The organism is Pantoea sp. (assembly GCF_039594315.1).
Lineage (GTDB): Bacteria > Pseudomonadota > Gammaproteobacteria > Enterobacterales > Enterobacteriaceae > Pantoea.
This window is the reverse complement of the sequence record NZ_JBCNNP010000035.1, coordinates 1-43,102: the sequence shown is the minus strand read 5'-3', so window position 1 is coordinate 43,102 and position 43,102 is coordinate 1. Positions and strand designations below refer to the sequence as shown.

Here is a 43,102-nt window from a genome sequence, read left to right as displayed (position 1 = left end):
CACCTACAACGTTAACCCATTCAATCTGTTCCAGTGACTTACGGATACCGAACAGAACGATCGGATGGTCATCGGCAATAATTACGTTCAAGTTATTCATCTTATTGGTTACCTTGCTGCAGCAGTTTACTGACGTAAGCGTCAATTTCACTGGTGGTATTTTTAATGGTTAAATCGTCACATACTTTAATGTGTTGTTCTAACGCTTCACAAAGCAGTTTACCTGACCCCAGATTGAGCATGGCAAACACGCCTTTCAGGCGATGTGCTGTCTGAGCAAGCGAAGGGTAATCCTTTTCCGCCGCCTCAGTATACAGTCTCTTCACATCTGGCGGTACTGTCTCGGTAAACAGCTGGAAATAGCCTCCGCTCATTAGCGGCGTGGCTTCTTCATCTTCGTTGCTCTCTTCTAACAAATCATGGGAAAGTTGCTTTTCAATCAGGGCCAGCAGTGCATCAAGCAGCGCATTGCTGAGATTGAAATTGACCCGGAATTGCTGATCGTTCAACGCGTGGTGACCCATTTCGTCACCGGCCAGCAACAGCGCCCAGCCCGTAAGGCGAGCCGGATCATCTGTTACCAACACATCATGATCCTGACCGGTCAAACGTTCGTCTGAGGTCAGGCATTTCGCACCCCAATTTTCGAGGTGGCGACAAACAATTTTGTGCACATCTTCCACCGCGATATCCACTAATGCGGTGACGCCTTCCAGCAACTTCTCTTCCTGCTCGCCTTGCTGTTCTAACGCCAGCGGCAGTTGAATGTTGTAGCGCGTGCCAATATCGGGCTTGGCAATGATCTCTAACTGGCCGCCCATCTGCTTACACAACTGCTTGCACAGGAAGAACGCCATGCCGGAAGCCTGCCCGAAGCGATCCTGAGTGGTTTCGCCGAGATAAGGGAAATCGACATTCGCCAGCTCATCCACGCTTAAGCCTGAACCGGTATCGACCAGTTGCAGCAGCACTTGATTCGGCTTCTCTTCGCTGGTTTTGATCTCCAGCGTGATCTTGCCCCAGCGCGTGGTGGTGAGGGAATAGTGCATCAAGGTGGTCAGCACTTTGCGCAGTGCACGACGATCGCCAAAGCGCATTTCGTCGTTAGCTAAGTGATTGTTCACCACCAACGCCAAGCCTTTACGACGCATCAGCGGCAGGCTTTCCAATGCGATTTCATCCAGCATATCTTGCAAATTAAATACGCTGGCATCCGGCGACCAATCATGTGCTTCAAGGCGATTAAGTAGCACGATGTCATCCACCAAACGCGCCAAGCCCTGGCTCTCGTCCAGCAGGTCGAGCACGCTTTCGTCATCATCACGCTGACTCAGTTGCACCAACTGCGTCACCATACTTTGCAAAGGACGATTCAAGGCGTGGCCGAGGTTGTGCATTAGCTGCTGACGCATTTGGTGGTTGCGATCCAGCACTTGCTGCGCTTTTTGCAACTTCTTATTCACCAATAATTCGCGGTCCTGATCGCGCATCATAAACAGCTGCGTATGCGGCGATAACACGCTGCGCGCGTGGCGAATTTCGTACACTTCGTTATTGATCGTCGCCTGCAATACGCCCTGATGCTGATCGGACATATTGATGATTTTCTGTAAATTCAGGTGCGGCAACAGATGTTCAGCAATCTTGTTGCTCAGCAAAGTACGGTTGGTAGCGAAGTCGTACACCAGCAAACCGACCGGCAGGCTGGCGACAATCTCTTCATTCAGCATGCGCAGCGAATCGAGTTCGGCGCTCTGGTTCTCGTTAGGACGCAGCGATTGCTGACGCAGCAGCGTGATGCCGGCAATCGACAACAATAAAAGAACCAGATTGATCAGCAAAGGCCACATCAGGTTATGCAGCGTGTCCAGCGCCAGACTGGTCAGCGGCACGCGATAAACCAGTTGCAGTGAGGTGCTTGGCAGTGACGCGGCAATTTCCAGATTAGGATTCACCAGCGATACATGCGTGCTCTCGCTGCTGGCATCGTCGGTGTTGGTGGTGGTTGCGGAACTGGCGGTTTGGGTGACGTCCTGACGCAACTGGAAGTTTTCCAGCGGCATGTTGCGCGGAATCAAGTCATTAACCGGCAGATCAAATGCCACCACGGTGGCTAAATGGCCCGGCTGATTAAAGGTGGTGCGCAGCGTAAAGTAGTGATCGTTCTGCCAGGCAAAATGGCGCAGCGGCGAGAAACTTTCACGTTCATCCAGCGCATTGGCCTGCTGCAACATCTCGGCGCGGCGGCTATCAACCAGCGTGTTAATCGCACTCTCTTTAAAGCGTGTCGCCATGTCTTTCAGCGGCAGGGTAGAGATCATAATCAGGCTGTTGTCCTGGCCATTCAGGAAGTACATCGACCAGGTTGGATTTTCCGCGCCCCACAATGTATCGAGATAGTTCGACATGCGCATGGTCATATCCAGCGTGCTGCTGTCATGTGAACCAAAGATCAGTGCTTCGGTTTTGCGGCGGGTTTTTTCCAGATAATAGACATCCGGGCGCAGGCGAGTTTCCTGAAGATTGCTATTTGGCGTCGATCCCGCCGCGCTGGTGGCGAGGTTTTCATAAATCTGCCAGGTAGCGAAACGCGATGCGTCGATACGCTTTTGCATCGCGCGCGCCAAATCGGTCATCGCGTAGCGCTTCTCGGTGAGCCATGCGTTGACGCTGTTATGCACCATCGCGCCCAGCGCCAGAAATAGCACAAGGCTAAACACCACGAAAAAGCGCGTTACGTTGCCGGATGTCAGCGGAAATTTATAAGGCAGCATAGAGTCTCAGGATCATGGAATTAGCGCGCAACCCGTCGGGCGCTGGCAGCAACGACCAGCAGTAGCAGAGCGATCAGTAAAAATGCGCCACTCAGGCTGATCCATTGGGAAATTAATCCGATTAAAGCCGGACCTGAAAGAATACCTGCATAGCCCAATGTTGTCATGGCCGAAATCGCCAGATTTGAAGGCATATCGTGTTGATTCCCGGCAGCATTGAACAACATCGGCACTGTATTCGCGAGACCAAAACCGACCAGCAGGAACGCCAGTAACGCCACTTGCGGCCACGGCAGCAGAACCGCCAATGTCATGCCCGCTGCGGCGGCTAGCGCGCCGGTTAACATCACCGGATAACGGCCAAAACGCTGAATCACTTTATCGCCGGTTAAACGACCAATGGTCATCGCCACCGAGAACACCGCATAGCCTAAACCGGCATGGGCTGCACTCATTGATGGACTTTGCAGTAATAGCAGCGCGCCCCAATCAAGCACCGCGCCTTCAGCGAGAAACAGGATAAAACACAGCAGACCGAGAAAGGCCACCCAGCCACGTGGAATCACTAACCACGGCTGATCGGGTTGATGCAGGCGCTCGGTCATTAAGGTTGGCAAGCTCCACAGCAATAACAGCACAATCAATACCATCACCACAGCAACCGCCTGCAACGGCGTCAATCCGCTACCCAACAGCAAGCTGACCGAACCGGCACCAATAATCCCGCCAAGACTAAAGAAACCGTGGAAACCCGACATCATCGGTTTACGCGCGGCTTTTTCGACTTCAACTGCTTGTACGTTCATTGCCACGTCTAGCGTGCCGAGGCCAGCGCCGAAAATCATCAAGCTAGCTGCCATTAACCACATCACGTCAAGTGTTGCCAGTAACGGCAATACGGCCAGCACGATTAAGGTGGAGCACAACATCACATTACGGCCGCCAAAACGGGCGATCAAACCGCCGGTTACCGGCATTGCCGCCAGCGATCCAATACCGAGACACAGCAGCAGGCCGCCGAGCGACGCGCCGCTGAGCGCTAAACGTTGACTGGCAAACGGCACCAGCGGTGCCCATGCGGACATACCTAAACCGGCGATGAGGAATACGATGCGGGTCCCAAGGTTGACTCGGTGATGCAATTTATTGTGCTGTGCGGCGTCCAGTGCTGTCATAACTATTATTTTTCATTAGCTGTTGAAGCGTCGAAGTTTAGCATTAAAGCGGGCGTCACACCGCGCATCAGATAAGATCTGATTACCTCCGTGTAACACAGCAAACAGGCATATTACCGATCTTTTACCAGGCGCTAAATTTTTCCAGAACTTTCCTGGCATGTGCCAACCAAAACTGGAGTGACTTAACTAAAATTTCCTGCCGCGATTGTTGCAGTATACTGATGTGACATGCCGCGGCTGATGGGGCTTGCACGCCAATATATTGGCGCTGTCGCAAAGCGCAGATTTCCGGATTTTCGCCAGTAGGCAGCCACCCATCAAAACCGCTATGTTAGTCATCCCATCGGCTCCCGATGCGGAATAAAGCGAGATCGTCGTAATTTCTCCCGATTGGGAGTTCTTTTGCTGTGACTTAATTCAATCCTTGTTACCTGCAGGTAACCCGTTTTCATCAGGCGAAACGGGCCGTTATTTATCGGCCTGTATGGCGCATCAGTCCGCTTAAATCATTAATAAGCATAATGACTGCTGCAAGTGGACCCTGTAACGAGGTTACCTATGTCTTCACGTCAATCCGCACAACAATTAACGGCAATTCTGCAATCAGCCGTCAATCTTTATCCGGTGGAGGATGTTTCCGCCAGTCTGCAAACCCGCAGTGTTGATATCACGCCACCTGCCGCGTTGCGCCCCTATGAACCGATCGCTCAGGATGGTGTGATTGCCGCATGGGAAGCGGGCCGAAACATTCACCTTCGTGGCCGTGCGGAATCTGAACCGGGCGCTACCGTCACCTTGAGTTTTAATGGCGAAAGTTGGCACAGCACGGTGAATAAATGGGGTTACTGGAATGCTTCCATGCCGCCTTCGGTGCTGCATGGATTGGCTGACGGTGCCTATAGCTTGACGCTCACTATCACCGACAAAGCCGGCAATAGCACCGATACCCAAGTGGGATTCGGTGTGTATGTTGATAAAACCATTAAACCGACATTGACGCTGGAAGCGATCAGCGGCGACAACGCCATCAGCGTCGCCGAAGGCATTTACGGCATGGAGGTGCACGGCAGCGCGACGCATATGCCCGTTAACAGCCATGTCACCTTGTCGCTGGCCGGAAAAAAATACACCGCTGGCGTGGATGACAAAGGTACATGGATTGCCAATGTTCCGGCGCAGGATTTACAGGCGCTGCAGGATGGCGTCTACAGCCTGAAAGTCAGCGCCACCGATCCCAACGGCAAAACCACCACGCATCAACAAGATGTCACGTTAATTACCCACGTCAGCAGTTTGCCGCACATCAGTTTTGACAACGTAACTGCCGATAACGTCATCAATAAAGAAGAGAGCCAACAGGATCTCACCTTCAGTGGTGCTCTTTCCGTGGTGGTGCCCGGCCAGCAACTGTTGCTATGCAGCGGTGATGCGGTTTATCACGCGCAGATCGCCAGCGATGGTCATTGGCAGGTCACCATTCCGGCGGCAGAGGTGGCGAGCTTTATCTCGCTGGGCGAAGTGCGCGTGTATGCGCTGGATGGCGCAGGCAACAGCACCGACAGCTTGCTGGAGCTGAATGTGGTCACCAAATTGCCAGACATCTATTACGAAATTGATATTGGTGGTGATACAACGCTGAATCATCAGGAAGCGCAGCATGATCTCAGTTTCTATGTGGAGGGCGTGAAGCAGCTGACGATCAACGGCAAAACCTACACGCCGGTTAACGGCACGATAACCCTTGGCACTGAGGATTTGCAGGCGCTGCCGGATGGCGAAGTTTCAGCGCTGGTAGCGCGCTGGGACGAATACGGCAATCATGATACGCAACTGATTGAGAACTTATTCAACGTGGCAACCCATCAATTGCCGACCATCACCTTAAACAAACCCTTCGGCGATGGGATTCTCGATGCCCGCGAAGTGAACAGCTGGCACCTGATTGAAGGCAGCACCAGCCATCTGGAGCAGGGAAGCGTGGTGACGTTGACGCTTGGCGATCAGAGTTACAGCGCCAGCGTGAAGGCTGACGGCCATTGGGCGCTGACGATTCTCGCCGGTCAACTCGCGCCGCTCGATGATGGCAGCTATCAGATGAAAGTTACTGCGCAAGACAAAGCTGGCAATGTGGCCACAGCGACGCAGCCAGTCACCATCGATAGCCATGAACCCAGCGTGCAAGCGAGCAGCGAGTTAAACGTTACGCGTGGCGACAGCGATGCGCGCCACATGGAATCATTCAATGACGTTGCTGCCAGCCGCAGTGGTGAAAACGCACTCAGCACCAGCGATAACAGCTTCACGCTTGCCGATCATCTGCAACAGCTTCCCGCTGTGCACCCATTGGTTTAATCCGCCTACCAACCGCTAGCATTAATGCTAGCGGTTGCCTTGCATATCATTTCTACGGGAAAACAGGGATGACGACACAACCGTTTAACAGCGAAAACGGCATCGCGGCGCTGCTGCGCGTGGCGGCGCATTTTGGTAAACCCGCCGACGGCGATACGCTGCGCCAGCAAATGCGTTGGTTTCAACATCTGCCGCCGACACAGCAACTGCAACGTTTGGCCGGGCTGCTGGGGCTGCAATTGCTGCTGGTGGCGCATGACACACTGCGTTGGCGGCAGGAGATCGTGCCGGTGCTGCTGTTGATGAATGATGGCAGCATCGCGCTCATTGAAGAGGTGGATAACGCAGGCGGTACGCGATATTGGCGGAGTGAAAGTGGCGATGTGCTGCGCAGCGGCCAGCTAAATGATCTGCTGGCAGAGGCACATAGCGATGTCGGCGTCATCGGCGTGGCGGCGCGCACGCGAGATGCACGTATCGACGAATTTGTTCAACCCTACCAGCCGCATTGGTTCTGGCATCACTTTCGCGGCATGCAGCGCCGCATCGCCGAAATCAGCCTCGCGTCGCTGGTCGGCAACGTATTGGCGCTGGCAGGCATTCTGTTTTCCATGCAGGTTTACGATCGTGTGATTCCGGCTCAATCGCAGCCCACCTTGTGGGTGCTATTTAGCGGTGTGCTGCTGGCAGCAGCGATTGAATATCTGATTCGTCTGATGCGCACCCAAGTCGCCGACCTGATGGGCAAACGCATCGATCTGAAAATCTCCGCCATGTTGTTCGCGCGCGCGATGAACATACGCAATGAAGCACGCCCGCGTTCTACCGGCTCGTTTATCGCTCAGCTGCGTGAAATCGATCAAGTACGCGAGCTGTTGACTTCAACCACGCTTAACGCCGCGGCCGATCTGCCTTTTGTTGTGCTGTTTCTGCTGATCATGAGTTCGATTGGCGGCTGGCTGGTATTGATCCCTCTGTTGGCGATTCCGCTGATCGTGATTCCTGGTTTACTGGTGCAGATTCCGATGGCGCGGCTGGCGCAGGAAGGATTGCGTGAGAGTGCGCTGCGCCAGGCGGTATTGGTGGAAACCCTTGAAGGCGTGGAAGACATCAAAGCGCTGCAAGCGGAGCCCTATTTTCAGCGCCAATGGGAGCAAACGCACGAAGTCAGCGCGTCAATCAGCAATCAACAACGTCTGTGGGGCGCGCGGCTCACCGGCTGGTCGGCCAGCGTGCAGCAACTGACCTACGCAGGCATGTTGGTGTTTGGCGTCTATTTGGTGCTCGATAATCAGATCACCACCGGCACGCTGGTGGCGTGCAGCCTGCTTTCATCGCGCACTATCGCGCCGTTGATGCAGCTCACCATGGTATTTTCGCGCTGGCAGCATGCCAAATCGGCGATGAAAGGCCTGGATGCGTTGCTGAAAAAGCCGCTCGATCAGCCTGATCATGCCACGCTGGCGCACTGCCCGCAGCTCAACGGACATTATCAACTTCAAAACGTGCATTACCGCTATCAAGAAGAGAGCGCCAGCAGCGTGCTCAACATCGCGCAATGGCAAATTACACCGGGTGAACGAGTGGCGATTCTCGGCAAAGTCGGCGCAGGTAAATCAACGTTGCTGAAAATGCTGGCCGGTCAGGCACGTCCCAGTCACGGCAAAGTGTTGGTCGATGGCGTGGATATCACCTGCATCGATCCGGTCGATTTGCGACGCCAGGTGGGCTGGCTGTCGCAAGATTCGCGGCTGTTCTTCGGCACGCTGCGGCAAAATCTGCTGTTGGGCAATCCGCATGCCAGTGAACAACAGATGCTGCAAGCACTGCACATTAGCGGTGCGTTGGCGCTGGTGCAGGAGGACGCCGCCAGCCTTGATCGCATTATTCATGAAGGCGGCCGCGGTTTGTCGGGCGGCCAGCGACAAATGATATTGCTCAGCCGCTTGATTCTGCGTCAGCCGCAAGTGGTACTGCTTGATGAACCCACGGCGGCGATGGATGAACAACTGGAAGCGCAGGTGATTCGCCAACTGGCAAGCTGGATGACCGGACGCACTTTGGTGCTGGTCACCCATCGTCCTGCATTGCTGCGCATGGTGGATCGCATTGTGGTGATGGATAACGGTCGCATCGTGGCGGATGGCGCGCGCGATGAGATTCTGCGTCATGCCGCCAGCAAAAAAGGAGATGCCGCATGAGCGTGGTGATGCTGGATAAGGATTTGCGCCAACGTGAGCGCTGCACCTCTGGAATTATTTGGTTGTGCGTAATTGCGCTGTTGCTGTTCCTGCTGTGGGCGCATTTTGCCGTGCTGGATGAAGTGACCATCGGCATGGGCAAAGTTACGCCTTCCAGCCGCGCGCAGATGATCGAGAGTCTGGATGGCGGCATTGTTAAACAGATTGATGTGCAGGAAGGGCAGATTGTGCAACGTGGGCAAGTGCTGGCGACCCTCGATCCGACGCGGTTTCAATCTAACTTTGGTGAAGCCATTGCACGCGTGCGCACGTTGCGTGCTTCAGCGGAACGGCTTCAGGCCGAACTCAACGATCGGCCACTGATCTTCAGCGCTGATATCCTGCCATATCCCGAGCTGGTGGCGCGTGAAACCCAGCTGTATCAAGCACGGCGGCAAAACTTTATCAATATGGTCAGTCATTTGCAGCAGTCGCTGGATTTGGTGCAGGCCGAACTCAATTTAACGGAACCATTGATGTTGCGTGGTGCGGCGGGCAAGGTTGACGTGATCCGCTTGCGTCGCCAAGTCAGCGATTTACGCGGCAAAATCGATGAAGCGCGCAATGACTATTACGTGCGTGCGCATGAAGAGCAGGTTAAGAACAACGGCGAGCTGGACGCACAATTGCAGGTGGCAGCGGGCAAGCAGGATTTGCTATCGCGTACCACGCTGATCTCGCCGGTGCGCGGCATCGTGAAAGACATTCGCGTCAGTACGGTGGGCGGCGTGCTGGAACCCGGTGGCAAGCTGATGGAAATTGTGCCGCTGGAGGATCAGTTGCGTATTGAGACACGCATCAATCCACGCGATATTGGCTACATTCGTCCGGGTTTGCCAGCGCGCGTCAAAATCACCGCTTACGATGCTTCCATCTATGGGGAACTGAACGGCGAGGTCGAAACGGTATCACCAGATACGCTGCAAGATGAGTTTAAACACGACGAATTCTACTATCGCATCTATATTCGCACGCAAAAAGCGCAGCTGATTAATAGCGCGGGGCGCAAGTTCGCCATTATTCCCGGCATGGTGGCCAATGTTGAAATAAAAACTGGTCAGAAAACCGTCATGGATTATTTGCTTAAGCCACTGAATAAAGCTAAAGAATCTCTGCGCGAACGATAATAATACGAACCGGGCAATATTCCAGCGATCTTTGTTGCAGGTGGAAATTAACAATATTGAATTACGGCTAATGATTGAACAAAATGTGCGAAAAGCAGCAAATAATGCGCTACTCATTTTGGGTTAATTTAACCCATGCAATTAACTTTACGGAATATAGATTGGCTTAGCGGAATGATAGGCAAAAAAATGCCGGACAATCATGTCCGGCGGGAATTAGGGTAAAACAACTCATTCGGGGTGAATGAAGGTAATAATGAAATAAATGATGATAGCGGGAGTAATTGTATGCTCAGAGCGCCAACAGGTTTTGTCATTCAGTGCGAAAAAGAAATTAATGTAATTAGTTGTTTTTAAATGATTTATTTTTATGTTGTCAATAAGTGCGATATTTTTTATCGATCTGTGCTGGTTATTAGTTCCCCGAAATTTACATCCTGAAATAACTATTAAATACAATGAAACAGTTTTGGAAATTTAGTAGCATTTTCGTGATAGATTATTGCCCAACATAAAATAACAATGGCTTGCCGGCTGAATTTTTAATCGTTCAGTTTGCAGTGGCATAAATAAAGGCACATTAAAGAGGGTAATAAAATGAATCGTCGCGTTCTCTCCCTGATGATCCCTGCATTGCTGGTAGCAGGATCAGCAAGCGCAGCAGAAATTTATAACAAAGATGGCAACAAATTAGACCTTTACGGTAAAGTCGATGGTCTGCACTATTTCTCAGATAATTCTGGTTCAGACGGTGACCAGTCTTACCTGCGTTTCGGTTTCAAAGGTGAAACTCAGATCGCTGACCAACTGACCGGTTACGGCCAGTGGGAATATCAGGCCGCTCTTAACACTGCTGAAAGCCAAGGCACTGCCAACAGCTTTACCCGTGTTGGTTTTGCTGGTCTGAAATTTGGCGATGCTGGCTCATTCGATTACGGCCGTAACTACGGCGTGCTGTACGACATCGGCGCATGGACTGACGTCCTGCCTGAGTTCGGCGGCGATACTTACGGTGCGGACAACTTCATGTTCCAGCGTAGCAATGGTCTGGCGACCTACCGTAACACCAACTTCTTCGGGCTGGTCGATGGTTGGAACTTCGCGGTGCAGTATCAAGGTAAAAACGATAACCCAACCGAATCTTCTTCCGGTCGTGATGTACTGGGCGAGAACGGTGACGGTTATGGTCTGAGCACCACTTATGATCTGGGTTCTGGCTTCGGTATCGGTGCAGCAATGTTCCAGTCTGACCGTACCAACAACCAGAACGGCAACGCGCCGGGCATCCTCGGTCGCGGTGACAAAGCCGAAGCGTACACCGGTGGTCTGAAATATGACGCCAACAACGTGTACCTGGCTGCAATGTACACCCGTTCTTACAACGCCACGCGCTTCGGTGCTAGCGATGCAGCCGCTTATGGTTATGCGAACACCGCAGATAACTGGGAATTGGTGGCACAGTATCAGTTCGACTTTGGCCTGCGTCCGTCTCTGGCCTTCGTTTCTTCTCGCGGCTCCGATATCGAAGGTTACGGCAGCCAGAACCTGAAGAAATATGTTGATGTGGGCGCGACCTACTACTTCAACAAAAATATGTCTACCTATGTTGATTACCAAATCAACCTGCTGGATGACAACAACTTCACCGACGCAGCCGGTATCAACACCGATGACGTCGTAGCGCTGGGCTTGGTTTACCAGTTCTAATTGTGATGATGGAGCGTGGCTTGCCAGCCGCGCTCCCGTTTTATCCCAGGCCATAAAAACGCAAAAAGCGCGATAAATCGCGCTTGCTTAGACGTTGCGTGGTGAATTAACTGTTCATTTCACTGCACAGAACGCCATTTTTTTGCTTTTGGCGCGGGTTGCGTCATTGGCGCATTCGCATTGTTAAACAAAGCCCCCTCCATCGCCACACCTGCCAACGTAAACGCCGAGAAACTCAACCAGTGCTGCCATTTGTTGTTTTGGGTTTTACTCTTTTCCATTCTGCACCTCGCTGAAGTTCAACTCCCCCTCAACGATGCAGAATTCATGCCACAACAGCGCTCTCAGCGCCACGCGACCTGGCGTGTTTTTGCTACACTGCGCCAGCGCTGAAGCGGTGCAGGATGATGTTCTTCTGGTGCAAAAATTTAACGTCGACGTGCAGGGTACTGTTGTATCGGACGGTGGCGATAGTTCTGCCAGCATTTGATGCCGCCATAGATAAACAGCCCAGCGCTTACGACAAGAATGACATAATCCATCTTTTGCTCCTGTAGTTATAACTCGCTATGACGTTGCAGGAACGTTCTATGCTGTGTCAGTGCTTAACCAACTTCAAGCAGCTTTAGACGCTTTTACAAGCGAGTTATGCTTTGTCATCGGCTGAAGCACTAAGTTACATATGAGGAAGTGATGCGTTTTCAGAATATTCTGCTGATTGGCTTAATTGCTTTGGGTTTGAGCGGCTGCGACAAAAATGATGTTAAGCAAGTGCTGGTGCTGGAAGGTAAAACCATGGGCACCGTGTGGCGCGTAAGTCTGGCGGGCGTTGACCCGCAGCACAAAGCCGAATTGCAGCAGCTGATTCAGCAGCAATTAGATCGAGATGACGGCGAACTATCGACATGGAAAAATGATTCGGTATTGTCGCATTTCAATCAATATCAGGGCAGTGCGCCGCAGCCGGTCAGCGCTGACATGGCAGATATTGTCACTATGGCGCTGCGTATCGGTAAGAAAACAGATGGTGCGATGGATATCACCGTTGGTCCATTAGTCAATTTGTGGGGCTTCGGCCCAACCAAGCAGCCAGCGCACACGCCAACAGATGCTGAGATCGCCGCCGCCAAAGCCTTGACCGGTCTACAGCATCTACGTGTGATTCAGGGCGTTGATGGTCAATGGCTGCAAAAAGATTTACCCGGTTTATACGTTGATCTCTCGACCATGGGTGAAGGCTACGCCACCGACCATCTGGCACGCTTGATGGAGCAGCAAGGCATCACCAATTACCTGGTTTCAGTGGGCGGCGCGGTGCTCAGTCGTGGCCTGAATGCCAGCCAGCAACCGTGGCGCGTGGCGATCCAGAAACCTACCGATCGGGAAAATGCGGTTGAAGCGCGCGTTGATTTGCAAGGTCACGGCATCAGCACATCCGGTAGTTATCGCAACTATTATGAACTGGACGGCAAACGCATTTCGCACGTTATCGATCCGGCAACCGGCAGGCCAATCGAACACAAGTTGGTTTCCGCCACCGTGATTGCCACCACTGCATTGGAAGCCGACGGCTGGGATACCGGCTTGATGGTGCTCGGCAGCGAGCGGGCCCAAGCGCTGGCGCTGAAGGAGCATCTGGCGGTCTATTTGATCAGCAAACAGGGCGATGGCTTCACGCATTGGATGTCACCGCAATTCAAATCTTTCCTGATCGATCAGCAATCACAGTAAAGGAGGCGCAGATGTTGGATTTATTTAGCGACGAAGCACCGTGGCAGGAACCGCTGGCGGATGGCGCGGTGATCTTGCGACGTCGCGCGCGCGATCAGGGCGATGCGCTGCTGGCGGCGATTCACGAAATCTCTGGCTTGAATCCCTTTGCTCACCGCATCACGCCTGGCGGGCATCGCATGTCGGTGGCGATGACCAACTGCGGCGATTTTGGCTGGTCAACCGATTCGCGCGGTTATCAATACACTGAACAGGATGCGAGCAGCGGACATCACTGGCCGCCGATGCCTGCGCTGTTTCGCGAGCTGGCGCAGAGCTGCGCGCGTGAAGCGGGATTTGCCGGTTTCAATCCCGATGCTTGTTTGATTAACCGCTACGAACCCGGCGCCAAACTGACCTTGCATCAGGACAAAGATGAGAAAGATCTGCGCCAGCCGATTGTTTCGGTGTCATTGGGATTACCCGCGGTGTTTCAGTTTGGTGGTTTCGAACGCGGCGATGCAACACAACGTGTGTTACTGGAACACGGCGATATCGTGGTGTGGGGCGGACCTTCGCGCCTGCGGTATCACGGCATTCTGCCGCTTAAAGCGGGCACTCATCCGCAGGCTGGCGCATTTCGTTATAACCTGACTTTCCGCCGCGCATTTTAGCTGGCGGCGGATGAGAATTATTCTTGCTATCAACCGCGACGACATTAAACTGCAGGCTGCTTTCTTGACCGCTGGAATCTTTTGATGGCTTTGCTGCATGTCGTTTACCGCCAGTACCGCTGGCCTTTTATTGGTGTCATTCTTCTCACTTTGCTAAGCGCGGTGCTTGGCATCGGCCTGATTGCCTATATCAATAATGAGCTGATCGTCGCGGTCAACACCTCGATTTCCGTGCTGCCGAACTTCCTCGGCCAGTTATTCTTGTTGATGGCGGTAACGCTCGGTTCACAGCTAGCGCTGACCATGCTCGGCCATCACTTTGTCTGGCGTCTGCGCGGCGAGTTTATCAAGCGCATCCTCGACACCCGCGTCGAACGCATCGAACAAATCGGCAATGCGCAGTTGTTGGCCGGTCTCACCAGCGATGTGCGTGCCATCACCATCGCCTTCGTGCGTTTGCCCGAGCTGATTCAAGGCATCATTATCACCGTCGGGTCGGCGCTATATCTGGCCTGGCTGTCACCGAAAATGCTGCTGATCACCAGTTTGTGGCTGGTGGTAACCTTAGTCGGCGGCTGGCTGCTGGTGTCTCGCGTCTATCAGCACATGGCGAAACTACGTGAGGTTGAAGACGATCTCTATCGCGACTTCCAGACCATTATTGAAGGGCGCAAAGAGCTGCAATTGAACCGCGAGCGTGCGCAGCTGATCTACGACAGCGTGTACCAGGAAAATGCCAAAAGTTATCGCCATCACATTGTGCGCGCCGATACCTTCCACCTCAGCGCGGTAAACTGGTCGAATATCATGATGTTAGGTGCGATTGGTATCGTGTTCTTTATGGCGAATGGCCTTGGCTGGGCGAATACCGCGGTGGCGGCGACCTATTCACTGACGCTGCTGTTTCTGCGTACGCCGCTGCTGGCGGCGGTCGGCGCATTGCCCACCTTGCTGAGTGCGCAAGTGGCATTCCGCAAACTCAACACCTTTGAATTAGCGCCTTACAACCCGGAATTTAAAGCGTTGCCGAAAGTCAGCGACTGGCAAACGCTGGAGCTGCGTGATGTCTGTTTCCACTATGGCGAACACGGATTCCAGGTCGGACCGATCAATTTAACCCTGCGGCGCGGCGAATTGGTGTTCCTGATTGGCGGCAACGGCAGCGGTAAATCAACCTTAGCGATGTTGCTCACTGGTCTGTATCAACCGCAGTCTGGCAGCTTACTGCTGGATGGCAACGTGGTGGATTGGCACAATCTCGATGCCTATCGCAAACATTTCTCGGCAGTATTTACTGACGTTCATCTGTTTGATCGCTTGATTAGCGATCAAGGCAAACCGGCCAATCCGGCGCTGGTGCAGCAATGGCTGGAACGCCTGAAAATGCAGGATAAGCTCAAGCTGGAAGGCAACAAAGTGCTGAATCTGCAACTGTCGAAAGGGCAGAGCAAGCGCTTGGCGCTGTTGCTGGCGGCGGCGGAAGAGCGCGATATTTTGCTCCTTGATGAATGGGCCGCCGATCAGGACCCACATTTCCGCCGTATCTTCTATCGCGAACTGCTGCCGTGGTTACAGCAATCGGGTAAAACTGTGTTCGCTATCAGTCACGACGATCACTACTTTATTCACGCCGATCGTTTGTTGGAGATGCGCGAAGGCCAACTGAGTGAACTGACCGGCAACGAACGTGAAATGGCGACGCTGGATGCGGTGCAACGCACCGATACCGGCCATTGATGTTAGCTGGCAAAGCTTAGCAAAAAGCTTTATTGGGCAAGAGGTTGGATAGCCGCTAAAGTCGCTGTTAGCAGAAATCCTCGTTTCTGCGTCCCTGGAACACTATGTCGTCTATTATTGTCTCCGGCTCAGGTTAGTTTCTGGGCCGGTTTTTTATTGTCCAGGCAAAGGATGCGTTAGCAATGTCACCACGCGCGTCTCAGTCAGCCAAAACTGCGCCTGTAACCGCGTTTGCTGATCAAAACCTTTCCCAAAATCCTGCTTTAACCGCAATTGCGCGCGGCCTTGATTGAGATCCAAATCCACTATTTCCGCCTGAACAAAATCCATCGGCTGATGCAGTTGCGGCCACAGCGCTTTATACACACTCTCTTTCAAGGAAAACAGCAAGGTAGCCGCATGCGCGAAGGTCAATGGCTGATGGTGCAGACATTGCTTTTCGGCGGCGCTCATCAACAGTTCGGCGGTTTCTAGCGCGGTTTCCTCGCTCATCATCTGTTCGACATCCACGCCGACACACAGCGATTCGGTTGTCGCAACCAACACCACACAATCGCGTGAATGCGAAAGCGAACCCTGAATGCCAGCGGGCCACAAAGGTGAACGATCCGGCGCGTTACGCAGGACGAAATCAGGTAAACCGAGTTGCGCCATCCTTTGCTGCGCCAGCCAGCGGCTCGCCAAATGCTCGGCTTTGCGTTTGGTCACTGCGCTTTGCAGCGCGAGCGACAACGGCATTTGCCAATGTTGATGCAACTCAGCGTGCCACTGATTTTGGTCGAACTTACACCAGGCGATCGGCAACGAATCCAGCGTAATGCCAGCAGCACGGATGAAGGGAGAAGAGGGCAGAGCAAGTGGTGTTTGGCAGGGAAACATAAAAAATCACGGCTGACGGAAAACGTTGTTTTACCAGTCAGCCGGATGGAGAGCAAGCCAAAGGGGCTCACTCACTTTTAGCGGTTCGGGGGAATCGACATACCTTTAATCTGCACCACGAAGTGCTGATTGCCTTTGGTGATGCGAGCGCCCCGATCGCACCAGCGTGTGGCCAGACGGAAGAAGTCGTCACTGCCGATATCGTAAGCCAGTTCCACTTTGTTGATACCCGAGTGCAGCAGTTCTTCCGCGTCCTGCAGGTTTTTTGCTTTGATGACCATAACGGTTTCCATCGTAAAAGGAAAAAACGGAGAAGATAGAGTAAGAGAATTCTGTGACAATTTTGTTTCAGTTTGATGAATGGATGTCATTTTTATCTGAAAATGTGATCGTGGTGGGTTTGGATTGCTTTCTGTAACTTACTGATTTTAAGCCGGGAATGGGAGTGGGGTTAGCATTAATCTGATTATAACTATTGGCTGAGTATCGGAATGAGGCATTTGGCGGTGGGATGATAGGCAATAAAAAAGCAGCCATAAAGGCTGCTTCTTCGTAGGAGTTTGGTCGGCACGAGAGGATTTGAACCTCCGACCCCGGACACCCCATGACCTATAAAGGCATGGAATAGTTAGCATACTCAATAAGATAGGTCATGTTGCACATAGGTATTAATACACATGGCTACATTTAGACAGCTCCCATCGGGGAAATGGAATGCACAAGTTAGAGTGAAGGGACATCCAACTAAAACCGCTACGCGTTTGACTAGAGAAGAGGTTGAACAGTGGGCAAAAGAGCAAGAGTTAAATATAAAGAAAGAGGCCAATACAATTGAATCCCTCAAGGCTATCTATCTGGAAGAAGTGATGACCAGAAATGGCAAGCAAAGAGGGGGATATGAAGCAGCTAAATTCAAACTAAACACTGTTGGTAGAATTTTAAATGGTAAAGCGCTTGAGTCTTTAACAAGTGAAGATGCTGTTGCGTATAGACAAGCTCGCATTAAAGAGGTGAGTGGCTCAACTGTACGCTTAGAAATGCAATTGTTATCTCGCTTTTTAAGATGGGCTGGCAGTGAGAAAGGAGTTGAATGTAATGATGTGGTTAAGCCAGTAAAACTCCCCAACGCTGGTAAGCCTAGAAGTAAGATCGTTGAAGAGAACGAGTATAAAATGATTCTTGAGCGTGCCAGTGATAAGTCTAAAGCTATCATCATGCTTGCATGGGAGACAGCTATGCGCCGGAATGAGCTATTAGCAATCACACCCTCGATGGTGGATTTTAATAAACGCGTTATCCATCTTTCTGATGAACAAACAAAGAACGGAGAAGGGCGTGATGTGCCTCTTTCATCTAACGCGTTAACCTTATTGCGTGAATTATGTGATGGGCGTGATGCCAATAGCAGATTATTTACACTCTCTCCCTATGCTGTTACCCAGGCATTTAGAAGGGCTGCAAGGCTAAGTCATGTGTATGGGGTGTGTTTTCACTCTTTAAGGCATACAGCCATCACCAGATACGCTGAGAAGGGGCTAAATACAATACAGCTTCAATGCATCTCAGGGCATAAGAGCATTAGTATGTTAGCCAGATACAGCCACATTAAGGCAAGTAGCGTGGCTGATTTGATGGGGTAAATATTATTTGGGGGGAATAACCCCCCAGTTTTATTTAATTTCTAACTAATTTTAAATTCATCATCATATTTATCCCATCTGTTGTCAAACTCCAAGATTCACCAGATATTTCTATCAACTTTAGTGCTACAAACTGTAATGATATAGTTTGGAAATCATCATCTGAGATGTAAGTGTTCGACGAGTCACCACCGCAAATAGAATGTAGAAATTCATTCATTTTTCTTTTCATAGATGATTCATCCGCTGTTTTATATATTAGAGGTGATGTGTATGCGAATATATCTGCAAAGGATTTTTTTATTGTTCCTCTTCTTGGAGTACCTCTAGCCATAATGCTACCTGTATACTGTTTGTAATTGATTGTAAAAATCGTATCCAAGCTTGCAGTGTTTAAAGGGATAACAATGCTGGATGCATTCATGCTCTCATTTTCTTTTCTAAGTTTTTCATTTTCATTTTGTAAATTTATTAATTTACGAAGGTCTTCTTCGTTACTATTTTTATCAGCTCGAATCCAACCTATGGCAGGATAAGTTTTTATTGTCTTACTCATACTCAAAGCAACTAAGCCGGGAATGTCCTTAGCTGTTGACCATGTTTTGCGTAATCTGCCTGTAGATGCTTTCTCGATAAATTTAGTTAACTTTTCTCGGGTGATATCACTGCGCTCTGATTTGGCTAAAGGGAGAGTTTCAGGATCTTCATGCACAAGAACGACAACGCGTAAACCTTTAGATATAGCATAGTCAAATTCTTTTTCAGTATAACTAAGACCGTCATTGGCAACAGTGCCATATCTGCCACCTATGATGAGAAGATAGTAATCGCAGTCATCAATAACCTTTTTAATAAACTCCCATTGCTATTCATCTATGGCTGGAAATAATTCCATTCCAGCAGGTATGCAATCCATTTCCATTAATGTTTGAATAACACTACTTCTTTCATCTTTCAAGTCAGTAAACGTAGAACTAACAAATACCTGATATCTCTTGTCCATAGAAATCTCCAGAATGAGGCAAGCAAGGGTATGCTGGCATCATAGGATAAATCTCAGTGGAGAAAAAACTACTAGTTGTAGTAGGATGTGGAGAAATTAAATTAATTTTCATAAGCTGATTTAAACGCTCTCAGAAGCGTTTTGGTGAGTTATCTAAATCGCCAATGCATTCCCTTGACTTGTGTTTAAACTCTTCTCCTAGTGCTGTACACAGCGTTTTAAGGAGGGGGTACGCTGTGAGGAATGGGTTTCAATAATTAATGTAGAGCGGGAGTATGCAATGAAGGAATTGGCTAAAGTTATTTTGGCTAAGTGGTACGTTGCTGTCGTACTAGTCATGTGTTGTGTAGTCACAGCCCATTTACTTACGGTTAATCAGGCTGGTGAGGTAAGGTGCTCAGGTTTAGATTACATAATATTAGGTGATACTAACCCGGCCTGTAAGATACACCGGTTATTTACGACTGTCGACTAATGCTATCATTAATTGTGTGCGCACATTAACGCCTTTGCTCGTTCCTCGCTACAGGCACGCTCTAGTGCATCAATACACACTCAAATTTATTTTGTTATTCATCAGTTAGTTAGTGTTTCTTGTGGATTATTTCTGACACTTTTTCTTAAAAAATAGATATTACTAAGGGAGACATTATTTTTATGATGCTCCTATGAGGTAATTATGACACCAAAACTATGTAATAGGATTGTATATAAGTAGGGAAATAAAAAAGATAAAAGCTAACGCCCTCGCCGGGCAGGCTAACAGAACGCAGAAAGCTAGCTCAGCCGTAAGCGGCTTCACTCAGCTCCTACAAATTTGAACGAATATGAGGCTAGCTATCTAGCCGAGTAGAGTTCTCTGCGTAACGCCGTAGGCATTCTGTTGACTCTCCCGACATGTGCAGCTTCGCTGTGCATGTACATCTGCCACTATTAATTAAAAGTTATTCTACCGCAGCGAAGCTGCACGCTTATATGTATATATGTTTTTTAATCTAATAACTAATCTAATAGTGGGCCATTTTGGCACTACCCTAAGGCCATATTGGCACTAGGTATCTATTGAGGAATCTAAATATGCTGACATTAAAAATAGGAAAGGATCTTTACGATGCTCTTGTTAACAAAGCAAACGAAAAGCAAGTGAGCGTTAAACGATTAATTATTCTGGTGCTTACTGACTTTATCAGCAACAAATAACTATATATATCTATCTCATATCTCTGGAGACACATACATGACAGACACTTTTACTAAGCATTATTCAGACGTCCAGCGCATTACCTCTATGCAAGTTAAAGGTAAGCACGAAGCCTTCTCACCTGCTGATAAAGCCGTTTACTTCTACTTGCTATCATTACAGGAGAACGCAGGGAAAGTATTCCCCAATATTTCAACCCTATCACGTGAGCTTGGAATATCAGAGCGTACAGTTAAGCGATCTCTCAAATGGTTACAAGATGCGCTTTTGATTGCTGCTCAACGCAGGTACGATAACTCTAATTTATATTCTGTAACTCCCCCATATGAGGTTGTACGCTTAGCGGGTAACGCTGCCGATTCTGTTAATAGAATAAAGGTTATTGCGCGCACGTTCAGCGCCAAAACTATAGAGGCTGTCTTATATGTTCTCTGTAAGATGGGAGTTATACATGAAGATGCTTCGCCAGCCGTGAAGGCATTCACCAAAGCGAGGGAGGAGCCTCTGGATAGTGTTAAAACAAAAAGTGTAGACATTCCTTTGGATTACAACGTGGAGCCTGTTATAGAACATTCTGCGAAGTCTGGTGATATGTCTCAAGAAGAATGTGAAGTATGTGAATGGACAGGGGAAAGAACTCCTAAGAATAAAATAAAAGAGCAGCCAGAAGAAATTGACTGGTGATAGTGAAGTGTACTAATGAGGAACATCCCGCTATGGATGGCATTATTGTTAATGTCGTTCTCAATTAAATTAATCATTCTCGTTTGTCATCTAATGATGTAGGGCCATTCATAACAATAAAAATAAAGAGATAAATATGTACGAAGAACTCCGTAAAAATAAAACTGCCATCTTCGATGAGAAGGTGAAGCCAGTAATGGAAGAACTGATTGAATATGGATATGGCTATACAGCATTAGCTAACGCACTAAATAGTCGTGGGGTGTTTAGCCGTTGGGGCACGCCGTGGACAATTGACTCCGTAAAGAAAACCCTCAAACGTTTAGAACTGAAAACACTGTAAGCATTGCGCCAATAACTAAAAATATAAAGAGGCAATAACATGGTTAAGTATTCTAAAGCAGCCCGTGAGGCATTTAACGCTGAACGTGCACGTCATGCAGCATATTGGATGGAACTTGTTGAAGATAGTTTCCGCTCTCCTTTTAGCTGGGCTGAAAACATAAAGGGTAGCAAATATCGTCGTACTCCTAAGCCAGCTAACATCAATTCATAAGGAAATAATTATGACTAAGTTATTCGAAAATGAATCATCTGTATTATTCCCATCTCCTGCTAACGGCCCTGAGATCTCAGAACTACCAGCGGCTAATAACATTGAGCAAATGATTGAACAGTTAATGGCTCAAGGGTATAACGCTGAGGAATCAGGAGAGGCTGTATTACGTTACTTAGAGCAGCAAAAAGCAGCACAGCATAGCGCTACTGGTTCTGCCATGAAACTCCGCACAGATAAAGAGCGAGCTGAATACATGCGGCAACTACGCTCTCAGGTAGCTCCTAATGTATGGATTCCTCCACAGATGCAAGAAGAATACGCCTCTGAAAAGCGCGTAGCTGATGCACAGGAAGCGTTTAAACAACGCATGATTGAACGCTCTAAGTCTCAAGGGCCAATGCGCAGCACTCAAGCCGCTATTGAGTTCTTCCAGAACAAACGCTGATTAACATGAAGGGCATGAGATGAAGCCGGGCTACCAAGTTAATACACATTTCAAGGGAACAGTTAAGCACTCCCGCTATTCAGAAGAAGAGCAAACTAGCTGGAAGGGCTGGAACTCACATGAAGGGGCAATGACGTTTGCCTATAAAGGGCTTGTTATTGAAAAGCGTAATGCGCTCTATCGCGTAAGAGATGTGAAGCTTGAAGGATTTCCTGTTCAATCTGTTGCTGGTGTATTCAATGATTCACGCTATCTACGTAATACGATTGATGTTGGGTTAGCTCAATCCTCACATGAAAAGCTAGAGCGTCTCAGGGAGCGCAACAAGAACGTTAAGTGCGGAGATTGTGGAACACCTTTCCTGTTTCGTAGGGACGCTCTCATCCCACATTTAGATGGATTTGTAATTCCATGCCCGTTTTGCTTTCACGAAGAGTTTGAAGATCGTTTGGTGTGGGCATCAGATGAGAATTTCTATTAGAAAATCAGTAGTGGCTTTAACCCCTCTAGCTATTTCCCTATACCCATCCTCACACAGCCCCGATGCATACCCGCATATCACGCATTGAGTGGTTAGCTATGTGTTGCATATTGTATGCCCCCTCAGCGGGGCATCTTCTTTTACCTGCATATCTCCCCCTGAGTACACCAAATTTCTGCTAGAAAATTACGAGGTGCAATTCGTATGGTTGGAAGCCCCCGGTACACCCCCTTGTCACCCCTGAGCATTTCCCTCCCAGAACACAAACCAACATTCTTTTTGCCAATAGAAGAACATAAATTTATACCTTGCTCATCTGATAAGTGTCTTAGATAGACAGGGATATAGATAAATTAATCATAGAGTTAACTGTCTGCGTTCACACTGCGTAATGTGTATTGCGTCATGGTGTGCATGAAATGCGTTAAACAGGATAGGCACGTAGCGCAGCCTGGTAGCAGCAGCGAAAGCAACTACTGTTGCTGTAGCGGTGGAATCGAGCACAGCGAGATTACTTACTGTCATGGGGAGGAATATAGACAAAGGAGAGTGTGCAGTAGGGGATTGCACATGTGCAAAAAAGCACATAGAGTAAAGGGGCTAACCTTTCGATTAACCCCTTGACCTATTGGAGTATTTTGGTCGGCACGAGAGGATTTGAACCTCCGACCCCGGACACCCCATGACCGTGCGCTACCAGGCTGCGCTACGTGCCGAACGTGCAAAGAATATTACTGTTTCCGCGTACGATTGCAATATAAGCAACGGTTAACTGCATCATAATTAATCAGTTAGCGATAAAACGCTTCTCTTCGGTCAGCACTTGCAACAACAGTGCCAACTGCGGTTTATGATCTTTCAGCTTATTGCCGCGCGCATCGTAGGCGCTATAACTGCCATTGTTATTGAGCACCAGCGTTACAGTTGGCGTGGTCACCACCAGCTTACTGTCTTCGCTGCTCGCCACCCAATCATGACTTCGTTGCGCAGCAAACAGATCTTCACCTTGTGAGTAGTTCGCCGCGTTGGTGCGCACGTGCAACAGGCGCTGCATCAGCGTGGTCATCACATCTTGCTGGTCGGTGAGTCGATCGATAGTTTGCGCTGGCGTATTTGGCCAATGCACCACCAATGGCACTTGCAGCGTGGCGCGATTGCCTGGATTGTCATCATTGCCATCCAGATTGATCGCGCGCTGAGCGGTAATCACCACCACGGTATTTTTCAGTAAATCTCGTTGCTGCAACGTTTGCAGCACGGCACTGATCTGCTCATCCACGCTGCCGGCCTGGCGCAGGTAACTGCGTTGGCGTGTTTTCACATTATCGCCATTCACCGTCACACCGTTCAACGACACCCACGAGAACCACGGTGCGCTATTGCCTTTCTGGCCGTTTAGCCAGTTTTGCCATTGCGTGACGGTGGTGCTGTTTGGTTGCGTATCCGCCTGCGGCAGCGAGTAATCGGCTAACAAAGCCTGACGATACAACGGTTCACTGAAGCCGTTCGACGAGAATAAGCCAAATTGATAACCCTGCGCGTTCAAGGCATTCAGCAAGGCTGACGGCGTGCGTGAGGCCAATACGCCATCCATATAGCTGGACGAGATGCCGTAGAACAAGCCAAACAAGCCTTTTTCCGGCTGCAATCCGGCGCTGTAGTGCTGGGTGAAGCGTACGTTTTCGCTGGCGAATTGATTGAGCGCGGGCAGGGCTTTATCCACCGTGGCGTTGTTCAGACCATCGACGGTCAGCACCAGCAGATTGTGTCGCGTACCGGCATCACGGAACGTAATGTCGCTCAGCGGATATTGCACCGACAACGCTTCTGGATCACCTTGCTGCACCAGGCGGCGCTGATACTCTTGCGCATCCAGCAAACCGTGGCGCTCCAGGAAGCGGCGTGCGGTCATTGGATAGGAGAGCGGCAGATTGGCGCGCTGCATGGTAATCGGGCGATAGAAATTGGCATCAGCCCAGATGTACAGCAGATGGCTGGCAAAGAAGGCGCAGATGAACAGCGCGGCCAGCGGCTTGCCAAACGAGCGCCGATTCAGGCTGCGCAGCTTCTGCCAGCTCCAGGTGGCGAAAAGCATCTCGACAAGGAAAATCAGCGGTACGCTGATAAACATCAGTTGCCAATCGCGCGCCATCTCACTTTGATCGGGGTTGATCACCAGCTCCCACACCACCGGATTCAGGTGTAAATGGAAGCGGCTGAACACCGCGCTATCAACCATGATCAGCGTCAGCCCGGCGGTGGCGATAATCGCCGATAGCACTCTCAGCAAGCGCTGAGACATCACCACAAAGGTGAGCGGGAAGATGATCAACAGATAAGCAGCGAAAACGATGAAACTGAAATGACCAATCCAACTGGTAAACGCATAAATGCGGCCCGCAAGCGAAGCGGGCCAGTCAGCGACCAACAGATAGCGGCTGCCTAAAATAAAGGCAAAGATAATATTAAACAGGGCAAACCAGTGCCCCCAGCCGATCATCTGGGAGACTTTTTCGCGGTAGCGCTGTCGGTTGGTTACCATATTATGAGGTCAAATCTGCCAATTAATGAGCGTTATCGTCGCGTACGGAAGACTGCAACGCATCCGCGAAAGATCGTGCCAGGCTGCGGCGCTGGGCCGGCGAAACGCTGGTATTGATCAAATTAGTTACCATGTTACCCAACACCATAAGGGAAAGGTCGGTTGGCGCTTTGTCTTTTTCAAGAATCTGCGCCATCTCTGCGAGGAGCTTTTCCACGCGTTCGTCACTGTAGCGGGATGATTGTGGCATATCGTCGTCTAATCAAGGGTGAAAAGGCGGTATATTACCGTAACAACGCACTTTTTTCCGCAATTTTATCGCAAGCAGAGCGATCAGTTTGTGCTGGGAGTTGAAAGCGGCTGCGGGCGGTGTTTGAATACGCGCCTGAGCTTAAAGGAGAGTCTACCATGAGTCTGGATATCGACCAGATTGCCCTGCATCAGTTAGTTAAACGTGATGAAAACCAGCTAGAACTGGTCCTGCGCGACACCTTGTTGCCGGCAACCCGCGCGGTTGAAGAGATGGCGGAAGAGTTGCATCGGGTTTACAGCGCGAAAAGCAAAGCATACGGCTTGTTTAATGAAGAGAGCGAACTGGCCGATGCGCTACGTAACTGCCGCAAAGGGGAAGATGACTTTTTGGCCTTTAGCCGCGCGGCGACCGGACGTTTGCGCGACGAGTTAGGTAAATATCCATTTGCCGACGGTGGCGTTGTGCTGTTCCTGCACTATCGCTATTTGGCGGTCGAGTATTTATTGATCGCGGTGCTGAACAACCAATCAAGCATGCGCGTCAACGAGCAACTTGATATCAGCAGTACCCATTATCTCGATATTAATCATGCCGATATCGTCGCGCGCATCGATCTCACTGAGTGGGAAACCAATCCGGAATCCACCCGTTATCTAACTTTCCTGCGCGGTCGTGTGGGGCGCAAAGTGGCGGATTTCTTCATGGACTTCCTCGGCGCCAGCGTCGGTCTCGACACTAAAGCGCAGAACCGGGGCTTGCTGCAAGCGGTTGACGATTATTGCGCGGAGTCTGAGCTCGACAAAAACGAGCGTCAGAACTACCGCCAGCAGGTTTACAGCTACTGCAATGAACAGTTGCAAGCGGGCGAAGAGATTGCGTTGGAAGATCTTTCCAGCGAACTGCCACCGTTGGGTGAGAAAACCTTCCAGGCCTTTACTCAGGAACAGGGTTACGAGCTGGAAGAGACTTTCCCGGCGGATCGTAGCACCTTGCGCCAGTTAACCAAGTTTGCTGGCAGCGGCGGTGGATTGACCTTGAACTTTGATGCCATGCTGTTGGGCGAGCGTATCTTCTGGGATCCGACCACGGATACATTGACGATTAAAGGCACGCCGCCGAATCTGCGCGATCAGTTGCAGCGCCGCACCAGCGGGAAATAAGTAAAAGCCGGGTAACGTGAGTTCCCGGCTTTTTCGTTAGAACGTGTAATTAAGTGAGCTTTGCAAGGTTGCGTCCGGGCGGAACTGTCCGCCGCCGCTGTGTTTTCCACCAACATGCAGAGACCAGTTATCGCTGAGTGCGCCATCCATACCAATGTGAAGGCGATAGCGATTATCGTTCCAGGCGCTGTAAACGCGGCGACTATGACGATCCTCCAGCGTTAATGTCGAATGGCTGCTGCCCGGCGCATACTGTTTTGCTATTCCCGCGCGCAATGAAATGCCCGGTAATGCCGCACCCAATCCCTGCTTTTTAATCTCAATGCCAGGAGACACTGACCACGGCATTGCGGCACTTATCGCAATCCCCGCATCCTCGCCTTGCAGGCTGTAACGCGGCAAGTAACCCACACTGGCTTCAAGATAGGGTGAAAGCGTCAACGACGGTGCAACAACATCAAATGCATGACCTAACTTAACGCTGCCAGCGACCATATTGCTGCGCTGTTTGTCATTTTTAATCCCCAATACGGGGTCAAGATGCAGATCCTGATGCAAACGCATATAGCGTGCTGCGGCATCGACAAACCAACCAGTTTGGTTAAGCCAACTGGTGTAAACACCCAAGGTGGTGAGAGTATGTTTGGCTTGACCATCGTTGTTTGTCTTGCCCATTCCATAGCTTGCAACAATGCCATACCGCGATGCACCGCGATGTTGGTCAATGCCTAATTCTAACGTTTGTTGGTTTATATTGCCCTGAAGCTGGCTGAGTGTTACCCAGGAACCGTGCAGTTCAGCATCGTCATGCAGTATTTGTGCGCGATCATTAAATGAACTCACTGCTTCATTAAAGAGATACTGACGTGAAGAGAGCAGTGTGCGAGTGCTTTTTACTAACCGTTGATCATCACTTACGTTAAACCAATCTTCCGGCTTGCCCGCGCCTGGTTTACTTTCAGGATCGGGTTTAATTTCGGGTTTGGGATCGGGTTGTTTGCCTGGCTCTGGGACGGGATCAATCACCGGTTCCGGTGGCGTGATGACATCGGGTGTTTTAGCGATCACCCATTTAACTCGGCCTTGATCTTCAACCACTTGATAGTCAGGCGTATAAAGTGAAAAACCACGTCTTAAGGCGGGTAGAGTGAAGAAGTTATGCGCCGTTCCGCCAGGAGCATCAAGCAGGACGAGGTTTTGCGGGATTCGTTCAGGGAAACTTTCACCCAGCATAAAACCGAGGTCGATAGTGTTGCCGCTGCCTTGTGTGGTTCCATCAATGTAAAGGCTATCGCTAAGTCCTGATTGTGGAGCAATGCCCAAGCCAATTTGCAAATTGTTGGCTGTCAGATATTCAACACGCAGTTGCTTCGGGCTCCATACTTCATCGGCAGCAGGCAGGAAAGAGATAATGCCGCCTTTTTGCGCGCTCAGGCGATGCATGCGGCTGCTTGCGGTCAGGTTCCAGAATGCCTGATCACTTATGAACACGTGAGAAGATTGTCGATCGGTGATTGCACCGCGGAAATCGATCTTACCTAGATAGAGCTCAGACTGATCGCCCAACGTAATGTCGCCATGGAGCAAACTGGCTGGAAGATTGTGGAGTTGTTGCGCATTACGCTGAGCTGAATTGCATGAGCCCACACTACTGTAAATGGGCGCAGTGCAACGCAGAATTTGTTGTTCAGCGCTGCCATCCGGCTGGAAACCTAAAAGCAGTTGGCTATGATCGCCCGCCTGAATGTCGGCTTGTACTTGAGCATATTCGCCAATCTGGAAGCGTGCGTTATTCGCGATGACCACATTGCTGGCTGCAAACCGTGAAACAAACCAATCATCTTCAATCTCCACGCCGCCCGCATGTGGCACCGGTTGACCCGAAAGTAGCAGCGTGCCGCTAAAGACGTTGATATTACCGTTGAGGTTGATTCCGCCAGTTAACGCTAGCCGAGTATCATTCAATGTCGGTGAAAAATTTATCTCGAAGCCACCATTCACCACGCCAGGATGGTTGGAACCAATGTAACCGCGATAGACCAGTTGATTAAGTTGTGACGCGCGATAGGCTTGTGCTGCCTGCGCATCAAAACCGATGTATTTCCAATAGCTATTATCTTTTTGATTGGTTGGAAACCAGCTGTAGGTTGGCGTTTTTAATTGAAAATATTCGATGCGTTTCGAGTTGGAATTGTAATCCTCATAAATATCGCCAATCACGCCAGCCGCATTGTTACCTTGCCACTCTTTAATGGAGACATCATTAGCGGTGAACCCGGTTAACGTAAGGTTAGTGTTGCGCTCTTTATTCTGGTTTAGCAGGATCGCGCCGGCATCGGTATGATTAATGGTACGCATGGTCAATGCGTTGCCGTTTAAGTCGAGTTTGCCACCTCGATAACCAAAGAAGATATTGTCACCAGCAACCTGGTCAGCACCATTCAGGATCACCGTCGGGCGGCCGCTAACAATAAACAACTGTGAAAAAGCCTGGCGCTTGCCCTTGTCATCCGCTTGTTGATCGAGGATCACGGTGCCATCGCCGACATTCAAGCCACCGGCATTAATGCCCGTCGCGTTGATATGCAAGATTCCGGCACCGATTTTATGCAGGTTGTCATCCGCTAATCCGTTGACCTGCCACAACACGCGCTGATCGGCATCAACCTCAACGCCGCCGCCAACCCAAGTGGCGTTGACACCGTCAGCAGATTTTACTGTGTAGTTGTTAGAGAATTGCAGCTTACCCGCGCCCAAATTCACTGCATCGGTTAACACAATGTCGCCACCGGCGCCGTTGAAACGTAAATCCTTGCTGGCATCCAACTCCCTTAAGCTGGCTTTCGCCGGTGCCAGATGACGGAAGTTCTCTGCCAGACCTTGCCAGCCCCAGGATTTATGGCCTTGATTAATCGCGCCACTGTTCCAGTAGATGGGGCGACTAGCATCTTCGTCTGTTACATCGGGAGAAACATGCGCCGCCACGATGCTATCGAAATAACCATCCGGTATCAGCGTCGCGCGGGTTTCCGTGCCGTATTTATCTTTTACAACGGAGCGACCCTGATTCGCAGCAACCAGCTTCCACTTTTTATCAATTGCGTCATAAGCATAAACCGGGCTACCGCTGTCACCGGATTGGGAAGCGTTAGAAAGAGGAGATGCACGCGGATCGTCTGGGCTGTACTGAATCCAGTAAAGGTAATTAGGTTTCGTGGTAATGATATCGGGATTGATTGTACCGCCGGAAAGCCATGCATAAGCGCCGGCCAGAGCGTTGAGACCATCCAGTTGATCGTTAACCTGGCGTTGATAGCCAGCACCGACGCGGACAAATGCCGTATAGCGTGTCCCTATACCCGCTCGAAGTTCGCCACTCTCAACCCGTTCAACCGGTGCAATCTCTGTCACCACTTTATTTAGACGCGGCAGCATATAGTCTTGATCGATGACTGCATCAACTTCATTACGGTTTATAAAGATATAGCGTGGGGAAAATGCTGATTGCCCACCAAAAAACACGCTGCCCAGTGAGGTAACATGACGGACGCTTGAAACATACGAAGGGGCGATCAACCCAGCAAACCCTCGACGAGATACGCTGCCCATATCTGGCATAGAAAATGGAAGCACGGCGTCAAGTTCACCGTTTTTTTTATACACCGGAATATTGCTGACACCGATGCGATATTTCCCAAAATTCTCGGCGAAATCGCGATAATCCTGCACTTGAGTGTCATGGCGTAAAATGCCTGACGACGAAGAGAAGCTGACAAACAGCGTAGCGAAGCACGCGAGGTGAGTAAGGTTCACAAGATTTCCTTTGACACTGAGTCCCTGAATTAAGGGCGGCATGATTTCAGTTCGTCAATTAGGCTGCCAGGTGAACGGTCTTAAATGATTTAAGACAAAAACAGGCGAGGGTTAAATAGCAGGCAAAATAAAAGGGCCGGTTTCGCAACCGACCCTTCTATCATCAACTCATTCAGCGATTAAGCGCGAACGAAGTCGATGTGGTGCAGTTTTGGCTTGAACGGATGACGCTGTACCGCCTGAGCTTTAACTTTGATTTCTTTGCCATCAACAGCGATGGTCAGTACTTCGCTGTAGAACTCAGGTTTAACCTGCACGTTCATTACTGCGTCGTGGTCCAGTTCGATAGCGACTGGTGCTTCATTTCCGCCATAGATGATGGCTGGGAATTTGTTTGCTGCACGCAGGCGGCGGCTCGCACCCTTACCCTGGTCTTTACGTACTTCAGCGTTAATAGTGAACATTTGATATCTCTTTCAATAGTTCCTGCTACAGGCGACCCAGCAACAGGACGGTTATTCAAACGCTTTTACGGATGCAAAAGCGGGCGGCATTATAGCCCCAATGGGGTGACAGGGGCAAATGATTCCGCCGCTTATCGCAGTTCATTAGCGCGCCGATAGCGGCCTTGATAATCAAACATTTTTTCGCGAATCTGCCAAAAATGCCCTTTGGCGCGCGCGACGACGAAGTCTGGATGACGCAATAACGGTTGCAGGGCGATGACATCTGCGGCGGTTTGCCAACCGAGCTCTACGCCAGGCGCACGTTGGTGCGGACGCATAAACAGCTGCTCAAAGGCTTTACGCTGCGCAGGCGTTTGCAGGCGAAAACGCTCGCTCACGCTGGTGCCATCCTCATCAAAATAGGTGGCTTTTAGCCATTCACCTTTATCGTCTCGTCCCTGTTCTAGCGTCATGCCTGCACAGCGCAACACGCGAGCATCTTTAAGTTTCAGCGCGGCTTTCAGCATGTCATCGGGGTCGACCAGTATCTTGTCGCACTCGCGGCAACGGCGGGCGGCAATATCATTCTCGGCGTTACAATCCGGGCAGTTTTTGAAGCGAAAGCGATAATCGCACTGTTCGCGCTCGCCATCATCATCCTCCAGCACGCCCTGACAGCGACGGCCAAAATGTTCGATGATGTGGCCGTCTTCGGTGGTTTTGCCCCAAAAGGTATTAGCAAAACCGCAGGCAGGACAGAAAACCTGCACCGGTTGATTGTCGCTGGCACCTTTCGGTGTGCCGACTTCCGGCGTGAAAAGATCGTGCGGATTGCCGGCATAATCCAGCACCAGACAATCAGTTTTACCCGGCGCTAAACGCAAGCCGCGACCCACGATTTGCTGATACAAACTCACGGATTCCGTTGGTCGTAGAATGGCGATCAAATCCACGTGCGGCGCATCAAAACCGGTGGTTAATACCGCCACGTTGACCAGAAACTTCAGTTGCTGCGCTTTGAACTCAGCAATCAAACGATCGCGATCTTTCACCGCCGTTTCAGCCGAAACTAAGGCGCTATTTTCCGGCAGCAAGGTGAGAATTTCGCGCGCGTGTTCGACCGTGGAAGCAAATACCATCACGCCGCGGCGATCGTCAGCGAACTCAACAATCTGGCGGATGATGTGCGGCGTCACGCGATGTTGTTGTTTCAGTTCACGGTTGAGATCGGCTTCGCTAAATAAGCCGTTGTTTTGCGGGATCAAACGGCTGAAATCATACTGCACCACCGGCATATCCAGCCGTTCAGGCGGCACTAAAAAGCCGTGTTTGATCATATAGCGCAGCGGCAATTCATAGATGCAGTCACGAAACAGCGCCTTCTCGTCACCGCGCACCATGCCGTGATAATGAAACTGGTAAATCCAGCCTTTGCCGAGACGGAAGGGCGTTGCAGTCAATCCCAGCAAGCGTAGTTGCGGATTGTGCTGACGCAAATGGGCAAACAGTTGCTGATATTGGCTCTCTTCGTTATCGCTGATGCGATGGCACTCATCGACGATCACTAATGAAAAGGCACTGTCGAAGCGATCCAGATTACGCGCCACCGACTGCACACTGCCAAATACCACTTTGCCTTCGCTATGCTTGCGCTGCAAACCAGCGGCAAAAATGTCGGCGTCTAATCCGTAAGCCTGATATTTACTGTGATTTTGCTCAACCAGCTCTTTCACATGCGCCAATACCAACACACGACCGCGCGCCAATCGTGCCAGCTCAGCAATTACCAGGCTTTTCCCCGCACCGGTTGGCAGCACGATGACGGCTGGTGTGGCGTGGCGACGAAAGTGGTTGAGCGTGGCGTCAACGGCTTCTTGTTGATAGGGGCGCAGGGTGAAAGACATTGAGGCAAACTTTTTTCTGGAACGGACGCGCATTATGGCATGAAAGCCAGTGAAACGCAGGTTGGCTACTGTTAGCAGGCGAAGGATCAAGCTATACTCCCGTCACATTCTTAACGGACAAAAACACCGTTTCAGTTTCCCCCGCAGTAACAGGCAAAACGAATTCATGCGACTCGAAAAATTCATATCTCAGCAACTGGAAGTCAGCCGTGCTATCGCTGGACGCGAAATCCGCGCTAAAAAAGTCACCATTAACGGCGAAGTCGTGCGCGATGCGGCTTACAAAGTGTTGCCGGACGATGAAGTTGAATACGATGGCAATCCGCTGGTGGTGCAGCAAGGCCCGCGCTATTTCATGCTGAACAAGCCGCAAGGTTATGTCTGCTCGACTGACGATCCCGATCATCCAACCGTGCTGTTCTTCATTGAAGAGCCAGCGGCGTTCAAGCTGCACGCCGCAGGGCGTTTGGATATCGATACCACCGGTTTGGTGCTGTTGACCGATGATGGTCAATGGTCGCACCGCATTACTTCGCCGAAGCACCATCTGGAAAAAACCTATCTGGTGGAAGTGGAAGAGCCGATTGATCCGTCGCTGGTAGAGAAATTCGCCGCCGGCGTGCAGTTGCACAATGAAAAAGATCTCACTAAACCGGCGGTGCTGGAAATCCTTGATGAGAAAGCCGCGCGCTTGACCATCAGCGAAGGGCGCTACCATCAGGTTAAGCGTATGTTTGCCGCGATGGGCAACCACGTTGCTGCGCTGCACCGCGAACGTATCGGTGACATTGAACTGGATGAGGATCTCGGTGAAGGTGAATACCGCGAACTGACTCAGCAAGAAATCGACAGCATCGGATTACCTGAAGAACTTAAAAAACGCAAATAGCGGGAGAAAGCGGTGCGCAAGGAAAAGAATTCGCCGGTTGGTTTAGTAGTCATCCTCGGGTTGCTGGCGATGTTGATGCCGCTTTCCATTGATATGTACTTGCCTGCCATGCCACAAATCGCGCGGGAATTTGCGGTTTCGGCAGGTAGTGTGCAGATGACGCTTAACCTCTACATCCTCGGCTTTGCCATTGGTCAATTAGTGTATGGCCCGTTGGCAGATAGCTACGGTCGTAAACCGGTGATTGTGTTAGGCACACTGATTTTTGCCTGTGCCGCCGCGGCTTGCGCGCTGTCCCAAACCATCGATCAGCTGATCATCATGCGCTTCCTGCATGGTCTATCGGCCGCTGCCGCTAGTGTGGTGATCAATGCCCTGATGCGCGATACCTACTCGAAAGAGGACTTCTCACGCATGATGTCGTTTGTCATGTTGGTGACGACTATCGCGCCGCTTCTGGCCCCGATCATTGGCGGCTGGTTGTTGCTGTTGTGGAACTGGCATGCGATTTTCTGGACGTTGGCAGGTGCCGCGTTGATCACCACGGTTTTGGTGGTGACGCAAATCCGCGAAACATTGAAGCCGGAGCAGCGGCAACGTTTCCATTTCCGTACCACGATCAGCAATTTCGTGACTTTATTTCGCCACAAGCGCGCCTTTAGTTACATGCTGGCCAGCGGCTTCTCCTTCGCCGGGTTGTTTACTTTCCTCAATGCGGGCCCGTTCGTCTACATCGAAATTAACCACGTATCGCCGCAGAACTTCGGTTACTACTTCGGTCTAAACGTGGTGTTCCTGTTTGTCATGACCTTGATTAACAGCCGCGCGGTGCGTCGTTTTGGCCCGCTGAAAATGTTCCGTATCGGATTGGTGATTCAATTCGCCATGGGGATTTGGTTATTAGTCTCCAGCGCGCTGGATTTGGGCTTCCTGTCATTGGTGTTTGGCGTAGCGATGTTTATCGGCTGCGTATCGACAGTTTCGTCGAATGCGATGGCGGTGATTCTTGATGAGTTCCCACATATGGCTGGCACCGCCTCTTCCCTGGCTGGCACGCTGCGTTTTGGCGTCGGGGCATTGGTCGGGGCGTTGATGTCATTAGTCAGCATTAACAGTGCATGGCCGATGGTCGCGACCATTGCATTGTGTGCCACCATTTCAGTGGTGCTGTTTAACTATGCCTCACGTCCTCGTCATGCAGTGTAAGTAAAGCCGGTCACCAAAAATGGTGACCCTACAAGCATGAAATCCCTGGCTTTTTTGTAGGGTCGCCATTTATGGCGGCCTACAGCATCTCAACTTCCACGCTTAAAACTCGCTAATCCCCATTCATTCGTTATGCTTAATGTTTCCATAATGTGAAATTTTATGGATAAAAAAGTAACCGAATTGCACCTAAAATGATTGTTAACTGCCGCCGAACACGGTAAACATAGGCCTAAATGCGAGAAGCTTCGCAAATAATAATTTTGCTACATGCTTTGTATTGAAAACGAGAAGGCAAACCTTGACGTCCGTATTCTTAGCTGACCGGGTTGGGATTCACCACGTTATGCCGTCGTTGTGAATAAAATTACGTCTCTGGGGGGCCGTATAACTATGCTGCAACTTTCTGTTGTGCATCGCTTGCCACAACACTATCGCTGGTCGGTGGATCATGTGGGTGAAATTGAACGTCTGGAAAGCGCCAATGGCGTTCATGCTGAGGATTTGGTGGTGCTACGTCTGATTAGCCACGATGGCCATCTGGCGTTGGAGATTCTGCACCAACTAAAGGACACGCTGGCGCAGATTCAGGTGGAATGCAAAATCGCGGAGTATGAAGGGCAACCGTGTTTGTTGATTCAACGTGAAGATGAAAGCGCCACTAATTGCTGCCTGAAAAATCAAGGTGTCGCGATCGCCGAAACCTTCGACGGTCACTGAGTCAAATCTTTTCCCTGTGCGGAAGCCAGCAGTTGACGCGTGTAGTTGGCTGTTGGTGCGTTAAACAACTTATCGCAGTCACCTTGCTCAACCACTTCTCCCTGGCGCAACACAATCAGCTGATGGCATAACGCGCGTACCACCTGCAAATCATGGCTGATAAACAAATAGGCTAACTGATGTTGTTGCTGTAAACGTCGCAACAAGGTCAGGATTTGCTTCTGCACCGAGCGGTCCAGCGACGACGTTGGCTCGTCTAACACAATCAACTGCGGTTCAAGAATTAACGCGCGGGCAATCGCAATGCGCTGGCGCTGACCGCCGGAAAATTCAGCCGGATAACGCGATCGGCTCTCGGCATCCAATCCCACTTCCTGCATTACCGCAATCACTTTGACTTCCTGCTCGGCAGCGCTCAGTTCTGGTCGATGTACCGCTAATCCTTCGGCAATCACCTGATGTACTGTCATTCGCGGATTAAGTGAAGAATTGGGATCCTGGAACACTACCTGGATGCGTTGGCGCAGCGGCAGTAGTTGCTTAGGCGATAATTGGTGCAAGGGTTGATCGTCAAACCAGATTTCACCGCGCGCAGCAATCAAACGCAACAACGCCAGGCCAGTGGTGCTTTTACCCGAACCCGATTCGCCGACTAATCCGAGGCTTTCACCACGGCGCAATGTGAAACTGAGATCGTTTAGCGCCATCTTTTCCGCCACGGTACGTCTGAGTATTCCACGACGGATTGGGAATGCCACCTGCAAGTTTTTTACCTGCAATAGCGGTTTGTCATCCAGCAATGGCACGGGGTTGCCATCCGGTTCAGCGGCGAGCAGCTCACGGGTATACGCATGCTGCGGTTGGCTAAACAGTAAATCGCAGCGGTTATGTTCCACACCGCGACCATTGCGCATTACCGTTACGCTGTGCGCCAGCTGACGCACAATATTCAGGTTATGGGTGATGAACAGCATCCCCATATTCAGCTCGCGCTGCAGTTCGCGCAGCAACTGCAGAATTTGTGCCTGAACGGTGACATCCAGCGCAGTAGTCGGTTCATCGGCAATCAACAGTTTCGGCTGGGTCAGCAACGCCATGGCGATCATCACGCGCTGACGCTCACCGCCAGAAAGCTGATGCGGGAAATCCTGTAATCGCGATGCAGCATTGCGTATGCCAACCCGATCAAGACAGCTCAGCATTTCGCCGCGCGCGGCTTCACGTCGCATACCGCGATGCACCGATAAAACCTCATATAGCTGTTTTTCCACCGTATGCAGCGGGTTGAGCGATACCATCGGCTCCTGAAAAATCATCGCCATTTGGTTGCCGCGCAGTCCACGCATCTCACGCTCACTAGCCTGTAAAATATCCTGCCCGTTAAACAGGATTTCACCTTGAGGATAATTGACTGGCGGCTGTGGCAACAAGCGCATGATCGACAACGCGGTAACGCTTTTGCCGGAACCCGATTCCCCCACCAATGCCAGCGTTTCACCGGCATCGATGTTCAACGAAATATCTTCCACCACGCGGCGATCCTGAAAAGCCACCGCCAGATGATTTACTGTTAACAGGCTCATTAGCGTCCTCGGCTCGGATCAAAGGCATCGCGTACCGCTTCGCCGATAAAGATCAGTAACGACAGCAGCAGGGTGAGCGAGAAGAAGCCCGCTAATCCCAGCCAGGGTGCCTGTAAATTATTTTTTCCCTGCAATAGCAATTCGCCGAGCGACGGCGAGCCCACCGGCAAGCCAAAGCCGAGGAAATCCAGCGAAGTCAGCGTAGTAATCGAACCGCAGAGAATAAACGGCAGAAAAGTCAGCGTGGCGACCATGGCATTGGGCAACATATGGCGCAGCATAATGCGGCTATCGCTGACGCCTAGCGCCCGCGCGGCGCGAATATAATCGTAATTACGGGTGCGCAAGAATTCGGCGCGCACCACGCTGACCAAACTCATCCAGCCAAACACCACCGTGAGCAGCAGCAGCCACCAGAAACCGGGCTGAATCACACTCGAGAGTAGAATCAGCATGAACAGCGTCGGCATGCCGGACCACACTTCAATCAGGCGTTGGCCGACCAAATCGATCAGCCCACCAAAATAGCCTTGCAGTGCGCCGACCACGATACCAATCACGCTGGAGAACAGCGTCAGCAAGATACCGAACAGCAGCGAAATGCGTGTGCCGTAAAGCAAACGTGCGAGCACGTCGCCGCCATTAGCGTCAGTGCCAAGCCAGTTTTGCGCGGAAGGTGGCGAAGGGAAGGGCACATCGGTGGCGAAATTGATGGTGCTGTCACTGAAACGAATCGGTGCCCAAATCGCCCAGCCTTGCTGATCGATGCGCTGTTTTAACCACGGATCCTGATAATCCGCTGGCGTAGAGAAATCGCCGCCGAAATCACTTTCGCTGTAGTTGAAAAGCAGCGGCATGTACCAGCGTTGTTGGTAATGCACCAGCAACGGTTTGTCATTGGCCAGCAACTCTGCGCCCAGCGACAGGACAAAAATCAGCAGGAAAATCCACAGCGACCAATAGCCGCGACGATTGTGGCGAAAGCGCTGCCAGCGCTGCTTGTTAATTGGAGATAACCGCATCAGCGTCCCTCAAAATCAATGCGTGGATCGACCAAGGTGTAGGTCAAATCGCTGAGAATGTTCATCAGTAGGCCGATCAAGGTGAAGATATACAGCGTGCCAAACATCACCGGATAGTCGCGTTGAATGGTGGCGTCGTAGCCGAGCAGGCCCAATCCATTTAACGAGAACATCACTTCAATCAGCACTGAGCTGGTGAAAAACATACTGATAAAGGTGGCGGGAAAACCGGCTATCACCAACAGCATGGCGTTACGGAAAACGTGTCCATACAACACGCGTTTTTCATCCAGCCCTTTGGCGCGCGCGGTGACGACATATTGTTTACGCACCTCATCGAGAAACGAGTTTTTGGTCAACATGGTTAGCGTGGCAAAACCGCCAATCACCGTTGCCAGCACCGGTAGCGTGATGTGCCACAGATAATCGGAGATCTTGCTGTACCACGGCAGCGTATCGAATTGCGGTGATGTCAGGCCGCGCAGCGGGAACCAGTCGAAATAGCTGCCGCCAGAGAACAACACAATCAGCATGATACCGAACAGAAACGCCGGTACCGAGTTACCGATGACGATGACCATGCTGCTCCAGAAATCGAAAGTGCTGCCATTGCGCACCGCTTTTTTGATGCCGAGCGGAATCGACACTAAATAGATGATCAGCGTGCTCCACAATCCGAGGCTAATCGAAACCGGCAAACTCTCTTTGATCAGTTGCAACACCGATGCACTGCGGAACAGGCTGTCGCCAAAATCGAAGCGAATGTAGTTCCACAGCATTTCTCCATAACGTTGCAATAGCGGTTTATCGAAGCCATAGCGATGCTTAATTTCCGCAATCACTTCAGGATCGAGACCCCGCGCGCCGCGATATTGGCTGTCGCCGGGATTGTCGCGCTGCAAAGCACCGCGTGCACCAACGTCAGCGCCGCTAGAGCCAGGAAGTCCGGTGCTGTGACCAAATTGCACATTGGCTAAGGCCTGATCCACCGGACCGCCTGGTGCAATCTGCACAATGAAAAAGTTTAAGGTGATGATCGCCCACAACGTGGGAATAATCAGCAGCAGTCGGCGGAGAAAATAAGCGGGCAAACGGCACTCCTCAACGACGATCGGCCGGTAAACGCGCGGCCTTATTGACGTCGTACCACCAGTTATCCAGACCAGTAGCAAACGCAGGTTTAATCTCAGGATGGGAAAACTTGTCCCAGTACGCCATACGATCCTCAGCGCTGTACCACATCGGGATCATATAGGCATTCCACAGCAGAATACGGTCTAATGCCTGACCCAACGGCAGCAGGGCTTTTTCATCACCTTGATGTTCCACGATCTGCTGCACAAAGTGGTCAACTATCGGATCTTTCACCCGCGGCGTATTCCACGATGAAGCGATAAATTCAGACTGCCAAATGGTGCGTAAGCTGGTAGAAGGCCATGGCATCGCGTAATAGAGTGACGGAATCATGTCGTAATCACCTTCACGCAAGCGCCGTAAATATTGCGAGCTGTCAATTTGCCGCAGTGAGACCTGAATGCCGAGTCGTTCAAGGCTGTGCTGGAATGGCAGCGCCCAGTCATTTTGCGTGCCGCTGCGCATTAATAGTTCGAAACGGAACGGTTGACCAGTTTTAACATTCACCAATTGCTGATTTTTAATTTCCCAACCGGCCGCTTTCAGCAGGTTCATGGCTTTCAACAAATTGGCGCGATCGAAACCACTGCCGTCGGATCGCGGCGGCGCATATTCATTGTTGAACACTTCTGCCGGCAGTTGCGCCTTATACGGTGCCAGTAAAATCAGTTGTTCCGCTTTGGGATAACCTTGCGCGGCATACGCGGTGTTTTGGAAATAGCTAGTGGTCCGTTTGTAAGCGCCGTAAAACAGCGCTTTGTTCATCCATTCAAAATCAAACGCCAGCGTGATGGCTTCACGTACGCGACGGTCAGCAAACAGCGGTTTTTCGTTATTAAAGGCCAACCATTGGGTGTTGGTCGAGACGGTATTAGGAATGGTGGATTTCACAATCGCGTGGTTATCAAAGTTACGGCCGCGATATTGCGTCGCCCATTTTTTGGCCGAACTTTCCTGGCGCAGATCGAAAGCGCCAGCCTTAAAGGCCTCGAACGCCACGTTATCGTCAAGATAATAGTCGTAACGCAGCGTATCGAAATTAAAGCGTCCGCGATTAACCGGCAGATTAGCCGCCCAATAATCCTTCACTCGGCTGTACTGAATAAACTGGCCAGGTTTATACGACGTCACACGATAAGGCCCGCTGGAGAGCGGCGGATAACCAATCGGCTCGTTAAACTTTTTGTTTTGCCAGAATTTCTCCGGCAGCACCGGCAGCGTCAACCAACCCATAATCAGATCTTTATCCGACTTTGGCACATCAATGCGCACGGTGAGGCGGTTCAGCGCGGTCACTTTTACGCCGCGATAGGCAACGCGAAATTGTGGAACGCCTTCGGTCATGAATTTCTGGAAGGTAAACGCAACATCCTGCGCGGTGATGGGCGTGCCGTCCTGAAACTGCGCATGCGGATTGATGGCAACTTCCATCCAGTGATAATCGCTGGGATAACGCGCCGATTCGGCAATCAGCGGATAATAGCTGCCGGGTTCATCATCAGAGTTGGTAAACAGGCTGTCGTACAGCGTATCGGTGCCAATACCGGGATTGCCACGCGAAGCATAGCGATTGAAGTTGTCATAGGTGCCGACCACCGCCAAGGTAATCTTGCCGCCTTTGGGCGCGGCGGGATTAGCGTAATCATAATGATTGAAATTGACCGCGTATTTCGGTTCGCCCAACTGAGCAAAGGCGTAGCTTTCGTTGATGGTTTCGGCCTGAAGCGGCGCAATGGCGCTACAAAGCAACAACGCTGTGACAAGACGCAGCAGCATAAGTGGGGCGATCTCCTGTGGTGTACCGCACTTTATGGTAGCAGTTTCATGGGGTTCGCGTGATGTTAACTCAGGATACGTTGACGTTGGAAATAACTGGCGAGTTTTTCCGGACGCAATGGACGGCTGAACAGATAACCTTGCAAATGCGTGACGCCACGATTCACCAACCACGCGGCCTGATCGCCGGTTTCAACGCCTTCAGCAACGGTTTTCAGATTGAGCTTCTTCGCCAGCAGCAATACCGCATCCAAAACCGGTGAAGTGACGGTTTCGGTGCCGATGCTCTGCACAAAACCACGATCGATCTTCAAATAATCGAACGGATATTTTTCCAGATAAATCAGTGCGCTGTGGCCGGTACCAAAGTCATCGATGGCAATTTTGAAGTTGTGTTCATGCAGCCACGCGAAAATTTCTCCGGCATTCTTTTCGCCCACCATGGTGCGTTCGGTGATTTCAAACACGTAGTTGAAATGGTCGGCGGGCATAGCGTTGATCCACGTTTGTACATCATGACGGAAACTTTCTGAGGCCAGATGCAGCGGCGAAAGGTTGAGGCTCATCTGTGTGCCGCGCGGCAGTTGCTGGCAGAGGAACTGTGCATCACGCGCTACCAAAGTGAACAGATGCTGCGTCAGCGGAATGATCAGGTTCTGCGCTTCGGCGTAGCTAATGAAAGCATCCGGCGGAATCATGCCCTCAATCGGATGTGTCCAGCGCAACAACGCTTCTACACCGTATGGTTGCCCATCATGCGCGGTAACCAGCGGTTGATACTCAACGTGAAACTGGCCGCGTTTCATCCCCTGCATGATCTCTTTGCCCGGGCGCTGATGGCGCGTCAGCAACAGCCAGCTTGCGGCGGTGACCAATAATGAGAACAGCAAACCGGTCAACAGCGCGAGCGAGTAATCGCGCGGGGCTAAGGTGCTGCCAAACAACATAAAATGCAGCGCGCTATTCTTGAAAGCTATTTCATGCAGCGGCAATGGCAAATCACTAACCTTCACCACTTTGTTGGTGCCGCTCAGCAGCGCTTTGTTGCCGATCACTAACGCCAATCCGGTGATTTCAGGATGATAAGAAGCCAGCAGCTGATAAGGCGTCAGATTGATGTTCATGGTAGCGAGAATGCCGGTTTCTTTGGTTCCCGGGCTTTTCATCCATAACGCCAGCGCCGGTTTGGTCGGCAGCAGCGGCGTGCCTTCCATTAAGCGAATATCACGATCGCGTTCCAGTTCCGATTCAGGAGAAATATCGTTTGCAGGTAGCAGAAACGCGCCGGTGGCGGAGGAACAATAGGCATTGCCGTCGCGCACCAGCAGAATGGCGCGGATATTACCCGCGAAGGCGGCGCGTGAGGTTAGCTCACGGCTGACATTGCTACAGGTTAATTGGGTGTATTGCTGCAGTGGATAAAGTGTATCCACTAAGGTTGTGATGACTTGTTGTAAATCGTCGCGGCTATTAGCCAGTAGCTGTTCGTGTTGCTGTATGCGTTTTTGCCAGGTCAGCGTTAAGAGAACGGTGACAAAAAGCAGAAAAAATACAGCGCCGATGATCGCGCTACTCCAGGCGATGCGGCGTGAATAGCTTGCATGACGTTTCAGCGTCCCCGACAGTGGCATGGAGTTCATTCCCCTTGTCTTGCCATTTTTTATTATGTTTATCGTATTTGGTGACGACCCATTTTTCGGGCTGGCAACAGGCGTTGGTATGCTGCTGTTAGCACGGTTTTTTGAGTATCAGGAAGTCAACGAGAATATAACGAGAGCGCGAACAAAGTCTCGTTATATTTTTGATTCTCAATTACTTTTTATCATTCGAATTTGAGTTAAAAAATGCAGGCGAAAAAAAACGCTGCCGGGGCAGCGTTTTCTGATTCTCTGGCTGAGAGGATCTTCATAGCAATACTTTAGCTTGGGTTTTTAGCTAAAACCCGACGCGCTTCGCGGTAACGATTTTTCCAATAACTGTCGTTCAGATTGGAAATCATTACGCCACTGCTGGTGGACGCGTGAACAAAATTATCGTTGCCGAGATAGATGCCAACATGTCGACCGGTAGAACCGGCGCGGAACAACACTAAGTCACCGGCGCGCAATTTATTGCGTGAAATCTCTTTGCCTGTGTCTTGCTGTTCTGACGTTGAACGTGGCAAATCTAAACCGAACTGCTCGCGAAAGGTGCGCTGAACAAAAGCAGAACAATCAATGCCGCGTTTGGTGTCGCCGCCTAAGCGATAACGTACACCTTTCCA

Annotated in this window: 35 protein-coding genes, 1 tRNA gene and 1 pseudogene; 18 read left to right on the top strand and 19 right to left on the bottom strand. The window is 50.8% G+C overall.

What is annotated here, in order from left to right; translation table 11 throughout:
• The 3 genes and pseudogenes from ABDW13_RS17175 to ABDW13_RS17165 all read right to left on the bottom strand — a co-directional run.
• Nucleotides 1–100, bottom strand: a pseudogene (locus ABDW13_RS17175) (DNA-binding response regulator); the annotation flags it as partial.
• A 1-nt stretch (nt 101) separates the two neighbouring features.
• Nucleotides 102–2,771 carry a phosphotransferase RcsD gene (gene rcsD, locus ABDW13_RS17170; RefSeq protein WP_343553780.1) on the bottom strand — a complete coding sequence of 890 codons (2,670 nt, stop codon included), beginning with the start codon at nt 2,769–2,771 and terminating at the stop codon, nt 102–104.
• A gap of 23 nt (nt 2,772–2,794) precedes the next feature.
• Nucleotides 2,795–3,949 carry an MFS transporter gene (locus ABDW13_RS17165; RefSeq protein WP_343553779.1) on the bottom strand — a complete coding sequence of 385 codons (1,155 nt, stop codon included), beginning with the start codon at nt 3,947–3,949 and terminating at the stop codon, nt 2,795–2,797.
• A gap of 561 nt (nt 3,950–4,510) precedes the next feature.
• Between ABDW13_RS17165 and ABDW13_RS17160 the strand changes: the two genes are divergently transcribed.
• From ABDW13_RS17160 to ompC, 4 genes are all read left to right on the top strand, one after another.
• On the top strand, nt 4,511–6,304 hold the full coding sequence (locus ABDW13_RS17160) for an Ig-like domain-containing protein (RefSeq protein WP_343553777.1): 1,794 nt from the start codon (nt 4,511–4,513) through the stop codon (nt 6,302–6,304).
• A 68-nt stretch (nt 6,305–6,372) separates the two neighbouring features.
• Nucleotides 6,373–8,505, top strand: coding sequence for a type I secretion system permease/ATPase (locus ABDW13_RS17155; RefSeq protein WP_343553775.1), 2,133 nt, complete (start codon nt 6,373–6,375; stop codon nt 8,503–8,505).
• The gene (locus tag ABDW13_RS17150; RefSeq protein ID WP_343553773.1) at nt 8,502–9,671 is read left to right on the top strand and encodes an HlyD family efflux transporter periplasmic adaptor subunit; all 1,170 of its coding nucleotides are present in this window, start codon (nt 8,502–8,504) and stop codon (nt 9,669–9,671) included. Before ABDW13_RS17155 ends, ABDW13_RS17150 begins: the two co-directional genes overlap by 4 nt.
• A gap of 597 nt (nt 9,672–10,268) precedes the next feature.
• On the top strand, nt 10,269–11,378 hold the full coding sequence (gene ompC, locus ABDW13_RS17145; RefSeq protein ID WP_343553771.1) for a porin OmpC: 1,110 nt from the start codon (nt 10,269–10,271) through the stop codon (nt 11,376–11,378).
• Nucleotides 11,379–11,497: 119 nt separating this feature from the next.
• Here ompC and ABDW13_RS17140 read toward each other — a convergent pair whose 3' ends face one another.
• Nucleotides 11,498–11,659, bottom strand: coding sequence for a hypothetical protein (locus ABDW13_RS17140; protein WP_343553770.1), 162 nt, complete (start codon nt 11,657–11,659; stop codon nt 11,498–11,500).
• A 412-nt stretch (nt 11,660–12,071) separates the two neighbouring features.
• Between ABDW13_RS17140 and apbE the strand changes: the two genes are divergently transcribed.
• The 3 genes from apbE (at nt 12,072) to ABDW13_RS17125 (ending at nt 15,499) form a co-directional block, all read left to right on the top strand.
• A complete protein-coding gene (apbE, locus tag ABDW13_RS17135) occupies nt 12,072–13,109 on the top strand; it encodes an FAD:protein FMN transferase ApbE (RefSeq protein ID WP_343553769.1) in 1,038 nt (345 codons plus the stop codon).
• 11 nt (nt 13,110–13,120) lie between these two features.
• A complete protein-coding gene (gene alkB, locus ABDW13_RS17130) occupies nt 13,121–13,762 on the top strand; it encodes a DNA oxidative demethylase AlkB (protein WP_343553767.1) in 642 nt (213 codons plus the stop codon).
• A gap of 84 nt (nt 13,763–13,846) precedes the next feature.
• Nucleotides 13,847–15,499: a multidrug ABC transporter permease/ATP-binding protein gene (locus ABDW13_RS17125; RefSeq protein WP_343553766.1), complete on the top strand. Its 1,653-nt coding sequence runs from the start codon at nt 13,847–13,849 to the stop codon at nt 15,497–15,499.
• Between the two features lie 153 nt (nt 15,500–15,652).
• On the opposite strand, the gene ABDW13_RS17120 is transcribed toward ABDW13_RS17125, so the two are convergent.
• Together ABDW13_RS17120 and ABDW13_RS17115 are read right to left on the bottom strand one after the other, a co-directional pair.
• The gene (locus tag ABDW13_RS17120; RefSeq protein ID WP_343553765.1) at nt 15,653–16,378 is read right to left on the bottom strand and encodes a 4'-phosphopantetheinyl transferase superfamily protein; all 726 of its coding nucleotides are present in this window, start codon (nt 16,376–16,378) and stop codon (nt 15,653–15,655) included.
• A 77-nt stretch (nt 16,379–16,455) separates the two neighbouring features.
• On the bottom strand, nt 16,456–16,659 hold the full coding sequence (locus ABDW13_RS17115) for a hypothetical protein (RefSeq protein WP_343553764.1): 204 nt from the start codon (nt 16,657–16,659) through the stop codon (nt 16,456–16,458).
• Nucleotides 16,660–17,055: 396 nt separating this feature from the next.
• Between ABDW13_RS17115 and ABDW13_RS17110 the strand changes: the two genes are divergently transcribed.
• The gene (locus ABDW13_RS17110) at nt 17,056–18,018 is read left to right on the top strand and encodes a site-specific integrase (RefSeq protein ID WP_343553763.1); all 963 of its coding nucleotides are present in this window, start codon (nt 17,056–17,058) and stop codon (nt 18,016–18,018) included.
• 34 nt (nt 18,019–18,052) lie between these two features.
• Here the strand turns inward: ABDW13_RS17110 and ABDW13_RS17105 are convergent, their stop codons facing one another.
• Nucleotides 18,053–18,730, bottom strand: coding sequence for a hypothetical protein (locus ABDW13_RS17105; RefSeq protein WP_343553761.1), 678 nt, complete (start codon nt 18,728–18,730; stop codon nt 18,053–18,055).
• 1,368 nt (nt 18,731–20,098) lie between these two features.
• Between ABDW13_RS17105 and ABDW13_RS17100 the strand changes: the two genes are divergently transcribed.
• The 6 genes from ABDW13_RS17100 (at nt 20,099) to ABDW13_RS17075 (ending at nt 22,391) form a co-directional block, all read left to right on the top strand.
• A complete protein-coding gene (locus tag ABDW13_RS17100) occupies nt 20,099–20,221 on the top strand; it encodes a hypothetical protein (RefSeq protein WP_343553760.1) in 123 nt (40 codons plus the stop codon).
• A gap of 37 nt (nt 20,222–20,258) precedes the next feature.
• A complete protein-coding gene (locus tag ABDW13_RS17095) occupies nt 20,259–20,906 on the top strand; it encodes a helix-turn-helix domain-containing protein (protein WP_343553759.1) in 648 nt (215 codons plus the stop codon).
• A gap of 136 nt (nt 20,907–21,042) precedes the next feature.
• On the top strand, nt 21,043–21,249 hold the full coding sequence (locus ABDW13_RS17090; protein WP_343553757.1) for a hypothetical protein: 207 nt from the start codon (nt 21,043–21,045) through the stop codon (nt 21,247–21,249).
• A gap of 39 nt (nt 21,250–21,288) precedes the next feature.
• Nucleotides 21,289–21,462, top strand: coding sequence for a hypothetical protein (locus tag ABDW13_RS17085; RefSeq protein WP_343553755.1), 174 nt, complete (start codon nt 21,289–21,291; stop codon nt 21,460–21,462).
• Nucleotides 21,463–21,472: 10 nt separating this feature from the next.
• Nucleotides 21,473–21,910 (top strand): hypothetical protein, encoded by a 438-nt coding sequence (locus tag ABDW13_RS17080; protein ID WP_343553754.1) that lies wholly within the window; start codon nt 21,473–21,475, stop codon nt 21,908–21,910.
• Between the two features lie 19 nt (nt 21,911–21,929).
• Nucleotides 21,930–22,391 (top strand): hypothetical protein, encoded by a 462-nt coding sequence (locus ABDW13_RS17075; RefSeq protein WP_343553753.1) that lies wholly within the window; start codon nt 21,930–21,932, stop codon nt 22,389–22,391.
• Nucleotides 22,392–23,030: 639 nt separating this feature from the next.
• Here ABDW13_RS17075 and ABDW13_RS17070 read toward each other — a convergent pair.
• The 3 genes from ABDW13_RS17070 to ABDW13_RS17060 all read right to left on the bottom strand — a co-directional run bounded on the left by ABDW13_RS17070 (nt 23,031) and on the right by ABDW13_RS17060 (nt 25,183).
• Nucleotides 23,031–23,107, bottom strand: a tRNA-Pro gene (locus ABDW13_RS17070).
• Nucleotides 23,108–23,178: 71 nt separating this feature from the next.
• A complete protein-coding gene (gene yejM / locus ABDW13_RS17065) occupies nt 23,179–24,933 on the bottom strand; it encodes an LPS biosynthesis-modulating metalloenzyme YejM (RefSeq protein ID WP_343553752.1) in 1,755 nt (584 codons plus the stop codon).
• A gap of 22 nt (nt 24,934–24,955) precedes the next feature.
• Nucleotides 24,956–25,183 (bottom strand): YejL family protein, encoded by a 228-nt coding sequence (locus ABDW13_RS17060; RefSeq protein WP_343553751.1) that lies wholly within the window; start codon nt 25,181–25,183, stop codon nt 24,956–24,958.
• A gap of 158 nt (nt 25,184–25,341) precedes the next feature.
• Between ABDW13_RS17060 and yejK the strand changes: the two genes are divergently transcribed.
• The gene (gene yejK / locus ABDW13_RS17055; RefSeq protein WP_343553750.1) at nt 25,342–26,346 is read left to right on the top strand and encodes a nucleoid-associated protein YejK; all 1,005 of its coding nucleotides are present in this window, start codon (nt 25,342–25,344) and stop codon (nt 26,344–26,346) included.
• A gap of 36 nt (nt 26,347–26,382) precedes the next feature.
• On the opposite strand, the gene ABDW13_RS17050 is transcribed toward yejK, so the two are convergent.
• The 3 genes from ABDW13_RS17050 to ABDW13_RS17040 form a co-directional block, all read right to left on the bottom strand.
• Complete coding sequence (locus tag ABDW13_RS17050) at nt 26,383–30,159, bottom strand: S6 family peptidase (protein WP_343553748.1); 3,777 nt, start codon at nt 30,157–30,159, stop codon at nt 26,383–26,385.
• Nucleotides 30,160–30,338: 179 nt separating this feature from the next.
• Nucleotides 30,339–30,623: a 50S ribosomal protein L25 gene (gene rplY, locus ABDW13_RS17045; protein ID WP_343553747.1), complete on the bottom strand. Its 285-nt coding sequence runs from the start codon at nt 30,621–30,623 to the stop codon at nt 30,339–30,341.
• Between the two features lie 131 nt (nt 30,624–30,754).
• Complete coding sequence (locus tag ABDW13_RS17040) at nt 30,755–32,509, bottom strand: DEAD/DEAH box helicase (protein ID WP_343553745.1); 1,755 nt, start codon at nt 32,507–32,509, stop codon at nt 30,755–30,757.
• A 166-nt stretch (nt 32,510–32,675) separates the two neighbouring features.
• Between ABDW13_RS17040 and rsuA the strand changes: the two genes are divergently transcribed.
• The 3 genes from rsuA to ABDW13_RS17025 all read left to right on the top strand — a co-directional run bounded on the left by rsuA (nt 32,676) and on the right by ABDW13_RS17025 (nt 35,324).
• Nucleotides 32,676–33,398: a 16S rRNA pseudouridine(516) synthase RsuA gene (gene rsuA, locus ABDW13_RS17035; protein WP_343553744.1), complete on the top strand. Its 723-nt coding sequence runs from the start codon at nt 32,676–32,678 to the stop codon at nt 33,396–33,398.
• Nucleotides 33,399–33,410: 12 nt separating this feature from the next.
• Nucleotides 33,411–34,604: a Bcr/CflA family multidrug efflux MFS transporter gene (locus ABDW13_RS17030; protein WP_343553743.1), complete on the top strand. Its 1,194-nt coding sequence runs from the start codon at nt 33,411–33,413 to the stop codon at nt 34,602–34,604.
• Nucleotides 34,605–34,997: 393 nt separating this feature from the next.
• A complete protein-coding gene (locus tag ABDW13_RS17025) occupies nt 34,998–35,324 on the top strand; it encodes a hypothetical protein (protein WP_343553742.1) in 327 nt (108 codons plus the stop codon).
• On the opposite strand, the gene yejF is transcribed toward ABDW13_RS17025, so the two are convergent.
• From yejF to mepS, 6 genes are all read right to left on the bottom strand, one after another.
• Entirely contained in the window at nt 35,318–36,907 is a 1,590-nt protein-coding gene (gene yejF, locus ABDW13_RS17020) for a microcin C ABC transporter ATP-binding protein YejF (RefSeq protein ID WP_343553741.1), read from the bottom strand. The two genes, ABDW13_RS17025 and yejF, sit on opposite strands and share 7 nt — an antisense overlap.
• Nucleotides 36,907–37,929, bottom strand: a complete 1,023-nt coding sequence (locus ABDW13_RS17015; RefSeq protein WP_343553740.1) for a microcin C ABC transporter permease — start codon at nt 37,927–37,929, stop codon at nt 36,907–36,909. Before ABDW13_RS17015 ends, yejF begins: the two co-directional genes overlap by 1 nt.
• Complete coding sequence (locus tag ABDW13_RS17010; protein WP_343553739.1) at nt 37,929–39,020, bottom strand: microcin C ABC transporter permease YejB; 1,092 nt, start codon at nt 39,018–39,020, stop codon at nt 37,929–37,931. The genes ABDW13_RS17015 and ABDW13_RS17010 overlap by 1 nt, the downstream gene beginning before the upstream one ends.
• 10 nt (nt 39,021–39,030) lie before the next feature.
• Nucleotides 39,031–40,839 (bottom strand): extracellular solute-binding protein, encoded by a 1,809-nt coding sequence (locus tag ABDW13_RS17005; protein WP_343553738.1) that lies wholly within the window; start codon nt 40,837–40,839, stop codon nt 39,031–39,033.
• Nucleotides 40,840–40,904: 65 nt separating this feature from the next.
• Entirely contained in the window at nt 40,905–42,470 is a 1,566-nt protein-coding gene (locus ABDW13_RS17000; RefSeq protein ID WP_343553737.1) for a cyclic di-GMP phosphodiesterase, read from the bottom strand.
• Nucleotides 42,471–42,757: 287 nt separating this feature from the next.
• The coding region (gene mepS, locus ABDW13_RS16995; protein ID WP_343553736.1) for a bifunctional murein DD-endopeptidase/murein LD-carboxypeptidase at nt 42,758–43,102 on the bottom strand (345 nt) is incomplete at its 5' end.

Coding starts and splice junctions, on each gene's coding strand:
- ABDW13_RS17005 (WP_343553738.1), bottom strand. CDS start 40,839: ATGCTGCTGCGTCTTGTCACAGCGTTGTTGCTTTGTAGCGCCATTGCG.
- yejK (WP_343553750.1), top strand. CDS start 25,342: ATGAGTCTGGATATCGACCAGATTGCCCTGCATCAGTTAGTTAAACGT.
- yejF (WP_343553741.1), bottom strand. CDS start 36,907: ATGAGCCTGTTAACAGTAAATCATCTGGCGGTGGCTTTTCAGGATCGC.
- ABDW13_RS17075 (WP_343553753.1), top strand. CDS start 21,930: ATGAAGCCGGGCTACCAAGTTAATACACATTTCAAGGGAACAGTTAAG.
- ABDW13_RS17025 (WP_343553742.1), top strand. CDS start 34,998: ATGCTGCAACTTTCTGTTGTGCATCGCTTGCCACAACACTATCGCTGG.
- ABDW13_RS17000 (WP_343553737.1), bottom strand. CDS start 42,470: ATGCCACTGTCGGGGACGCTGAAACGTCATGCAAGCTATTCACGCCGC.
- yejM (WP_343553752.1), bottom strand. CDS start 24,933: ATGGTAACCAACCGACAGCGCTACCGCGAAAAAGTCTCCCAGATGATC.
- ABDW13_RS17060 (WP_343553751.1), bottom strand. CDS start 25,183: ATGCCACAATCATCCCGCTACAGTGACGAACGCGTGGAAAAGCTCCTC.
- ABDW13_RS17165 (WP_343553779.1), bottom strand. CDS start 3,949: ATGACAGCACTGGACGCCGCACAGCACAATAAATTGCATCACCGAGTC.
- rplY (WP_343553747.1), bottom strand. CDS start 30,623: ATGTTCACTATTAACGCTGAAGTACGTAAAGACCAGGGTAAGGGTGCG.
- ABDW13_RS17120 (WP_343553765.1), bottom strand. CDS start 16,378: ATGTTTCCCTGCCAAACACCACTTGCTCTGCCCTCTTCTCCCTTCATC.
- ABDW13_RS17100 (WP_343553760.1), top strand. CDS start 20,099: ATGCTGACATTAAAAATAGGAAAGGATCTTTACGATGCTCTTGTTAAC.
- ABDW13_RS17040 (WP_343553745.1), bottom strand. CDS start 32,509: ATGTCTTTCACCCTGCGCCCCTATCAACAAGAAGCCGTTGACGCCACG.
- ABDW13_RS17090 (WP_343553757.1), top strand. CDS start 21,043: ATGTACGAAGAACTCCGTAAAAATAAAACTGCCATCTTCGATGAGAAG.
- ABDW13_RS17015 (WP_343553740.1), bottom strand. CDS start 37,929: ATGCGGTTATCTCCAATTAACAAGCAGCGCTGGCAGCGCTTTCGCCAC.
- ABDW13_RS17160 (WP_343553777.1), top strand. CDS start 4,511: ATGTCTTCACGTCAATCCGCACAACAATTAACGGCAATTCTGCAATCA.
- ABDW13_RS17085 (WP_343553755.1), top strand. CDS start 21,289: ATGGTTAAGTATTCTAAAGCAGCCCGTGAGGCATTTAACGCTGAACGT.
- alkB (WP_343553767.1), top strand. CDS start 13,121: ATGTTGGATTTATTTAGCGACGAAGCACCGTGGCAGGAACCGCTGGCG.
- ABDW13_RS17150 (WP_343553773.1), top strand. CDS start 8,502: ATGAGCGTGGTGATGCTGGATAAGGATTTGCGCCAACGTGAGCGCTGC.
- apbE (WP_343553769.1), top strand. CDS start 12,072: ATGCGTTTTCAGAATATTCTGCTGATTGGCTTAATTGCTTTGGGTTTG.
- ABDW13_RS17080 (WP_343553754.1), top strand. CDS start 21,473: ATGACTAAGTTATTCGAAAATGAATCATCTGTATTATTCCCATCTCCT.
- ABDW13_RS17125 (WP_343553766.1), top strand. CDS start 13,847: ATGGCTTTGCTGCATGTCGTTTACCGCCAGTACCGCTGGCCTTTTATT.
- ABDW13_RS17115 (WP_343553764.1), bottom strand. CDS start 16,659: ATGGTCATCAAAGCAAAAAACCTGCAGGACGCGGAAGAACTGCTGCAC.
- rsuA (WP_343553744.1), top strand. CDS start 32,676: ATGCGACTCGAAAAATTCATATCTCAGCAACTGGAAGTCAGCCGTGCT.
- ompC (WP_343553771.1), top strand. CDS start 10,269: ATGAATCGTCGCGTTCTCTCCCTGATGATCCCTGCATTGCTGGTAGCA.
- ABDW13_RS17110 (WP_343553763.1), top strand. CDS start 17,056: ATGGCTACATTTAGACAGCTCCCATCGGGGAAATGGAATGCACAAGTT.
- ABDW13_RS17095 (WP_343553759.1), top strand. CDS start 20,259: ATGACAGACACTTTTACTAAGCATTATTCAGACGTCCAGCGCATTACC.
- ABDW13_RS17155 (WP_343553775.1), top strand. CDS start 6,373: ATGACGACACAACCGTTTAACAGCGAAAACGGCATCGCGGCGCTGCTG.
- ABDW13_RS17140 (WP_343553770.1), bottom strand. CDS start 11,659: ATGGAAAAGAGTAAAACCCAAAACAACAAATGGCAGCACTGGTTGAGT.